The 54,164-nt window shown below is 64.9% G+C and carries 63 protein-coding genes and 1 pseudogene (1 of these 64 cut by a window edge); 51 read left to right on the forward strand and 13 right to left on the reverse strand.

The window, feature by feature from the left end:
- The 4 genes in view from RGUI_RS19220 to lgt are tightly spaced (at most 31 nt apart) and all read right to left on the reverse strand, a layout consistent with a single transcriptional unit that may run on beyond the window.
- Positions 1-28: the 5' portion of a HugZ family protein gene (locus RGUI_RS19220; RefSeq protein ID WP_081535811.1), read on the reverse strand. 464 nt of this gene lie to the left of the window's left edge; the window shows 28 of its 492 coding nt (coding positions 1-28); it begins with the start codon at positions 26-28; the stop codon falls past the left edge of the window.
- 31 nt (positions 29-59) lie between these two features.
- Positions 60-815 (reverse strand): peptidoglycan editing factor PgeF, encoded by a 756-nt coding sequence (pgeF, locus tag RGUI_RS19225; RefSeq protein ID WP_081535812.1) that lies wholly within the window; start codon positions 813-815, stop codon positions 60-62.
- On the reverse strand, positions 812-1,876 hold the full coding sequence (locus tag RGUI_RS19230) for a class I SAM-dependent methyltransferase (RefSeq protein ID WP_081535813.1): 1,065 nt from the start codon (positions 1,874-1,876) through the stop codon (positions 812-814). The genes pgeF and RGUI_RS19230 overlap by 4 nt, the downstream gene beginning before the upstream one ends.
- Entirely contained in the window at positions 1,873-2,763 is an 891-nt protein-coding gene (lgt, locus tag RGUI_RS19235; protein WP_081535814.1) for a prolipoprotein diacylglyceryl transferase, read from the reverse strand. The genes RGUI_RS19230 and lgt overlap by 4 nt, the downstream gene beginning before the upstream one ends.
- A 97-nt stretch (positions 2,764-2,860) precedes the next feature.
- Here lgt and RGUI_RS19240 point away from each other — a divergent pair, with 97 nt between their 5' ends.
- Complete coding sequence (locus RGUI_RS19240) at positions 2,861-3,103, forward strand: accessory factor UbiK family protein (RefSeq protein ID WP_081535815.1); 243 nt, start codon at positions 2,861-2,863, stop codon at positions 3,101-3,103.
- Between the two features lie 295 nt (positions 3,104-3,398).
- Here RGUI_RS19240 and RGUI_RS19245 read toward each other — a convergent pair whose 3' ends face one another.
- A complete protein-coding gene (locus tag RGUI_RS19245; RefSeq protein ID WP_081535816.1) occupies positions 3,399-3,833 on the reverse strand; it encodes a hypothetical protein in 435 nt (144 codons plus the stop codon).
- A 555-nt stretch (positions 3,834-4,388) separates the two neighbouring features.
- Here RGUI_RS19245 and RGUI_RS19250 point away from each other — a divergent pair.
- The 5 genes from RGUI_RS19250 to argF all read left to right on the forward strand — a co-directional run bounded on the left by RGUI_RS19250 (position 4,389) and on the right by argF (position 8,413).
- Entirely contained in the window at positions 4,389-4,892 is a 504-nt protein-coding gene (locus RGUI_RS19250) for a YbjN domain-containing protein (protein WP_081535817.1), read from the forward strand.
- 32 nt (positions 4,893-4,924) lie between these two features.
- On the forward strand, positions 4,925-5,746 hold the full coding sequence (proC, locus tag RGUI_RS19255) for a pyrroline-5-carboxylate reductase (protein ID WP_081535818.1): 822 nt from the start codon (positions 4,925-4,927) through the stop codon (positions 5,744-5,746).
- Positions 5,743-6,081 carry a tRNA-binding protein gene (locus RGUI_RS19260; RefSeq protein WP_081535819.1) on the forward strand — a complete coding sequence of 113 codons (339 nt, stop codon included), beginning with the start codon at positions 5,743-5,745 and terminating at the stop codon, positions 6,079-6,081. Before proC ends, RGUI_RS19260 begins: the two co-directional genes overlap by 4 nt.
- A 218-nt stretch (positions 6,082-6,299) precedes the next feature.
- Positions 6,300-7,490, forward strand: a complete 1,191-nt coding sequence (locus RGUI_RS19265; protein ID WP_081535820.1) for an aspartate aminotransferase family protein — start codon at positions 6,300-6,302, stop codon at positions 7,488-7,490.
- A complete protein-coding gene (gene argF, locus RGUI_RS19270; protein ID WP_081535821.1) occupies positions 7,487-8,413 on the forward strand; it encodes an ornithine carbamoyltransferase in 927 nt (308 codons plus the stop codon). Before RGUI_RS19265 ends, argF begins: the two co-directional genes overlap by 4 nt.
- A gap of 16 nt (positions 8,414-8,429) precedes the next feature.
- Here the strand turns inward: argF and hrpB are convergent, their stop codons facing one another.
- A complete protein-coding gene (gene hrpB, locus RGUI_RS19275) occupies positions 8,430-10,871 on the reverse strand; it encodes an ATP-dependent helicase HrpB (protein WP_081535822.1) in 2,442 nt (813 codons plus the stop codon).
- 100 nt (positions 10,872-10,971) lie between these two features.
- Here hrpB and meaB point away from each other — a divergent pair, with 100 nt between their 5' ends.
- From meaB to RGUI_RS19295, 4 genes are all read left to right on the forward strand, one after another.
- Positions 10,972-11,955 (forward strand): methylmalonyl Co-A mutase-associated GTPase MeaB, encoded by a 984-nt coding sequence (gene meaB, locus RGUI_RS19280; RefSeq protein WP_081535823.1) that lies wholly within the window; start codon positions 10,972-10,974, stop codon positions 11,953-11,955.
- Positions 11,952-12,692 carry a glutamine amidotransferase gene (locus RGUI_RS19285; RefSeq protein WP_081535824.1) on the forward strand — a complete coding sequence of 247 codons (741 nt, stop codon included), beginning with the start codon at positions 11,952-11,954 and terminating at the stop codon, positions 12,690-12,692. The genes meaB and RGUI_RS19285 overlap by 4 nt, the downstream gene beginning before the upstream one ends.
- A 109-nt stretch (positions 12,693-12,801) precedes the next feature.
- Entirely contained in the window at positions 12,802-13,089 is a 288-nt protein-coding gene (gene rpmB / locus RGUI_RS19290) for a 50S ribosomal protein L28 (RefSeq protein WP_081535825.1), read from the forward strand.
- A gap of 178 nt (positions 13,090-13,267) precedes the next feature.
- A complete protein-coding gene (locus RGUI_RS19295; protein WP_081535826.1) occupies positions 13,268-13,756 on the forward strand; it encodes a copper chaperone PCu(A)C in 489 nt (162 codons plus the stop codon).
- 62 nt (positions 13,757-13,818) lie between these two features.
- On the opposite strand, the gene RGUI_RS19300 is transcribed toward RGUI_RS19295, so the two are convergent.
- A complete protein-coding gene (locus RGUI_RS19300) occupies positions 13,819-14,511 on the reverse strand; it encodes an NAD-dependent deacylase (protein ID WP_081535827.1) in 693 nt (230 codons plus the stop codon).
- Positions 14,512-14,553: 42 nt separating this feature from the next.
- On the opposite strand from RGUI_RS19300, the gene RGUI_RS19305 reads away from it, so the two are divergent.
- Positions 14,554-15,006: a low molecular weight protein-tyrosine-phosphatase gene (locus tag RGUI_RS19305; RefSeq protein WP_081535828.1), complete on the forward strand. Its 453-nt coding sequence runs from the start codon at positions 14,554-14,556 to the stop codon at positions 15,004-15,006.
- 25 nt (positions 15,007-15,031) lie between these two features.
- Here the strand turns inward: RGUI_RS19305 and RGUI_RS19310 are convergent, their stop codons facing one another.
- Positions 15,032-15,271, reverse strand: a complete 240-nt coding sequence (locus RGUI_RS19310; protein ID WP_081535829.1) for a hypothetical protein — start codon at positions 15,269-15,271, stop codon at positions 15,032-15,034.
- Positions 15,272-15,437: 166 nt separating this feature from the next.
- Between RGUI_RS19310 and RGUI_RS19315 the strand changes: the two genes are divergently transcribed.
- From RGUI_RS19315 to RGUI_RS22255, 4 genes are all read left to right on the forward strand, one after another.
- Positions 15,438-15,707 carry a DUF6455 family protein gene (locus RGUI_RS19315; protein ID WP_081535830.1) on the forward strand — a complete coding sequence of 90 codons (270 nt, stop codon included), beginning with the start codon at positions 15,438-15,440 and terminating at the stop codon, positions 15,705-15,707.
- A gap of 5 nt (positions 15,708-15,712) precedes the next feature.
- The gene (locus RGUI_RS19320) at positions 15,713-15,973 is read left to right on the forward strand and encodes a DUF6455 family protein (RefSeq protein WP_081535831.1); all 261 of its coding nucleotides are present in this window, start codon (positions 15,713-15,715) and stop codon (positions 15,971-15,973) included.
- Positions 15,974-16,338: 365 nt separating this feature from the next.
- Positions 16,339-16,809 carry a hypothetical protein gene (locus RGUI_RS19325; protein ID WP_081535832.1) on the forward strand — a complete coding sequence of 157 codons (471 nt, stop codon included), beginning with the start codon at positions 16,339-16,341 and terminating at the stop codon, positions 16,807-16,809.
- A 15-nt stretch (positions 16,810-16,824) separates the two neighbouring features.
- Positions 16,825-17,589: a hypothetical protein gene (locus RGUI_RS22255; protein WP_253798633.1), complete on the forward strand. Its 765-nt coding sequence runs from the start codon at positions 16,825-16,827 to the stop codon at positions 17,587-17,589.
- A gap of 56 nt (positions 17,590-17,645) precedes the next feature.
- Here the strand turns inward: RGUI_RS22255 and RGUI_RS21580 are convergent, their stop codons facing one another.
- Positions 17,646-17,792, reverse strand: a complete 147-nt coding sequence (locus RGUI_RS21580) for a hypothetical protein (protein WP_156883032.1) — start codon at positions 17,790-17,792, stop codon at positions 17,646-17,648.
- A 171-nt stretch (positions 17,793-17,963) separates the two neighbouring features.
- Here RGUI_RS21580 and RGUI_RS19335 point away from each other — a divergent pair, with 171 nt between their 5' ends.
- The 23 genes and pseudogenes from RGUI_RS19335 (at position 17,964) to hutH (ending at position 35,652) form a co-directional block, all read left to right on the forward strand.
- On the forward strand, positions 17,964-18,389 hold the full coding sequence (locus tag RGUI_RS19335; protein ID WP_081535833.1) for a hypothetical protein: 426 nt from the start codon (positions 17,964-17,966) through the stop codon (positions 18,387-18,389).
- Positions 18,390-18,418: 29 nt separating this feature from the next.
- Positions 18,419-18,793 (forward strand): photoactive yellow protein, encoded by a 375-nt coding sequence (gene pyp, locus RGUI_RS19340; RefSeq protein WP_081535834.1) that lies wholly within the window; start codon positions 18,419-18,421, stop codon positions 18,791-18,793.
- A gap of 247 nt (positions 18,794-19,040) precedes the next feature.
- The gene (locus RGUI_RS21585) at positions 19,041-19,400 is read left to right on the forward strand and encodes a hypothetical protein (protein WP_156883033.1); all 360 of its coding nucleotides are present in this window, start codon (positions 19,041-19,043) and stop codon (positions 19,398-19,400) included.
- Between the two features lie 13 nt (positions 19,401-19,413).
- Positions 19,414-19,917 (forward strand): hypothetical protein, encoded by a 504-nt coding sequence (locus RGUI_RS19350; RefSeq protein ID WP_081535836.1) that lies wholly within the window; start codon positions 19,414-19,416, stop codon positions 19,915-19,917.
- A gap of 16 nt (positions 19,918-19,933) precedes the next feature.
- Complete coding sequence (gene pcl, locus RGUI_RS19355) at positions 19,934-21,181, forward strand: 4-coumarate--CoA ligase (RefSeq protein WP_172841207.1); 1,248 nt, start codon at positions 19,934-19,936, stop codon at positions 21,179-21,181.
- Positions 21,182-21,333: 152 nt separating this feature from the next.
- A complete protein-coding gene (locus tag RGUI_RS19360; protein WP_081535838.1) occupies positions 21,334-24,156 on the forward strand; it encodes a PAS domain-containing protein in 2,823 nt (940 codons plus the stop codon).
- Positions 24,156-24,554 (forward strand): chemotaxis protein CheW, encoded by a 399-nt coding sequence (locus RGUI_RS19365; RefSeq protein ID WP_081535839.1) that lies wholly within the window; start codon positions 24,156-24,158, stop codon positions 24,552-24,554. The genes RGUI_RS19360 and RGUI_RS19365 overlap by 1 nt, the downstream gene beginning before the upstream one ends.
- A complete protein-coding gene (locus RGUI_RS19370; protein ID WP_081535840.1) occupies positions 24,551-25,660 on the forward strand; it encodes a chemotaxis protein CheW in 1,110 nt (369 codons plus the stop codon). The genes RGUI_RS19365 and RGUI_RS19370 overlap by 4 nt, the downstream gene beginning before the upstream one ends.
- A 59-nt stretch (positions 25,661-25,719) precedes the next feature.
- Positions 25,720-26,682: an AAA family ATPase gene (locus RGUI_RS19375; protein ID WP_081535841.1), complete on the forward strand. Its 963-nt coding sequence runs from the start codon at positions 25,720-25,722 to the stop codon at positions 26,680-26,682.
- 2 nt (positions 26,683-26,684) lie between these two features.
- Positions 26,685-26,909 carry a hypothetical protein gene (locus RGUI_RS19380; protein ID WP_081535842.1) on the forward strand — a complete coding sequence of 75 codons (225 nt, stop codon included), beginning with the start codon at positions 26,685-26,687 and terminating at the stop codon, positions 26,907-26,909.
- Positions 26,910-26,940: 31 nt separating this feature from the next.
- Positions 26,941-27,249, forward strand: coding sequence for a gas vesicle protein GvpO (gene gvpO, locus RGUI_RS19385; protein ID WP_081535843.1), 309 nt, complete (start codon positions 26,941-26,943; stop codon positions 27,247-27,249).
- A 20-nt stretch (positions 27,250-27,269) separates the two neighbouring features.
- Positions 27,270-27,407 (forward strand): annotated as a pseudogene (gene gvpJ / locus RGUI_RS22565) (gas vesicle protein GvpJ); the annotation flags it as partial.
- 164 nt (positions 27,408-27,571) lie between these two features.
- Positions 27,572-28,147 (forward strand): Hsp20/alpha crystallin family protein, encoded by a 576-nt coding sequence (locus RGUI_RS19395; protein WP_156883034.1) that lies wholly within the window; start codon positions 27,572-27,574, stop codon positions 28,145-28,147.
- Positions 28,144-28,908, forward strand: coding sequence for a GvpL/GvpF family gas vesicle protein (locus tag RGUI_RS19400; protein WP_081535846.1), 765 nt, complete (start codon positions 28,144-28,146; stop codon positions 28,906-28,908). Before RGUI_RS19395 ends, RGUI_RS19400 begins: the two co-directional genes overlap by 4 nt.
- Complete coding sequence (locus RGUI_RS19405; RefSeq protein WP_081535847.1) at positions 28,908-29,141, forward strand: gas vesicle protein GvpG; 234 nt, start codon at positions 28,908-28,910, stop codon at positions 29,139-29,141. Before RGUI_RS19400 ends, RGUI_RS19405 begins: the two co-directional genes overlap by 1 nt.
- On the forward strand, positions 29,138-30,622 hold the full coding sequence (locus RGUI_RS19410) for an AAA family ATPase (RefSeq protein ID WP_081535848.1): 1,485 nt from the start codon (positions 29,138-29,140) through the stop codon (positions 30,620-30,622). Before RGUI_RS19405 ends, RGUI_RS19410 begins: the two co-directional genes overlap by 4 nt.
- Positions 30,619-31,236, forward strand: coding sequence for an ATP-binding protein (locus RGUI_RS19415; protein WP_253799235.1), 618 nt, complete (start codon positions 30,619-30,621; stop codon positions 31,234-31,236). Before RGUI_RS19410 ends, RGUI_RS19415 begins: the two co-directional genes overlap by 4 nt.
- Positions 31,233-32,114 carry a GvpL/GvpF family gas vesicle protein gene (locus tag RGUI_RS19420; RefSeq protein ID WP_081535849.1) on the forward strand — a complete coding sequence of 294 codons (882 nt, stop codon included), beginning with the start codon at positions 31,233-31,235 and terminating at the stop codon, positions 32,112-32,114. Before RGUI_RS19415 ends, RGUI_RS19420 begins: the two co-directional genes overlap by 4 nt.
- Positions 32,111-32,827 carry a GvpL/GvpF family gas vesicle protein gene (locus RGUI_RS19425; RefSeq protein ID WP_081535850.1) on the forward strand — a complete coding sequence of 239 codons (717 nt, stop codon included), beginning with the start codon at positions 32,111-32,113 and terminating at the stop codon, positions 32,825-32,827. Before RGUI_RS19420 ends, RGUI_RS19425 begins: the two co-directional genes overlap by 4 nt.
- Positions 32,820-33,044, forward strand: coding sequence for a gas vesicle protein (locus tag RGUI_RS19430; protein WP_081535851.1), 225 nt, complete (start codon positions 32,820-32,822; stop codon positions 33,042-33,044). Before RGUI_RS19425 ends, RGUI_RS19430 begins: the two co-directional genes overlap by 8 nt.
- The gene (locus RGUI_RS19435; RefSeq protein WP_081535852.1) at positions 33,041-33,670 is read left to right on the forward strand and encodes a GvpL/GvpF family gas vesicle protein; all 630 of its coding nucleotides are present in this window, start codon (positions 33,041-33,043) and stop codon (positions 33,668-33,670) included. The genes RGUI_RS19430 and RGUI_RS19435 overlap by 4 nt, the downstream gene beginning before the upstream one ends.
- Entirely contained in the window at positions 33,667-34,008 is a 342-nt protein-coding gene (locus RGUI_RS19440; protein ID WP_081535853.1) for a gas vesicle protein K, read from the forward strand. Before RGUI_RS19435 ends, RGUI_RS19440 begins: the two co-directional genes overlap by 4 nt.
- Positions 34,009-34,077: 69 nt before the next feature.
- Positions 34,078-35,652, forward strand: coding sequence for a histidine ammonia-lyase (hutH, locus tag RGUI_RS19445; RefSeq protein ID WP_081535854.1), 1,575 nt, complete (start codon positions 34,078-34,080; stop codon positions 35,650-35,652).
- A gap of 17 nt (positions 35,653-35,669) precedes the next feature.
- Here hutH and gvpA read toward each other — a convergent pair whose 3' ends face one another.
- Together gvpA and RGUI_RS19455 are read right to left on the reverse strand one after the other, a co-directional pair.
- Positions 35,670-35,882 (reverse strand): gas vesicle structural protein GvpA, encoded by a 213-nt coding sequence (gene gvpA, locus RGUI_RS19450; protein ID WP_081535855.1) that lies wholly within the window; start codon positions 35,880-35,882, stop codon positions 35,670-35,672.
- Between the two features lie 124 nt (positions 35,883-36,006).
- Entirely contained in the window at positions 36,007-37,557 is a 1,551-nt protein-coding gene (locus tag RGUI_RS19455; RefSeq protein WP_156883036.1) for a hypothetical protein, read from the reverse strand.
- A 391-nt stretch (positions 37,558-37,948) separates the two neighbouring features.
- Between RGUI_RS19455 and ltnD the strand changes: the two genes are divergently transcribed.
- The 5 genes from ltnD to RGUI_RS19480 all read left to right on the forward strand — a co-directional run bounded on the left by ltnD (position 37,949) and on the right by RGUI_RS19480 (position 42,257).
- Positions 37,949-38,851: an L-threonate dehydrogenase gene (ltnD, locus tag RGUI_RS19460; RefSeq protein WP_081535857.1), complete on the forward strand. Its 903-nt coding sequence runs from the start codon at positions 37,949-37,951 to the stop codon at positions 38,849-38,851.
- A gap of 5 nt (positions 38,852-38,856) precedes the next feature.
- Positions 38,857-40,125: a 3-oxo-tetronate kinase gene (gene otnK, locus RGUI_RS19465; RefSeq protein ID WP_081535858.1), complete on the forward strand. Its 1,269-nt coding sequence runs from the start codon at positions 38,857-38,859 to the stop codon at positions 40,123-40,125.
- The gene (locus RGUI_RS19470; RefSeq protein ID WP_081535859.1) at positions 40,122-40,772 is read left to right on the forward strand and encodes an aldolase; all 651 of its coding nucleotides are present in this window, start codon (positions 40,122-40,124) and stop codon (positions 40,770-40,772) included. Before otnK ends, RGUI_RS19470 begins: the two co-directional genes overlap by 4 nt.
- Positions 40,769-41,548, forward strand: coding sequence for a hydroxypyruvate isomerase family protein (locus RGUI_RS19475; protein ID WP_081535860.1), 780 nt, complete (start codon positions 40,769-40,771; stop codon positions 41,546-41,548). The genes RGUI_RS19470 and RGUI_RS19475 overlap by 4 nt, the downstream gene beginning before the upstream one ends.
- Before the next feature lie 76 nt (positions 41,549-41,624).
- Positions 41,625-42,257: a hypothetical protein gene (locus RGUI_RS19480; RefSeq protein WP_081535861.1), complete on the forward strand. Its 633-nt coding sequence runs from the start codon at positions 41,625-41,627 to the stop codon at positions 42,255-42,257.
- Between the two features lie 24 nt (positions 42,258-42,281).
- Here RGUI_RS19480 and purL read toward each other — a convergent pair whose 3' ends face one another.
- Positions 42,282-44,441, reverse strand: a complete 2,160-nt coding sequence (gene purL / locus RGUI_RS19485; RefSeq protein ID WP_081536184.1) for a phosphoribosylformylglycinamidine synthase subunit PurL — start codon at positions 44,439-44,441, stop codon at positions 42,282-42,284.
- Between the two features lie 296 nt (positions 44,442-44,737).
- Complete coding sequence (locus RGUI_RS19490; protein ID WP_081535862.1) at positions 44,738-45,643, reverse strand: LysR family transcriptional regulator; 906 nt, start codon at positions 45,641-45,643, stop codon at positions 44,738-44,740.
- Between the two features lie 166 nt (positions 45,644-45,809).
- Between RGUI_RS19490 and RGUI_RS19495 the strand changes: the two genes are divergently transcribed.
- The 8 genes from RGUI_RS19495 (at position 45,810) to RGUI_RS21590 (ending at position 54,139) form a co-directional block, all read left to right on the forward strand.
- Positions 45,810-49,214, forward strand: coding sequence for an indolepyruvate ferredoxin oxidoreductase family protein (locus RGUI_RS19495; protein ID WP_081535863.1), 3,405 nt, complete (start codon positions 45,810-45,812; stop codon positions 49,212-49,214).
- Positions 49,215-49,353: 139 nt separating this feature from the next.
- The gene (locus RGUI_RS19500; RefSeq protein ID WP_081535864.1) at positions 49,354-50,226 is read left to right on the forward strand and encodes a lysophospholipid acyltransferase family protein; all 873 of its coding nucleotides are present in this window, start codon (positions 49,354-49,356) and stop codon (positions 50,224-50,226) included.
- 4 nt (positions 50,227-50,230) lie between these two features.
- The gene (gene murI / locus RGUI_RS19505) at positions 50,231-51,043 is read left to right on the forward strand and encodes a glutamate racemase (protein WP_081535865.1); all 813 of its coding nucleotides are present in this window, start codon (positions 50,231-50,233) and stop codon (positions 51,041-51,043) included.
- Positions 51,044-51,095: 52 nt separating this feature from the next.
- A complete protein-coding gene (argC, locus tag RGUI_RS19510) occupies positions 51,096-52,124 on the forward strand; it encodes an N-acetyl-gamma-glutamyl-phosphate reductase (RefSeq protein WP_081535866.1) in 1,029 nt (342 codons plus the stop codon).
- A gap of 12 nt (positions 52,125-52,136) precedes the next feature.
- A complete protein-coding gene (ccmE, locus tag RGUI_RS19515; protein ID WP_081535867.1) occupies positions 52,137-52,586 on the forward strand; it encodes a cytochrome c maturation protein CcmE in 450 nt (149 codons plus the stop codon).
- Between the two features lie 241 nt (positions 52,587-52,827).
- On the forward strand, positions 52,828-53,439 hold the full coding sequence (locus RGUI_RS19520; protein ID WP_081535868.1) for a holin-associated N-acetylmuramidase: 612 nt from the start codon (positions 52,828-52,830) through the stop codon (positions 53,437-53,439).
- The gene (locus RGUI_RS19525; RefSeq protein WP_081535869.1) at positions 53,430-53,990 is read left to right on the forward strand and encodes a holin family protein; all 561 of its coding nucleotides are present in this window, start codon (positions 53,430-53,432) and stop codon (positions 53,988-53,990) included. The genes RGUI_RS19520 and RGUI_RS19525 overlap by 10 nt, the downstream gene beginning before the upstream one ends.
- The gene (locus RGUI_RS21590; RefSeq protein WP_156883037.1) at positions 53,987-54,139 is read left to right on the forward strand and encodes a hypothetical protein; all 153 of its coding nucleotides are present in this window, start codon (positions 53,987-53,989) and stop codon (positions 54,137-54,139) included. The genes RGUI_RS19525 and RGUI_RS21590 overlap by 4 nt, the downstream gene beginning before the upstream one ends.
- Positions 54,140-54,164: the final 25 nt, after the last annotated feature.

Genomic DNA, 54,164 nt, shown 5'->3' on the forward strand with positions numbered 1-54,164 from the left:
CTGGGCGGAACGGGTCCTTCGGCGGCATCGCGATGTCCTTTCGGGCTGTGCCGGCTGGGTCAAAGCCGGATCGCCGAGATCAGCCGCCCGTAATCGACCTCGTGCTCATGCACGCTTCGGCGATAGGAAAAGAACCGTTCGGGATCGGAATAGGTGCAATGGCGCGTCCACGCGGCCTGTCCGATGCCGGCCTTGCGCAACCGCGCAAGGCTGTAGGCCGGCAGGTCGAACATCATCCGGTCGCCCTTGCCCGAGGCGAAGAACCGGCCGTTCTCGGCTGTCTCGTCCATGAAGGTTTCAAAGAACTCGGGCCCGACCTCATAGGCGCGCTGGCTGATCGTCGGGCCGATGATGGCAACCGTGTTGCCGCGGTTGGCGCCGAGCGTTTCCATCGCGTCGAGCGTGGCCTCAAGCACACCGCCAAGAGCGCCGCGCCAGCCCGCATGGGCGGCGCCCACGACACAGGCCTCCCGGTCGGCAAAAAGCACGGGCTGGCAATCGGCGGTCAGAACCGCAAGGGCAAGGCCCGGGCGCTTTGTCACAAGACCGTCTGCCCGTGGCAGTTCCGAAAGGGGCCCTTCGATCACGGCGACATCGGCGGAGTGGACCTGGTTGACCGTGATCAGGCGTTTGGCATCCAGCCCCAGCGACGCGGCGACCCGGGCGCGGTTGATGGCGACGACATTCGACTGGTCGGACGAGCCCCCGCCGCAATTCAGGCCCGAGAATATGCCAGAAGACGCCCCGCCGCGGCGGGTGAAAAAGCCGTGACGCATGGGGGACAATGCGTCCGAGGTCAGGATTTCGAGCGTCATGGGTCGGCTCCGGGCGGGGGTGGACTGCCCTTTGGTGTCAGCGCGAGAATCTTGAAGAGCGTTCCCATTTCCTGTGGGTGGGTCAAGCGGCGATGTGCGGCAATATGACTTTCGAGGGCCGCGCCGGTCATCCCACGGGCGAGAATTTGCGCGCGCTGCGTGATGCCAAGCCGTTCGAGAAACACCCCTTGAGCGGTCATGGCACTCACCCGCACGTCTGTCGCAGCCTTTGCCAGCGCCTCGAAATCGACATGGGCGGTCAGATCGGCGGCGCCGGGATTGTCCAGCGGCGGTTCGGGGCGGTGCTGGCGCACGGCCTGCAACGTGTCACCGTATGATCGCCACCCGCCATAGTCGGCAATCAGCGCCGCCCCGCCGTGGATGGCGATGCGCCTTGCGACTTCTGCCATAATGGGTTGGGCCGCGGGGCAGGTTTCGACCAGATCGCCGGGCGCGGTGTCGTCAAGGCGATGGTCAAGCTGCGCCAGAGGGGCAGGGGCGGACAGACCAAAGCCCAGATGGTCGTCGACAATGCCGACCTGACGTTCGCGCCAGCCTGCGGGATCGCGTTGGAACTGGCGGATCGGAAGGGCGTCGAAGAACTCGTTCGCGACCAGCAGGAGGGGAGCGTCTGGCAAGTCCTCCGGCCGGTCGAGCCATGTGATGTCATGGCCGTCAAGGGTCTGCCGCTGCACGGCGCGCAAGGCGGGGGAGGCCTCGACCAGATGAACATGCGCGGCGTCGTGAAATCCGGGCAGGGCCTTTGTCGCGCGCAGGATATCCGCCATCAGCGTGCCGCGCCCCGGCCCCAGTTCGGCAAGTGTCACACGGGCCGGGGCGCCCTGATCCAGCCAGACCTGTGCCAGCCACAGGCCAAGCAGTTCGCCGAACATCTGGCTGATTTCCGGGGCCGTGGTGAAATCCCCCGCCGCGCCGAACGGGTCGCGGGTTGAGTAGTAGCCATGCTCGGGGTGCAACAGGCACTCCCCCATGAACTCGGCGACAGTGATCGGACCGGTCGCGGCAATTCGCCGGGAAAGTAGCTTCGCCAGTGGTGTCATGTCCGCCGAAAGCGTGCGGTGGCGATGAAGGCGAGCCCCAGAACGATCAGCGGTATCGACAAAAGCTGGCCCTGCGTCAGACCGGCGCCCTGCCAGTGCACTGCATAGCCCATCGGGTTATCGGGGCTGACGAACTGGAAATCGGCCTGCCGGAAGAACTCCACGAAGATGCGTCCTATGCCATAGCCGAGGAAGAACACCCCCGCGATGAAACCGGGCCGTTTCAGCGCATCGCGCCGCAGGACCAGCCACAGGATCACCGCGCCAAGGACCAGCCCTTCCAGCGTTGCCTCGTATAGCTGCGAGGGGTGGCGCGCGCAGGGGACCTGATCCCAGCCGGGGCAGAACTGGGCAAGATCGCCCGGAAAGACCATTGCCCAGGGCACATCGGACGGGCGGCCCCACAGCTCGGCATTGATGAAATTGGCCAAACGTCCGAACAGCAGGCCCTGTGGGGCGGCTATGGCCAGCGCGTCGGAGGCGGACAGCAGCGGGATATCGTGTTTCCGCGTGAACATAATCAGCGCCAGCATCACGCCCAGAAGGCCGCCGTGAAAGGCCATGCCGCCATGCCAGAGCATCGGGATTTCCCAAGGATGCGACAGGTAGTAGCCGGGCTTGTAGAAGATCACGAATCCCAGCCGGCCTCCGAGAATCACGCCAAGGATGATCCAGGTCAGCAACTGTTCCACCTGGGCGGCCGTCATCGGCGCGCGGTTTTCCGGCCACAGCTTGGCGTGGTTGACGAGCATAACGACCAAGCGCCAGCCGATCACGATCCCCGCGATATAGGCCAGCGCATACCAGCGCAGCGCAAACTCCAGCCCGAGCACGGAAATCGCGAAGATCTCGGGGTCGAGGTCGGGGAATTGCAGGACGGCTTGCATGGCGGCACTCTGTTGGTTGGTTCAGCGGCGAAGTCAACCTTGAGGTCACTCCGCCTGCGCGCCATATAGACGGGGAATGTAAATCCCAGAGGCCGAAATGCAGACCAAGAGCAAATTTCTCGACGACATGTCGAAACTGATGACCAATGCGATGGGCGTGGCCCAGGGCGCGAAGGACGAAGCAGAGACCGCGATGAAAAGCATGGTCGACCGCTGGCTGGCCGATCGCGATTTCGTCACGCGTGAGGAATTCGACGCGGTTCGCGCGATGGCGCAGAAGGCGCGTGAGGAAAACGAGGCACTGAAATCCCGGATCGAGGCCCTGGAAGCGGGCCGGTAAGGTCCGCACGGGTCCGGGCGCCGCGCCGGGCGCGATGGCAAAGGTGCCCGATTCCGACTTCGGCTGTCAGCCGGGTCTGGCATATCCGACGTCGCCGCAAGGATCGCTCAGGCGGGGTCCGAACCCGGACCTCGAAACAGGCGTCGGTTGGATCTGCGCGTCTAAATGCCGACCGCTGCTAATCGACCTTCGTCCGCGGATCGAAATCAACGCCGGGGCATGAGGCGCGCGCACCGGATCGAAACCAGAGTCATCCGCTCTCCCGGCCTGTGACGTTTCCAGACGTCCGCGTCGTTCAGGCCGCGTGGCGCGGTTTTGAGCGAGGCGCGGCGATCCCGAGTTCGGCAAAGAACTTCGACAGTTGCACCTGCAAAACCCACGGCACATCGCTGAGCTTCACGGCTTCGAATTCCGGGCCGGTATTTGCGTCGTTGAGACCACGGCTGATCTGCTCTGCATGCAGGCGGGAGCCGGAGCTCTGCATGATTCTGAAGCATCCATCCTCGGTAGAACTGGCGACAAGCCAGGCATGGTCGGGTTGGAGCGTGCCCGATGAAATCAGCCAGCGCAGCGTGTTGGTGTCGTGAAAACGCGGGCGGAAGATGACTTCCTCTTCGCCGGCTGCATTACCGTTCTGCCGCTCATAGCGCGTCGGGGTCCGGCTGCCGCCGCGATATGCGTTCGACGTCGTCGGAGTGTTCCGGGTCGGGGCGTTTGGGTGTTTCTGCATCGCGTGTGTCTTTCACATCTTGTTGCATGGGACGGCTGCGAAACTCGACGATGAAATTTCCGCCGTCTTTTAAGTGAATAGACCCTGAATGCAGGCATCGTAGGGCAGAAAACGGCGGAATTCTGGGCCTTTCCTAGGCCGGGGCCCGGTTGGAGAGGCTGCCATGACACAGTCCCGCATCCCGTTTCCGTAAGGGTTTGTCAGGATCTTTCTGCTGATTGTCCGGCGGGGGCGTGTCTGCCAGGGCGCAGACATGTGCAGTTCTCCGCGGCCGTCCGTGCATGTGAGTCGGCGATGGTGCGAAGATGCGTCGGGGGCACGGGCGATCAGGGGCGCGGTCGTGACGGCGTTCTGGGCGCAGCCGACGAAATGTCGGAGATATCCCCAGATATAGGGGGTGGCGGAACCGCCGTTACAAAAATTACGCTTTACACGTTGGGTCTTTGACCGCACCATATCTAGTAAGGGTCGGGAAATAGTTAACCAGACCTTCGAGCGGGCACCTAAGCCTTGTGGGCTGCCAAATGCACAAGGCAACAACAAGAGAGGCCGGGCATGTCACTATCCGAAGACTTCCTGCACAGCGACGATCTTCACCCCATCGATATCGTCGAGCACTTGGCCGAGTACCGCGAATGGGACTTTGACCGGGTTGCCGACGACCAGATCGCGATGGCGGTCGAGGGGCAGTGGCGGACTTATTCGATCACCCTTGCCTGGTCCGGCCATGACGAGATGCTTCGCCTTATTTGCACCTTCGAGATGGAGCCGCCCGAAGACAGGCTTCCGACTCTCTATGAGACACTGAATCAGACCAACGACCTGTGCTGGGCCGGGGCATTCACCTTCTGGGCAGAGCAACGGTTGATGGTCTGGCGGCACGGTTTGATCCTGTCCGGCGACCAGCCGGCGGGTCCGGAGCAGATCGAGCGGATGATCGCGGCGGCCGTGGGCACGTCTGAACGGTTCTATCCGGCGTTTCAGCTTGTCTGCTGGGGTGACCGGTCGCCCGCAGATGCCTTGCAGGTCGCCATTGCAGAGGCTTACGGGCGCGCCTAACCTCCGCCCCCTAAAGGTTGAAGGGGGATCAGATGAATATGGACGATCTTGCAGCCCGGGGCATGGTTCTGCTGGGCTGTGGCAAGATGGGCGGGGCCATGCTTCAGGGCTGGCTGTCAGGCGGATTGCCCGCAGCATCGGTTTGGGTGGTCGATCCGCACCCGTCCGACTGGGTAGAGGCGCAGGCAGAGGATGGTCTGCATCTGAACACGGCCTTGCCGGAGTCACCCGCCGTCGTGCTGTTGGCGGTGAAACCCCAGATGATGGACGCGGCGCTGCCGCAGGTGGCCGCGTTTGCGGATGGGCGGACGATCTTCCTGTCGGTTGCCGCGGGCAAGACGCTTGACTATTTCGCCGCCGGGTTGGGCGAGGCCGCCCCCGTGATCCGCGCCATGCCGAACACGCCCGCCGCCATCGGGCGCGGCATGACGGCGATCATCGGCAATGAAAAGGTGGATGAGGCAGGGCTTGCGCTGGCCGAGTCGCTGCTGTCCGCCGTGGGCCAGACGGTCCGGCTGGAAACCGAGGATCAGATGGATGCGGTCACCGCGGTTTCCGGCTCCGGTCCCGCTTACGTCTTTCACCTGATCGAAACGCTTGCCGCCGCCGGAGAGGCCCAAGGCTTGTCGCCCGAAATCGCCATGAAACTGGCCAAGGCAACGGTCGGCGGGGCCGGCCAACTGGCTGAGGACGCCGCCGAAGACCCGGCCCAGTTGCGGGTCAACGTCACATCTCCGGGCGGCACGACCGCCGCGGCGCTTGAGGTCTTGATGGACGCCGAAACCGGTTTCCCGGCGCTTCTGACCCGCGCCGTTGCCGCCGCCGCAGACCGCAGCCGGGAGTTGGGCAAATGACCGAGATCAGTTTCGACGATTTCCTGAAGGTCGATATCCGCGTCGGGCAGATCATCCGCGCCGAACCCTATCCCGAGGCGCGAAAGCCCGCGATCAAGCTGTGGGTCGATTTCGGCCCCGAGATCGGGGAAAAGAAGAGCTCTGCCCAGATCACCGCGCATTACACGCCCGAAGACCTGCCCGGGAAGCGCGTGCTTGGCGTGGTCAATTTCCCGCCCCGGCAGATCGGCAAGTTCCTGTCGGAGGTTCTGGTCCTTGGCCTGCCGGATGAAGACGGTGAAGTCGTGCTGATCACGCCCGACAAGGATGTGCCGGTAGGCGGGCGGATGTTCTGACGCGGCGCGCGGGTTTTTCTGGACACGACCGGGAATTCGGGCTAGGCGCGCCCCATGACACTGAACGCACATACCTTGCGACCCCGGTTGCACCGACGCCGCCGCGCTGCCTGACAGGCCGCCGGTCGCGTGCGTCCACGCGTCTCTTTTTCCCATCGTTGACTTGAACCTGCACCTGGGGCACCCCTAGGTCTTCCGATCCGAAGGATATCCGACCGATGATCCCGTCCGTCCTGCCGACCTACAACCGCGCGCCGCTGTCATTCGAGCGGGGCGAAGGCACATGGCTTATCGCGACGGACGGCCGCCGATACCTCGATTTCGGGGCCGGGATCGCGGTGAACGCCTTGGGCCATGCGCATCCGGCGCTGATCGCGGCACTGACGGAACAGGCGGGCAAGCTGTGGCATCTGTCGAACCTCTACGAGATTCCCGAACAGACCGCGCTGGCCGAGGCGTTGGTGGTGCAGACCTTTGCCGACACCGCCTTTTTCACCAATTCCGGGACCGAGGCCTGCGAACTGGCCGTCAAGATGGCCCGGAAATACTGGTATGAGAAAGGCCAGCCGGACCGCGTGAATATCGTGACCTTTTCCGGTGCGTTCCACGGCCGGTCCTCGGCGGCCATCGCCGCGGCGGGGTCGGAGAAGATGACCAAGGGCTTCGGCCCGCTTCTTCCGGGTTTCGTTCATCTGCCCTTTGGCGCGCATGATGCGGTTCTGAACAACGCCATCGACGACACGGTGGCGGCGATCCTGATCGAGCCGGTGCAGGGCGAGGGCGGTATCCGCCCGTTGCCCGATGTCTGCCTGAAAGGCTTGCGCGATCTCTGCGATGAATGTGGGACGCTGTTGATCTTTGATGAAGTGCAATGCGGCATGGGCCGGACGGGCAAGCTTTTCGCCCATGAATGGGCGGGTGTCGCGCCCGACATCATGATGGTGGCCAAGGGCATCGGCGGGGGCTTCCCGCTGGGTGCCGTTCTGGCGACCGAGGACGCCGCCAGCGGCATGACCGCGGGCACCCATGGCTCCACCTACGGGGGCAATCCGCTGGCCTGCGCGGTGGGCAAGACGGTTCTGGATATCGTGGCCGACCCGGCCTTTCTGGACGAGGTGAACCGCAAGGCAGGGCTTTTCCGCCAGCGGCTGGAGGGGCTGGTTGCCAGTCATCCGGACGTGTTCGAACTGGTGCGCGGGTCCGGGCTGATGCTGGGGCTGAAATGCAAGGTCACGAACACGGATGTCGTGCAGGCGGGTTATGACCGGCAGCTCTTGACGGTGCCGGCGGCCGACAACGTGGTGCGGCTCTTGCCGCCTTTGACCGTGAGTGATGACGAGATTGCCGAGGCAGTGGCCCGGCTCGATGCCGCCGCGGCAACGCTGGCGCCGAAGGAGGCCGGGCAATGACCCATTTTCTGGACATCAACAAGACCGATCCCGGCGATCTGCGGGGCATGATCGAACTGGCAAGGACGATGAAATCGGCCCGGGCCGGTCGCCCCAAGGGCGCTGTGGACGACGACCAACCCCTTTCGGGGCGCATGGTCGCGCTGATCTTCGAGAAGCCGTCCACCCGGACGCGGGTGAGCTTTGATGTGGGCGTGCGCCAGATGGGCGGGCAGACCATGGTTCTGTCGGGCAGCGACATGCAATTGGGACATGGCGAGACCATCGCCGATACCGCCCGCGTCCTGTCCCGCTATGTCGACCTGATCATGATCCGGACGTTTGAGGAAGCCACGCTGCTGGAGATGGCGGAACATGCGTCTGTGCCGGTGATCAACGGTCTGACCAACCGCACCCATCCCTGCCAGATCATGGCCGATGTCATGACCTATGAGGAACACCGGGGCAATATCGGCGGCCGCAAGGTGGTCTGGTCGGGGGACGGCAACAACGTCTTCGCCAGCTTTGCCCATGCGGCGGGGCAGTTCGGTTTCGACCTGACCTTCACCGGCCCGCCGACGCTGGACCCGGAGATGGTTTTCGTCGAGGAGGCCCGGGCCAAGGGCGTGGCCGTGGAGATCGAGCGCGACCCGTTCAAGGCAGTTGCGGGCGCCGATCTGGTGGTGACGGATACATGGGTGTCGATGCACGACCCGCAATCGGCGCGGGAACGCCGGCACAACCAGTTGCGCCCCTATCAGGTGAACGAACGTCTGATGGACGCGGCAAAACCCGATGCACTGTTCATGCATTGCCTGCCCGCCCATCGCGATGAGGAAGCGACCAGCGCGGTCATGGACGGGCCCCATTCGGTGATTTTTGACGAGGCCGAGAACCGCCTGCACGCGCAAAAGGCCGTCATGCGCTATTGTCTGGGGGTGTAGGGGGCACTGCCCCCGCTCAACCGCGTCGTTTCGCGCGCAGCGTCGGATCGGCGGCGGTCGGGTCCTCCGGCCAGGGGTGCTTGGGATAACGGCCGCGCATGTCCTTGCGCACATCGGCATAGGACGACGCCCAGAAGCCGGGCAGGTCCGTTGTGACCTGCACCGGGCGGCCCGCGGGCGACAGCAGTGCAATCCGCAGCGGCAGGCGTTTCGGCCCGATAGAAGGGTGTTTGGTGACGCCGAAAAGTTCCTGTAGACGGACGGAAATCGACGGCGTCTCGGCGCCGTAGTCGATCGGAACCTTGCGGCCCAGCGGCGTTTCGAAATGGGGCGGGGCTAGGCGGTCGGCCTGTTGCAGCTGCTCCCATGACAGGCGACCGCGCAGGGCGGGAAGGATATCGAGCCGCTTCAGGTCCTCTGCGCTGCGCACGCCGCCGAGATAGGGCAGCAGCCAGTCCTCCAGCCCCGCGTTCAGGGCGTCATCGGACAGATCCGGCAGATCGGCGCCTTCGCGGCACAAGAGTTCGATCCGGGACTGGAACCGCCGGGCCGCGTCGGACCAGGGCAGGCCCAACATCCGAACGCCGTCGAGCATCGCTCTGGCTATGGCCTCGACCGGGGCGTTTTTCCAGACGCGGTCCTCCAGCACCAGCGCGCCAAAGCGTTCCTGTCGGCGGGCGACGACGCGGTTTTCGCGCCGGGACCAGTCGCAGACATCCCGCCAGCCGATGGCCGGCCCATGGGCGGCGCGCAGGTCGGCATCCGACAACGCCGCGGCGAGCCGTATCTTCGCCTCGCGCGCATCGCCGTCGAGATCGAGGGCGACGATCAGGCGTTGGCCCGCAAGAGCATCGGTTTCGTCCAGCACCGCGCCCTTGCCGCCAGACAGCACAAAACGCGGCTGGTCGCCCTTGCGTCGCAACCCCACCCGGTCGGGATAGGCCAGTGACGCCATTTCCCCCGGGGACATCGGCCGAGGGCTTTCGGGCGCGCGTGCTGACAGGCGCTTCGCCTCCTGCCATATGCGAGACAGCCCACCTCGGTCGGGCGGGACGGGAAAGTGACCCTTGGGGTTTTCGATGGCGCGCAGGCGGAGGGACAGATCGCTGCCCGCCCCCCGCAGCGGATCGCGATCCTCCAGCAGGGCCGCCAGCGGTGCGGCCTGTTTACCGGCAACCAGCAGCATATGCGCCAGCCGGGGGTGGACCGGAAGGGCGGCCAGCGCGCGTCCGTGGTCGGTGATCCTGCCGCTTGTGTCCAGCGCACCAAGTTGGGCCAGAAGGGCGCGTGCCTCGGCAAAGCCGCCGGGGTTGGGCGGGGTCAGAAAGGCCATCTCCTCGGGATCGTCGGTGCCCCAAAGCGCGAGGTCGAGCGCGAGGCCTGTCAGGTCGCCGCTTTCGATTTCCGCAGGCGGGTAGGCGGCGAGCGCGCCGTCCTCTCCCTTGGTCCAGAGCCGGTAGCACATGCCTTCGGCCACGCGGCCCGCCCGGCCCCTGCGCTGCTCGGCCTCGGCGCGGGTCACGCGTTCGGTCACCAGCCGCGACATGCCGGAATTGGGGTCAAAGCGCGCGCGCCGGGCGCGGCCGCCATCGACCACGACGCGGATGCCCTGAATGGTCAGCGAGGTTTCGGCGATGGAGGTCGCCAGAACGATCTTGCGTCCCTCCGCCGACGGTTGGATCGCGGCGCGTTGTTCGGCAAAGGGCATGGCACCGTAAAGCGGGCGAATATGGCAGTCGGGCGGTAGGCGGCCGGCGAGTGCGGCGGCGCAGCGGCGGATTTCGCCTTCACCCGGCAGGAAGACGAGGACGCCTCCGCGGGTTTCGCACACGGCCTCGACCACCAGATCGGCCACGGCCTCGGGCAGGCGGGCGCCTTTTGGCAGCGGTTTCGGCAACCAGCGGGTGTCCACCGGAAAACTGCGGCCTTCCGAGGTCACCACGGGGGCCGCGTTCATCAGGGCGGCCACCGGGGCGGCGTCGAGCGTGGCCGACATCACCAGAAGCACAAGGTCCTCGCGCAGCGCCTCTCGGATTTCCCAGGTCAGCGCCAGCCCCAGATCGGCGTTGAGGGAGCGTTCGTGGAACTCGTCGAAGATCACCGCGCCGATGCCGTCCAGGCCGGGGTCCGACTGGATCATCCGGGTCAGGATGCCTTCGGTCACGACCTCGATCCGCGTTGCCTTGCACGACTTTGTCTCGCCACGGATGCGGTAGCCGACGGTCTGGCCGACGGCCTCGCCCAGAGTCTCTGCCATGCGTTCGGCAGCGGCCCGCGCGGCCAGACGGCGCGGTTCCAGCATCAGGATCCGCCCCTCCACCAGCCCCGAGTCGCGCAGGGCCAGCGGCACGCGCGTCGTCTTGCCCGCACCCGGGGGGGCCTGCAGAACGGCGCGGCGCGCCTTGGTCAGCGCGGCGATCAGGCCGGGCAGGGCGTCGTCGATGGGAAGGCGGGTCATGGGCGCCTTATCGGGGATTTCGCCGGTCTCTGCCAGAGGGGTGGACACCCCCGCCGACACGCGGCAAGAGAGGGGCCGCCCCAAGAGCCCGGAGCCGCCGATGGACATTGACGACATAGCCAACCGCATCCGCAAAGGGGAGCGTCGGGCGCTGGCCCGCGCGATCACGCTGGTCGAGAGCGGGCGAGAAGACCACCGGCAAAAGGCGCAAGAACTGCTGGAGAGGTTGGCCGCCACGCCGGGCTACGCGCTGCGGATCGGCCTGTCGGGCACGCCGGGTGTGGGCAAGTCGACCTTCATCGAGGCGTTTGGCACCATGTTGACCGGGCAGGGGCACAAGGTAGCGGTTCTGGCGGTCGATCCAAGTTCGGCGCGATCCGGTGGCTCGATCCTCGGCGACAAGACGCGGATGGAGCATCTCAGCCGCGATCCCAACGCGTTTATCCGGCCCTCGCCCAGCCAGTCGGCGCTGGGCGGTGTGGCACGCCGTACGCGCGAGGCCGTCAGCCTGTGCGAGGCCGCGGGCTTTGACATCGTGCTGATCGAAACCGTGGGCGTCGGCCAGTCCGAAACCATGGTGGCCGAGATGACCGACCTGTTCATCCTGCTGATGGCGCCGGGCGGCGGGGACGAATTGCAGGGCGTCAAGCGCGGCATCATGGAGATGGCCGACATGATCCTTGTGAACAAGGCCGATGGCGACCTGAAGCCGGCGGCGGAACGCACGCGGGCCGATTATGCCGGGGCGCTGCGCCTGCTGCGGCACCGGCCGCAGGACCCGGAAGGCTTCCCCAAGGCCGTCTGCGTCTCGGCCGTCGAAAAGGCGGGGCTGACGGATGCGTGGGCGGAAATGCAGGCACTGGCCGACTGGCGCCGGGAGCAGGGGCATCTGGATCGGCGTCGGGCGGAACAGGCGCGCTACTGGTTCGCCGAGGAAGTCCGGCGCGGCCTGCTGGCCCGGTTGGAGCATGACCCCGAGATGCAGGCCCGCATGCGTGACATGGGCGAGCAGGTGGCACGGGGCGATCTGACCGTGGCGCGGGCGACGTCGGACATGCTGAACGTTCTGGGGGCCGCGTCGTGAAACCGTTCCTGATCCTGCAACTGCGTCCCGAGACGGAGGCCTCTGACGACGAATTCGACGCGATCCTGCGCAAGGGGGGTATCGACGCGGGCCATGCCCATCGCATCCGTCTGGATCAGGCGGACATCCCTGCGGGGCTGTGCCTTGACGACTATTCCGGTGTGATCGTCGGGGGCGGCCCGGGCTGCGTGTCGGACCCGGAGGATACCAAATCGGCCCTCGACAAGCGCATGGAAGATGCCGTCATGGGCCTGATGCCAGAGATCACGGCGCGCGACTTTCCCTTCATGGGCTGCTGCTACGGCATCGGCATTCTTGCCCATCACCTTGGTGCCGAGGTCAGCAAGGCCTGCTATGGCGAACCGGTTGGGGCGACGACCTGCGTTCTGACGGCGGACGGGCGCGCCGACCCGCTGCTGGCAGATGTACCGGATACCTTCCGCGCCTTTGTGGGGCACAAGGAAGCCGTGCAGCACCTGCCCGAGGGCTGCGTGCACCTTCTGGAATCCGAACCCTGCCCGTTCCAGATGATCCGCTATCGCGACAACGTCTATGCCACCCAGTTCCACCCCGAGGCCGACAGCGACGGGTTCGAGGTGCGGATCCGGATCTACAAGGACCGCGGCTATTTCCCGCCGGACACCGCCGCGGACCTGGTGGCTATGTGTCGGGCAGAGGATGTGCATGCGCCCGAAACGATCCTGAGGCGGTTCGTGGCGCGCTATGGCCGTGACTGACCGGATAAGCGCTTGACGCCCCCGGCGTTTGCGCGTATGCGACCCGGACGGAATTTGCGGCGCTGCCTTACGCGGCGCCGATTGCATTATCGAGACAAGGAAAACACCCATGTCGCGCGTCTGCGAACTGACCGGAAAAGGGCCCATGAGCGGCAACAATGTCAGCCATGCCCACAACAAGACCAAGCGCCGGTTCCTGCCGAACCTCAACGACGTGACGCTGATCTCCGACGTGCTGGGGCGCTCGTTCAAGCTGCGCGTGTCGGCGGCGGCGCTGCGCACGGTGGACCACCGCGGGGGGCTTGATGCCTTCCTCGCCAAGGCCGGTGACAGCGAACTGTCCGAAAAGGCGCTGAAGATCAAGAAAGACATCGAGAAGGCGCAGGCCACCGCCTGACCTTTCGGTATTTCGAACGATGTTCCGGGCCCCGCCTTGGCGGGGCCTTTGGCGTTTCGGGTTTGGCCCGGGGGGGCGCTGTCTTCCTGGACATGCAAAGATGTTTCACGGGCTTGCCTTTGGTGCCATGTTTGGCGATCAATCCGCAGGGCGCGCGTGAATGACAGGGAGAAACGAGATGAACCTGAAGACCCTATCCCTTGCCGGTCTGGCTGCCGCCGTCTTGGCCTTGCCCGCTTTCGCCGGGGACATTGCCATTGAGGACCCGTATGCCCGTGCTTCGACCATGATGTCGAAATCCGGTGCGGCCTTCATGACCATCGTGAACGCAGGGGCGGCGGATGACCGTCTGGTCGCCGCGACGTCCGATGTCGCGGACAAGGTGGAACTGCATACCCACAAGGAAGACGCCAATGGCGTGATGCGCATGGTCGAGGTCGAGGAAGGCTTCCCGGTTCCGGCGGGGGGGCAGCGGGAACTCAAACGCGGGGGCGACCACGTGATGTTCCTTGGCCTGACCCGTCCGCTGGAGCAGGGCGACATGGTCAAGATGACGCTGACCTTCGAACAGGCTGGCGAGATGGAGATCGAGGTTCCCGTCGATCTGACGCGCGACCCGATGATGAAGCCCGGCACGATGGGCGGTCAAATGAAGATGGGGAACTGAGCCCCGACTGCGGAAAGCCCTTTGTTGCCCGGCGCCTGCCGCCGGGCACGACCGGTGGACGATCAGCGGCCCAGCATCTCGTCCACCCAAGCCGGGACAAGAACCGAGGCCGGCCCCTGCCGCGCCTCGTCGAAATCGTGGATGTTCTCGGACGGGTCTAGGTTCAATTCCAGCGTCCGCGCCCCGGCCCGCCCGGCATCCTGAACGAAGGCCGCGGCGGGGTAGACGCTGCCCGATGTTCCGATGGACACGAACAGGTCCGCGGCCCTCAGCGCGTCCCAGATCGCTTCCATGTGATAGGGGAATTCGCCGAACCAGACGATGTCGGGCCGCGTGGCGGGGGCCTTGCAGGCCGGGCAGGGGTCGTCGGCGCGCATCTCCATCGGCGCGTCCCATTCATGGGCGCAAGCGGCGCATTTGGCCCGGGTAATGGCCCCATGCATGTGCAGCACGTTCCGGCTGCCTGCGCGTTCGTGCAGGTCGTCGATATTCTGGGTGACGATCAGCACGTCGCCCGGCAGCGCCTGTTCCAGCCGGGCAAGCGCGGCATGGGCGGCATTCGGGATCGCCTCCGCCGCGTTCTTGCGGCGGGCATTGTAGAACGCATGCACAAGGGCGGGGTTTCGGGCAAAGCCTTCGGGCGTGGCGACCTCGGTCAGGTCGTATTGCGACCAGATGCCGCCGGTATCCCGAAAGGTTCCAAGCCCGCTTTCGGCGGAAATTCCGGCTCCTGTCAAAATCACGATCTTGGTCATCGCGTCCTCCTTCGATAACTGTTCTGAAGAAAGGAGTTGCCCATGACCACCCGTATCCTGTTCGTCTGTCTTGGAAATATTTGCCGATCCCCGACCGCGCATGGCGTCTTTGACCATATGGCACGCGCTGCGGGGCAACCGGTCGAGGTCGACAGCGCAGGCACCGGGGGGTGGCATGTGGGCGATCCGCCGGATCGGCGGGCCCAAGCGGAGGCCGCGAAGCGGGGATATGATCTCAGCCAACTTCGCGCGCGGCAGGCGCAGCCGCAGGACTTTGCCGACTTCGACCTGATCCTTGCGATGGACCGGTCCAACCTCGCCGCGCTGGAGCGGATGCGGCCGGAGGGCAATGACACGCCTGTGCGGCTGTTCCTGGAATATTCGGACAGCTTGCAGGAAGAAGTGCCCGATCCCTATTACGAGGGCGGGTTCGATCTGGTCCTGGACCTGATCGAGGATGCATCCCGCGGTTTGCTTCGGGACTTGTCACGCTGAACCGACGCGGGCCGCCGGGCACGGCTCAACGCAGCGGCAGCCCGACGCGGTACATGCCCTCGGGCAGGTCGAGGGCGGCGCCGATCTCGTGCAACTGGGCCAGGGAAAAGGTGACCTTCTGCACGCGATCGGTGCGGGGGTCGAGTTGTTCGACCGTGACGCAATCCTCGAACGCGGTCACGATGATGTCTTCCTGCAAGTGATCGGGCCCCTCGTCGATGAGGGTGATGACCGTCGCGTCGAAGTCGTGCTCGATGGTGAACATGGGATCAGGCTAGCGGCCCGCGGCCGTCTTGTGAAGGGTTTGCACCGGCGGGTTGTAGCAGGGGATCGGCATGTCATCCGAGGCGCGTGCGGATTTGACACGTATCAAGGCGTTAAAGCGCCCGCTCCGCTTTAGTGACCGCAATATGAGGTAACAGGAGTATGCCATGTCCGGCAAGACCAAGTATGACGAGCATGCCGCGCTGGTCGAAAAGATGGCCGAGGTGCTGGGCGTCGACCTGACCGAAGAGATGATGGCCGGCCGCTGGACCCCGGAGGACATGCAGGCGACGGTGTCGCGTTGTCTTGGCTGCACGGAGCCGTCCCATTGCCAGGGATGGCTGAAGGACAATGCCGAAGGCGCGCGGGAAACGCCGGGCTACTGCCGGAACAAGGACCTGCTGGAAGCGCTACGGGCCAAGCTGGCGACCGCCTGAGAACGATGGAAGATCACGGCAATCTCTCCATGCATTTCTGGCTGGCCCAGGGCATGGCCCGGACCATCGGCGTGAATGTCAATCAGGCGCTGAACGAGGGCCAGATCGGCCGGGGCGAGTTTTCGGAACTGATCGCGCGATGTTGCCATTGCGACCGGTCAGACACCTGCATGACCTGGATGGGGCAGCAGGTGAGTGGTGCCGAAGCCCTGCCGGGCTGGTGTGCGCTCAAGGATCGGTTCGAGGCGCTCAGGGAACTGGCCTGACCGCAGGGCCCCGGTGGGCGGGGCCTCACAGCACAGATTGATTCGGGCCGACACTTAGCAGTGGGTTCGGCCATTCCCTTGTGCTTGCAGGGCGCCAGCGGTGGCCTCGGTTGCCTTGGTGCGGTCACACCTCTGCAGAATTCTTCCGATCAGTCCGACAGCCCCGCGGCGATTGTTGCGGGCCCCGGAACGCCTGTCGGACCAGGCTGGGCGGGGCGTCCTGCCATCGCTATGTCATCAAAAACATTGTCGGGACATGCGGAGAAGGCCACCGCGGGTCGGCGCGCGACCATTCACGCGATGGTAAGAGATGCGCTTTAGTCCTTGGCCGAAGAACCGCACGCGCGATCCAGGAGGGCATTGGCGTGAGCACGGCCAGTCACCCGGGTTTTCAGACCGGGCCCAGCACAGCATGGACGATCGAGTTGTTTCAACGCGACGGTGCACCGCCGCTGCGTGTGTCCTGCCGGTGCCTCAGCCATCGCAGCCGCCCCGGCGAGAACGGCGAAATGCTGTTTCTTGGCCTGTGGGAATTGCGCAATGGCGGCTACATCGTCGCGCGCAGCCTGCTGGATGGCGACGCGCCCAAGGCGACCGCGGACAAGGCGGAGAATCTTGAGACAGCGATGCTTCTGATCGAGGCGGCAACTGCCGCGCTTGAGAAGAGTGCCGGCATGACCTTCGTGCCCGGGGATCTGTCGCCCACGTCCTTCGGGCAGGCTTTGCAAAGACTGCAATCCCGGTCCGAACGCCGCCATAGCTTCATGAAGCTGGCGGGGGAGGCGCTGGACGACTGGCAGCGCCTTGTCGGTACCGAATTCGATTCCACCCATTGATGAAGGATGGACGCCATGGAGCCCAACAAAACCTATAAGCGCCGTGCCGGTACGGTCCGCAGCGAGGCTCGCGCCCATCTGGCTGAGATCCGCAAGGCCCGGATGGCCCGCCGCAAGCCCGAGGCTGCGGAAAAGGATCACGTGGCCCTGCGTGCGGCCGCCCCTGTCACCCAGCCGGCCCATGATGCCATCGCCATTCGACCCTCTGCCACGCCGCGGAGCTTTGAACACACGCTGGTTGATCCGGCGCCGACCCCGTGCAGCGATTCGGTTGAGGCAACCGGTCTGGCTGAACCCGCTGTCGAGGAGACTAAAGCGGACACTGGTGAGGTGGCAGCCACGGCATCCGCTGCCGCAGGTGTCGACGAAGCACCCCTGAGCAACGGGACGACGGACGGGGAATCGGGTGAGGGAGATGACCCGCTGGCCTCCTCTGCGCCCGAAGACGCCCCGAAAGACTCCGCGGCCGCGGCGAAAGCCACGGTCCTGCCCGATTCCGAACCGGACGCTGTGGATGGCGCGTCGCCCGACATGCCCGAGGAGGCCGCGCCCGAAGAGCCGGCTGAGCCTGCGCTGGATTCCAGCAGCGACCTGTTCGATCTTCCCGGTGCCGGAAGCGGGCTGGTCTGGATGCTTCAGAACGCCGGTGTCGCCACCATGCGCGATCTGGCCGCCGCCGACGCCGATGCGTTGTCGGAACGACTGGGCCTGATCGGCCAGATCCTGGACATCGGCCACTGGATCGACTTCGCAAAGTCGCAGGTCACCCCCAAGGGCTGACCAGCCCCATCATCCCGGCCGCGGCCGGGACATGTTCCGTTCTGCCCCGCAGCGTTTCAGTGCGTCGCGGGTTGCAGCACGAACTTTGCGTCCGGCAGGAAATCCGACAGGAAAAGTATCATTTCAGATGCTTCTGCAATCGTTTTGAAGACGTATAGCAGGATGCTTTCGCCATCCTGCATGACGCGCAATTCCACCGTCATGTTCAGCCCCACACTTCAGTCACCACATTGTCTAATAAAAATCATTTGAAGGTCCGCGAATAGCCCTGTCCGCTGGATACAGATTGTTCACTCGTTGGATCGATAACGGGATCAGGATCGGATGGAACCGGTCCGGAAGAAGCCAATGCCGCCGGAAGGAGCATTCAGCGCATGAAGGAAATTGGGAAACTCTACGAGGCCGATGGCCGGTACGAGTTCCGTCTCGACGAGATGGGACTGATCGTCCGCGGCGAACACCCGGAATGGGTGATGCAGGCCGCAAGCGAGGTCGTCTCTCAGACGGCGCGGCTTGAAGCAGAAAGCAGGCTTGACGAGCTGGAAGCGCTTGTCGAGTTCGAGGCCGCAAGCGAGATCGAGGTCGACAGCGCGAAATACGCCAAGAAGGAGCGCTTCGAAACGATCCCGCAATGCATCGTCACGATGGGCAAGCTTGACTACCGTTGGGCAGCCCCCGAGGGGCGCGCGATACATGCCGATGAATTCGACGGGCATCCGTATCGACGGATCAACGACATGTCGATGACCTACAACGATTCGTTCCTCCAGAACGAAAACGGCGTCGACACCTCCAAGTAACACCACGGACTGACAGCAAGGATAACACGATGGAAATCATTCCTTTCGGCAGCGCGGATCTCGATAACATCCTTTCCCGCGAGCCTCAGCGCGCGGAATACCTGCCCTTCGGTGCCGTTCTGCTCGACCGCAACGGCACGATCGTCAAGTACAACAAGGCCGAGGGCCTGATCGCGAGCCGGACCCCCGAGGACGTGATCGGCAAGAACTTCTTCAACGAGATTGCTCCCTGCGCCAAGGGCAAGCGCTTCCACGGCGAGTTCCTGAAGTTCCACCAGACCGGCCAGATCAACGTGATGTTCGACTACAAGTTCGCCTACAAGGGCGCGAACGTCTCGGTGAAGATCCACCTCAAGTCGCAGCCCGATGGCCAGCACTGCTGGTTGTTCGTGAAACGCGCCTGACCGGAGCGGCGCGGCGATGCTCACGGAACGGGACATCAGTTACGAAGCGACCGTTTCGCCGGAACTCGTCGCCCTTCTGACTGGCGGATGCCACACTGGCGCGCCCGTGCCGACCTGCGAGCCTGAACCGGAGGACACACCGGCCCAAGAGGTCGACGTTGCCCCCGTTTGTCCGGAGAAACCGGACGGGCCCAAGGCGCCCTGGCAACCGCTTTCCCTGCGCTGCGACGGGCGACGCCCGGTCTGCATGTCGGGGCTCAGCGTGTGGTGTGATGAAGTCGAGGCAGACTATGTCGACGGGTCCGGGCAGACCGGGATTGGACGACGCCGCTTCGAACTTTTCTTCACCGAGGAGGGCGACACGGTCGCCCATCTGGTTGTCACACCTCCGGACGCGTTGCCGGCGCGTCCAATTCACCGCGTAGCCATCCTGTCCGATCTCGGGGACCTCGATCGCTTTCTGCAAGCGAATGATCCTTCCGAATGTCTGGCCGTTGCCCCGTGGGTGCATGCGTCGGACCGGAACGAGGACCTTTGGGCCGGGCTGCGCGTCGTTCCGCCCTTTCCGCCGGGGTCAACGCTCCGGGACAGAAACCCAATGAACTGAAGGACGAACTGCCATGAACGTCATGAATCCCGCAGGACCGATGCCCGTCGACTCCATGTCGCAGATGGGCGACCGGTCCGAGACCCCGTCCGTCGGCATGTCGAGCGAATTCCGCATCCGGCGGGTCGGCGGTCGCCCGATCGTCTTCCGCGGTTCGGAACTGGCGATGAGCATGAGCTTCACGCCCGAGATTCCGTACTGGTACGAAATGAACATCTACCGCACGCAAAGCCAGCGATTCGTGCTTGCAGTCCGTGTGTTCTTCCAGTCCGCGGACGAGGAAGATTATGTCCGAGCCTGGGAATTCGATGACCTGAGCGACGTGTTCGATGCCATCGAGGGCTACGACGCTGCGCAAGACGTCAAGATGACCCTGCCGGCCAAGATCGATACCCTGCCGCCGGCAGCACTTGCGGCCCATGCGCTGGAACTTCAGGCCAAGGTGTCTGCCGCGCGCGCCCATTATCAAGGTCTTGTCGGCGAGCTGTTTGCCGAAATCGAGTCGAAGTCGGCCTGAGGACGGTTTCGCGCCGATGACTCCGGAGAAACTGGAAAAGGCACGGCCGCCGCTCTTGGGAAAAGACGAGGCGCGGCGCCTCTGTATCGCGCTGATCGAGGCAGAGCAGGACCGGCTCTTGCGCGAAGGGCGTATCGACAGGACATCCATGATCGGCGCCCGCCTGGCCGGGGCGGGCACGATCGACCCTGACGACCTTCTGATCGACGAGGCGACACTGGGCTTTGACAGCCTCTCGCTGCTCGATCTGATCATGTCACTCAACCGCTATTTCGGACTCGCGTCCACCGGGGTCGAGGACTACCTGCTGGTTCAGCGACGTCTTGGCGACTGGGCCGATCTGGTTGCGCATCATTTCGAGCTTGTGGGCCGGGATGCCGAGATAACCTTTACCACGTCTGGCAGCACGGGCCCCGGAAAGCTAATCCGGCATGGCCGCGATGTGCTTGAGGCCGAGATGTCCGGGGTCGCGGACCTTTTGCAACCGTATCTGCGGCCGGACACCCGGGTTCTGTCGATGGTCGCGCCCCTGCACATCTACGGGTTTCTCTGGGCGTGTCTCTTGCCGCGGATGACCGGGCTTGAGGTGCGCGATATCGGTGCGTTGTCGCCCACGCGCTTGCTGCGTGAAGCGCGCAGCGGCGACATCGTCCTTGGCACCCCCTTTACCTGGGCACAGCTTGCGAAGACCGGTGGCAGACTGCCGGATGACGTCACCGGCGTCAGTGCCGGGGCAACGTCCACACGGGATACATGGCAGGCCGTTGCCGAAATCGGGCTGGACCGGCTGATCGACATCTTTGGATCGACCGAAACCGGTGGCGTGGGTATGCGGGCGGAGGAGGGCACGCCCTTCACCCTGCTGGCGCATCTGACACGCTGCGGCGAGGATATCGCGCGAAAGTCCGACCCGACCACGCCCCTTGCCCTTCAGGACCGGCTGGATTGGACCGATGCGCGCGCCTTTCGCGTGCTGGGGCGGAATGACACCGTCGTCCAGATCGCGGGGACCAATGTCAACCCGGATGCTGTGCGGGAGGTCTTGCGTGCCGACCCTGCCGTGGCCGATGCTGCGGTGCGGCTGGATGGCGACCGGCTGAAGGCCTTTGTCGTCCCGACCGACGGGGCAGGCGATACCGGGCCGCTTGAAACGGCCCTTCGGGATCGCGTGAACCGCGAGCTGCCGGCGCCGGCCCGCCCTGACCGGTTTACCTTCGGCCCCCGGATTCCGCGCAACGCGATCGGCAAGCTGGCCGATTGGTAGACCGTTTGTCCCCGGTGCGCCGGGGTCAAATGCCCTTCTCCCCACTGGCTGCAACCAAGTCTTAAGGGAGGGGCGGCTATGAGGATCGAGAACGTCGGCGCACCACGGAGTCGCGCGGTCGCACTGCAACAGTTCATCGTGAAGGACAGACCATGACCTCACAACCGGAAGCCGCCGCGAACGCAGACTTCGAGGCACTGCTGTCCAAGGCGCTGGGTGAGCAAATCCTTGCCGAGTCCTACGCCCTTACCTTCGATGCCGAAACGCGCATGTTGGTGACGGCGAACGAACCCGCGGTCTTCCTGCTGGAACTCGCCGAGGACAACCTTGGTGCCTACGACTTCGACGGGCTGATCGCCCCCGATGGTCTTGACGTGCAGGAGTTGTGGGAGACGGCTGCATCCGGCGTCCGCCCGACCTGGGACGGGGCGCTGGTGGCAAGCCTTTCTGAATCCCGGCATACAATGACCTTCCGCGCCGTACGCCTGTCTGACGAGGGCGGCGAGCGGCTTTCGGTGGTTGCATTGTCCGCCCCGGTGGCCGAGCCCGCGCCATCGGAAAGCACGGCTGGCCCGGCCAGCAAGTGGAGTGTGGCGGACGATTACGTCGGCTTCATCGAATACGACGCCGATGGGAACATCATCGACGCCAATGACCGCGCGAACATGGCGCTGGAATTCTACGGCGAAAGCATGGTGGGCAAGAACCATGATGCACTTTGGCCCGACAGCGTCACCCAGACCCCGGAATATGTGGAGTTCTGGGAAAAACTGCGCCAAGGCCGGGTGGTGGAGCGCAAGTACCTGCACGTCACGGCCGAAGGTCAGAACATCTGGCTGCATTCGACCTTCATCCCCGTCAAGGATGACATGGGGCAGGTCAAATCGGTCATTCAGTGCCTGATGGACGTCAACGACGACGCCGCCACCGCCGCGATCAACCAGGCGAAGGTGGATTTCTTCACCCAGAATCTTGGAACCGTCGAATACGACACTGACGGGAACGTCTTGACCGTGTCCGACCGAATGCTGGAAATCGTCAAGTTCGAGCGGGATGAACTGATCGGCAAGCATCTGCGCCGCTTCACCGTCGCCGACTTCGCGCGTGGCACGGCGTTTGCCGAAGCCTGGGCCGGGGTGATGAAGGGCGAGTCGCGCGTGATCGACATGCCGCACGTGACCAAGGCGCTTGACATCAACTGGACCCGGTCGCGGTTCGCGCCCCTCAAATCCCCCGATGGCAGCGTCGAGAAGGTGTTCGAGATCGCCATCGACAACAACAACGAGAAGGTCGACCTCGACCGGCTGCGCAAGCGTTTCAATGCAGTCGATGACCGGCTGTCCGTGGTCGAATACAAGATCGATGGGTCGATCATCGAGGCGAACGCGACCTTCTGCAAGATGATGGGTCTCAATCCGCTGGAACTGAAGGAACGCGACCACAAATCTTTCGTTCCCAAGGATTTTGCAGACTCGCGCCGTTACGACGAATTCTGGGATCGCCTTGTGAAAGGCGAGCGGATCACCGGCCGGTTCCGTCGCTTTGCCAATGACGGGCGCGATGTCTGGCTGCACGCCACCTATTCGCCCATCGTGTCCGAAGAGGATGGCCTTGTTAAATCCATCCTGTTCTTTGCCATCGACGTGACAGACTTCCGCAAGACGGAACTGAAGTCAGAGGCCATCCTTCATGCGCTCGACAAGTCGATGATGGTCGTCGAGTACGAGATGGACGGCAGCGTGATGACCGCCAACAACTTCTTCCAGGAGCAGATGGGCTATCGGCTGGAGGAAATCCGCGGTCGCCAGCACGCGATGTTCATGGACAAGGAAGAGGCCAAGAGCATGGATGCCATGCAGATGTGGGACCATCTGCGCGACGGCGGCAGCCACGAAGGCGAGGTTCTGCGCGTGGGCGCGGGGGGGCAGGAACACTGGCTGCAAAGCCACTATCACGCCATTCCCGATCTCAACGGCCATTTCACCAAGGTGATCCAGATCGCCTTCGAGATCACCGAAAGCAAGGAAAGGCTGAGCGAGCTTGAAAGCAAGTGGCAGGCGGCCCTCAGCCATCAGGCCGTGGTCGAATTCGATGCCGAGGGCAAGATCCTGCATGCCAATGACAGTTTCCTGCGCCTTGTCAGCTACTCCCTGCGGGAGATCGCGGGCCAGAACCACCACTTCATCTGCACCGCCGACTATATCCGCTCTCCCGCCTACAGCGACTTCTGGATGGCCCTGCGCCGGGGCGAGCCGCAAAGCGGACGTTTCCACCATGTTGCCCGGTTCGACCGCGATCTTTTCATGCTGGCGCATTATGCCCCTGTCCGGAACTCCAAGGGAGAGGTCGACCGGATCATCATGTGTGGCTACGACGTGACCGACCAGGTTGCGCTGGAACGCACGGCGAAAGATCAGGCAACCGCCCTCGCGGCCGAAGCCGGCAAGCTGCGGGACAGCCACCAGGCGGTGCGCCAGGACGCGGAAAACCTGACAAAGGCCATCGAAGGCCTGCGCGAAAGTGCGGAACGCAGCGACGATCTGCTTGACGGATCGCTGACCGAGATGACAAGCGCCCGTGAAGCGGCCAGCAAGGTCACCGAGATTGTCGAGCTTGTCAGCGACATCGCCGTGCAGACCAATCTGCTTGCCTTCAACGCCGCCATCGAAGCGGCCCGGGCAGGGGAACATGGTGCGGGCTTCTCCATCGTGGCCGACGAGGTTCGCAAGCTGGCCGAACGCAACGGCGAGGCGGCCCGCGAAATCTCGCGCCAGATCGAACGTGCCAATGACAGCATCCAGCGCGGCACGAAAGGCACCGAGGAGGCGATCCAGCGGATCAAGGGCATCGGCGACATGGCGCAAAACCATAGCGGCGGCATGACCGATCTTGTGGATCATGCCGAGACGCAGGAAGCCTCGGCGACCAGCCTCACCCAGGTTGCCGAAGAACTTCAGCGCGCCGTCAGCAACTGATGTCGGAGCCGGCGCACCACTCCACCTGGACCACCTTCGGGCTGATGGAGGTGGGAGAGAGCACCCTTGGCGTGAACATCGCCAACCTGACGGAAGTGCAGCCGATCGATGGGCTGTCGCCGCTGATGGTCTCTCACCCCGCGTTTCTTGGCGCGATGCGGTTGCGCGGGCGACTGATCCCGGTCTTCGACCCGCGGGTTCTGTGCGGGTTTCCGCGGACCGACACACCGCCGGCCATCGCGGCCATCATGGCCCATGAGGAACGGCTGGTCGCCCTGGCGGTGGACGAGATCACGGGGCTGGCGAAAGCTGACGAAGCGGCGCTTCAGCGGCTGGAATCCGGCGGTGCCGCGGGGGCGGTCTGTTCTTCGGAGGGTTCTACCACGACGGCCGCGTGATCAACGTGATCGATCCGCTGGCGCTCTTCTCGCTTCCGGATCTGCCGACAGCAGAACGGTTTCGTAGAAAGGAAACCGGCTACAAGGTCAGCGGTCGCAAAGCGTATCTGACATTTCAGGCGGGCGGGGCGCGGTTCGCGGCGCCCGCCATCGACGTGCACGGCACCCTGCCGCGGCAACATGTTGACCGCGACGCGCTTGCCGGTGGTCTTTGCCTTGGATCTGTCCGTGTCAACGGGGTGCGGATTCCGGTGATCGACGCGCCGGGCCTTCTGGGGCTTGGCACCGCGCGCGAACGCGCCAATCCCGAAATCGTTGTCATCAGCTTCGAGGGGGAGCACCTTCTGGGCCTTGCGGTGGATGTCATCTGCCGGATCGCGACCTTCGGGGAACAGCAGTTGACCACCGTTCCGGCGCTGCTTGGCGGCGGTAAATCCGCGCTGGGCTTGATGGTGACCGAGGACGACGGAACCCAGACCTATGTCATAAGGGTGGAGTATCTGCGCGAGGATCCGGACCTGAAGTCCATCGCGGGGCTGTCCGGCCCCGTGACCGAGACCGACGGCCGGCCTGCAAAGAAAGGCGACGCGGCCGCAAGGAATGACACCGCGAAGCAGGCCCATGACGACGGCAGGCCCGCCTCGAACACGATCATCCACGAACGCAAGCGCTATGTGGTGTTCGAGGCCTGCAGCACATTCGCGATCCCGATCGAAAAGATCATCCGGATCCTCGAACCACCGAAAAAGATCACGCCCTTTCCCGATACGGGGGGCGGTATCCTCGGCCTGTTTTCCGTGGACGGGCAGCCGACGACACTGGTTTGCCTTTGCCGCTACCTTCACCTTGGCGCACCGGCCGAGACCGACAAGCGCCGCGTGCTTCTGGCCGGGGACGAAGACCGCCAGATCGGCATTCTGGTCAACTCCGTGGACGGGATCGAAACCTCTACCTGGCGGGCAGAGAATACCGAACCCTCGGCGTTTCTTGAGCAGATGGTCAAGCTTGGCCGCCCCGAGGCGCAGGTCGTTCTGCCCCGTCTGGATGTAGATGCCCTGTCGGCCCGGATTGCGCGCGGAAATCGTGCAATGTCGGTCTTCGCTTAAGCCGTCTTTAAGGTGAAAGGCTTTTAACTAAAGCCGTAGAAAACGGTGAGGACGCAGAAGTGACGGTTCCCAAACCAGAGGCGGGTCATGCGCCCGGTGTCCAGTTGGACGTGATCGACAATCCCTGGCTTGGGCTGCAAAGCCGGCACGGGTTTTTCCAGAACGCAGAAATCACCGATATCATGGCCCGGGCGCTGTCCTATGTGCGTGCGGGGGTCTGCGTTCACTTCTCCGGCATGGCCGGCCTTGGCAAGACCACGATGGCGCTTCGGATCGCCGAGGCGCTGGGCCGCCCGGTGTCCTTCATGACCGGAAACGAATGGCTGACCACCAAGGACTTCATCGGCGGCCAGATCGGAGAGACGACCTCCACCGTTGTCGACAAATACGTGCAAAGCGTGCGCCGGTCAGAGACGACGACCCGGGCGGACTGGAAGGACTCCATCCTCGCCGTGTCGATGGAGCGGGGTTACACGCTGGTCTACGATGAATTCACCCGCGCTTCTCCGGCCGCCAATGCCGCGCTTCTGTCGGTCTTGGAGGAGGGGGTTCTGGTGTCCACCGATCACACCAGCACCCGCACCTATATCGAGGCCCACCCCGATTTCCGCATCATCCTGACCTCGAACCCGCACGACTATCAGGGCGTGAACATGGCGCCTGACGCGCTGGTCGACCGGATGGTGACCCTGCGTCTGAAAGAGCCGTCGGCCGAAACGCTGGCCGGGATCGTCGCGGCGCGCAGCGGGCTCGATCCCGAAAACAGCCGCCGCATCGTCCATCTGGTGCTGCGTGCGCGGGAAAGTTTCGACGTGCATGGCCTGTCGTCGATGCGCACCAGCATCCTGATCGCGCGCCTTGCCGCGCCGCTTGAGATGGCCGGACAACTGACCGCCGCGGCGTTGGCCCAGATCGCGTCGGACGTCCTTTCGGGACGCGGGGCAGAGATCGGTCCGCAAGATATCGAACATGCGCTCGACCCGCAGACAGCGCAACAGATGCAACGGATCGTGGGGGCATAGGGATGAAACGACCCAAGACATGCATGCCGAAAACCGCGCGCCAGACGTCGACCGCCGTGGCGCGCACCCGCAAGGAAGCCGCGATCCATCTTGTCCGGGTCGAGTTCGACATGAACCGGCTGGAAATGGGGATCGACCAGGCGCAAGAGCGGGTCACGCGCTATGCCGAGGAATTGCGCCAGCGCCAGCGCGAACGCGACACCCTCCTGAACATCCTGAAGTCCTGATTTTGCGCCACATCACGGAGGACGCGCCAAAATGGAACAACCCAAGCCCGGCAGCTTCAGCACCGAGGGCGGTGCGGCTGCCATGTCGATGGTCGAGATCATCGCGCTTGCCCGCCGTGCCCTGACCGCGATGAACGGCAGCCCGATCGACGCCGTCGCGCAATGCGAGGGCGAGGATGACGGATCGTGGCGGGTGGTGATCGACGTGGTCGAAAGCCCCGCGCGCATGGGCAACAACGATCTGCTGTGCGCCTATGAAATCCGTGTGTCGCCCCAGGGAAAGGTTGCCGGTTTCCAGCGCCTTGGCCGATATCACCGAGAGGACGGGAGCGTCGGTTGAGCTTCGAGGTCCAAAGCCCCATTCACAATGACAGCCTTGCCGAGGTGCTGGAACGCATCCTCGACAAGGGCATCGTGATTGCGGGCGATATCTCGATCTCGCTGGTCGGGATCGAGCTTTTGACCATCCGGCTGCGCCTGCTGATCGCCACCGTCGACAAGGCGAAAGAGCTTGGCATCAACTGGTGGGAAAGCGACCCCCGCCTGACCACCGCCCCCCAGACCGAACACTTGCCGCCTGCGGACTCTGCCGCCGTTGCCGAACGCCTTGACCGGCTTGAAGCGCAGATCACCCGGCTTGTCGAAATGAAGGAACTTCGCTGATGGACGAAAAGAACAAGGACCGGTTCCGCAAGGCCGGCGAGGAAATCGACGTGCGCCTCGGCGATCTTCTGGGGGATCTTGGGTCCGCGCTGTCAGAGATGATGGACCGGCTGGAAAGCGGGCAATCGCAAGAGGTGCGCCGCGATTACAGCGTTGACACCGGCAAGGGTCCGATCCGCGCTGAAACCGGTATCCGCGTCCGCGTGGCAGGGCAGGAGGTCGGCAGCACCCGTCAACCCCGCGCCCCGCGCCCGGTCAACCGCCCAGCGGGCAAGCCCGCCGCCCGCGCCGAAGCGGCCGCACCGGCCAGCCCCAAACCGCGGCCGATCGCGGCTGACATCTTCAGCGATGGCGGGCAGTGGCAACTGGTCGCCGACCTGCCGGGTATCGACGCAGATGGCCTGACCCTGTCGGAGGAGGGCGCGGAACTCGTCGTTGCCGCCACCGGCCGTGGCCGCAGGTTCGAGGGCCGGTTCACAATGCCGGAGGGCCTTGGCCTTGCCGACCTTTCCGTTTCCCTCAACAACGGGATTCTTGAGATCACCGCCGAGTTGCCCGGTGAGGCGGACACATGATCTATCTTTACGGATTGCTGGAACCCGGGTGCGAGGTGCCCGAGGCCCTGACCGGTCTGGACGGCGTGACCGGGCCGGTCGACCTGACGCCGCTGCCCCAGGGCACGCTGATCCACGGGGCCCATGACGGGACCGAGATCAGGCCCAAGCGCCGTTACCTTCTGGCCCATACCAAGGTTCTGGAAACGGCCGCGAGTGACGCGCCGGTTCTGCCCATGCGGTTTGGCATGTGGGCCAAGGATGTGGCCGAAGTCGCCGACCTGCTGGACGCCCGCGAAGGCCAGATCGTAAGCGCCTTCGACCGGATTCGGGGGCAGGTGGAACTTGGGCTGAGGATCGATTTCCCGCGCGAGGCGGCCCTGTTCGCGACCCTTCAGGCGGAGCCCGCGCTGGCCGCGGAACGCGACAAGCTGATGGCGGCGCGCACGCCAAATCACTTCGCACAGGCCGAATTCGGACGCAAACTCGCCGAACGGCTGGATGCCCGGCGGGGCGCGGCGCAGAAGGAACTGCTGGCATGGCTGAGGCCGCAACTGACATCGCATGTTCTGGGCAAGCCGGAAAGCGACGTGCAGGTTCTGGCCGCCGATGTGCTGATCCCCGCCGATCAGCAGCAGACCTTCGCCGCGGCGGTAGAGGCACTGGCCGCCGTCTGTGATTTCGCACCGGGGGCAGAGCCGCAAATCCGCCTGATCGGCCCCGTGCCGCCCTTCAATTTCGTCAAGGTTTCGCTCTCGCCCCACAGAACGGAGGCTGCGTAATGGGACTCTTGGGAAAACTGCTGACCCTGCCCGTCAAGGGGCCGATGGATGCCTCGGTCTGGGTGGCCGAAAAGATCCACGAGGCTGCCGAGAAGGAATGGAACGACCCCGTGGCGTTGAAAGCGCAGCTTTCCGATGCGGAACGGCGCCTTGTCGCGGGCGAGATCTCGGAAGACGAATATGACGAGATCGAGGAAGCCCTGCTCGAACGGCTGCATATGGCCAAGGGATGACGGGGCCGGGCCTGCATGTGGAGGTGACCGACGCCGCCACCCGAGGTGTGATCCGCCTGTCCCGCCGCGATCTTGCCGCTTTGAACCTGCGGCCCGGCGACACGGTTTGCGCCACCGCCGGGCGGGCCTGCCACGGCCGGGTCAGCGTCGGCGCGGTTGCGGAAGGGAGCGCGCTGCTCGACCGCGATCTGGCTGCGAATTGCGACACGTCTCAGGATGGGCGGGTCTTTCTGCGACCGGCCGATCTGCCCCGGATCGAAACGCTTGCTGTGCAACTGGACACGCCCGCCCCGGTCGAACCGGCGGACCTGTCGGACGCCCTGTTCGACATGGCCCTGACCGAGGGCGACCGCCTGTCGCTGACCCTGCCGCAGGGCCGTACCGTCGGGGTCGAGGTGATGTCGGTTTCGCCCGGCGGCGCCGGACTCCTCGGGGCCGAAACCTTGGTCACGGTCCAGAACCGGCCGGGAGAGGACGACCGTCTGGCCGGTATCGGCGGGATGGCAACGCAGATCCGGCGGGTGCGCGAAATGATCGTCGCGCCCCTTGTCCGCCCGGAACTGTTTGAACGACTGGGTATTTCCGCGCCCCGCGGCGTGCTGTTCTCCGGCCCCCCGGGATCGGGCAAGACCCTGCTGGCCCGGGCCGTTGCGGCCGAGACGAAGGCCGCCTTTTTCCACCTCAACGGCCCCGAGATCATCTCCAAGCATTACGGCGACAGCGAGGCTGCGCTCCGCCGCCTGTTCGAGGCCGCCGAGAAACAGGCGCCCAGCATCGTCTTCATCGACGAGATCGATGCTATTGCCCCCCGCCGCGATGATCTGTCCGGCGACAAGCAGGTCGAACGGCGGGTGGTGGCGCAACTTCTGACCCTGATGGACGGGTTGTCCGACCGGGGCCGGATCGTGGTGATGGCGGCCACCAACCTGCCAGACGCGCTGGATCCCGCGTTGCGCCGTCCGGGGCGGTTCGACCGTGAGATCCGGTTTTCGCCGCCCGATGCGGCCCAAAGGCGCGACATTCTCGAGGTGCATCTTGCGAAGTCGCCGCTGGCCGGGGATGTCGATCTTTCCGCATTGGCGGATATCGCCCACGGTTATGTCGGCGCCGATCTGGCCGCGCTGGTGCGCGAGGCGGCCGTGGCAGCGCTTGCCCGCAGCGTAGCCGAGGCCGGGTCAGAGGCCGCCGTCGATCTGGAAAACCTCGCGATTACGCAAGCCGATCTGGAACACGGGCTGGCCGTAACCTCCCCCAGTGCTCTGCGTGACAGTGCGGTCGATGCCCCGCCGGTGCGCTGGGAAGATATCGGCGGGCTCGATGCGCCCAAAGCGGCGCTTCAGCGCGCGGTCATGTGGCCGATGGAGCACCGGGAGCGGTTTCGGGAGCTGGGCGTTCAGCCGCCCCGCGGCATCCTGCTGACCGGCCCGCCGGGTCGGGCAAGACACTCCTCGCCCGGGCGCTGGCCTTTGAAAGCGGGCTGAATTTCGTCCCCGTCCGCCCCCCGCGCCTGATGTCGCAATATCTGGGGGAGGCCGAGCGCGCCGTCGCCCGCCTGTTTGAAACCGCCCGCGCGACCGCGCCCACGCTGTTGTTCTTCGATGAACTCGACGCGCTGGCCCCGCGGCGCAGCGGCAAGGATGCGGTGCTTGACCGGATCGTGGCGCAACTGCTGACCGAAATCGACGGCTGTGCCGGGCGCGATGGCGTGGTGCTTCTGGCCGCAACGAACAGGGCGGCCTCCATCGATCCGGCTTTGACCCGGCCGGGGCGGTTTGACACGGTGATCCCCCTTGGGCTGCCGGACCGCGCCGCGCGGGCCAGCATCCTGCGCGTACATCTGGCCAACCGCCCGCTGGCCGCGGATCTGGACATCGACCGGCTGGCCGGTGCGAGCGATGGCGCAAGCGGGGCCGATCTGGCCGCCCTTGTGGCAGAGGCCGCGCGCCTTGCCCTTGTCCGGATCGTGGAGACGGAAGCCCCCGCAGACTCCGGCATCACCATGGCCGATGCCGAGGCCGCGATTGAGTGGCTGCGCATCGCCAAAGCCGCCCGGTCCACCGATTTCATCTCTCCCACCCAAGGAGGCGACGCATGACACGCAAGCAACTTGCCGCGATTCTGCCCGGCCCCGCACCGCAGCCCCTGCCGAAGGGAGCCAGCGCGATCGAGGCCGCCGGCTTTACGGCCGTGTTGACTCCGGTCCCGCGGCATCTGGGCAGGGGTCGCAAGGCCCTTCTCAGACATGCCCAGCAGCGGCAGGAGTTGCTTGAGGGCATGATGCCTGCCGGCCCGGTATTGCCGGCACTTTCGGGGGCCATCCTTGCCGAACGGGACGTGCCCGTCATGTTGCAGGCCAATGCCCCGCTCTTCACCCGTCTTGCGGACACTCTTCGCGGGCGGGTGCAGTATCAGGTTCAGGTGTCTTGGGATGAGGCCGCCGCACCGGCCCGGTTCGGTGACCCCGCGGGGCTTGACGCCGTGCGGGAGGGGCTCTCTGCGCGCATCGGCGACATGCTGGGCCTTGTGTCCGAAGAAATGGTGGCGCTGCCGATCCGGGACGCGGTGATCTTCAATGCCGCTCTTCTTGTGGCCGAAAATGAGATACCGGCCCTCGATCAGACGGTCGAGGCCGTCGATGCGATCTGGACGGACGGCTTTTCCATTCGGCAGATCGGCCCGTCGCCTGCGGTGTCGTTTTGCAGCCTCGGGCTTCGGCAGGTTTCATCGCGTGCGATTCAGAAGGCCCGCGACCGGCTGGGGCTGAGCGGGGATCTTGACGCCGAGGCGATCCGTTCCGCGCGTCGTCATGCCCTGATGTCCGCGAAGGACGATGTGAGAGAGCGGGTCAAGACGGCGGCCGACATTCTGGAGGTTTTGACGGCCTGTCCCGAGGCCGAAAAAGGATTTCACCACGCCTTTGTCTGGTGGGAGGGCCGGGCCGGCCCCAAAACCGAGGAAAGGGCCGCGGCATGAGCGGGCAACTCCTCCTTCTGGGGCTGGTTGCGGCCGGAGGCACCGAACGGTCGGTCGACCAGCCGCATCGCCGTGTCCCTGCCGGGCCGGATATGGATGCGCTGGTCATGGCGCTTGATGACATTTCCGAGGACACCGCGTCGGAGGCCTGGGCGATCAAGGCGGCCCTTGCCCAAAATACCGTCCTGTCGGCCTATGCAGCGGCCGAAGACGTGATGCCGGTTGCCATCGGGGCGGCGTTTTCCGGCGATGCGGCCCTGTTGCAGCATCTGGAACGCTCTGCCGAGACGTTGAAACGGCAAATGGCGCAACTGGCCGGCAAGACGGAGTACCTGTTCCGCCTGCTGCCCGAGGCCCCGGCAGCAGAGCTTGCCCGGCCCGTCGTGCCCCCCCAAAGCGGTGTCGCCTATCTGAAACAACGCCGGGCAAAGCGGGACACGCGCCGGCATCTGGGCGACGATCGCAAGGCCTTTACCGACGCGGCGACTGCGGCGCTGTCCGCGGCGGCGCTGGAGTGCGTGGTGCGTCCGACCCGGTCGGGTGACGCGATCCTGGACCTCTCGCTCCTGATCCGGCGAGACCAGGTGGAGGCTCTGGTTGAGGCCGCGCGGGCCTTGTCGGACGCGGCAGAGGCGCTGAACCTGCGGATCCGGATGGTCGGCCCCTGTGCGCCGCATTCCTTCATCCCCAAGGCGGAACCCTGCGATGCCTGACTCTGAATTCTCGCTGCGCTTTGCCACGTCGGAGGATGCGCTGTTCAGCAGTGACACGCGGCTGGTCGACATCGTCGATAATCTGCTGGCCAATGGTGTGGTGATCCGGGGCGAGGCCTGGCTGACCGTGGCCGATGTGGAGCTTGTGTTTCTCGGGGTCGATCTCGTTCTGGCCAATCCCGACACGATGCGGCCGGACCCGGTGAACCTGTCATGATGGCGCTCGGGCTCAGCCGGGATGCGGTGCCGGTGCCGCCCTATGCTGCGTTGAAAAGCGGGGCGTTGTCCGTGATTTGTATCGAGGACGACCTTGCCAGCACCCCGCGGGATCGCATGGCGCTGCAACTTGGCGGCAGCCGCGCCCTGTCGTGCTTTCTGCCCTTTGCCCCCACGGCCCTGCCAGATGCCGAACGCGCTCTGTCCTGGTGCGAAGCGCGGCAGGAGGAGATCGTGGCCCTATTGACCCAGTTGGACGACGGGCGCCAGATCACCCTGACTTGCGGGATCAACGACGCCCCCGTCACGACCGAAACCGACAGCGGCGCCGGGTGGTTGCGGCAGAAGGCCCAGCGCAAGCAGGCGCGGCAGCAACAGGCCCAGGAGCTGCGGCAGTGGGTCGAGGCGATGTGCGCCGATCTGCCGGTGCGCGATATCGCCGACGAGCACGGCGCAGGCGTTCTTCGCCTGCATCTTTTGATCGGGGCTGCGGACGCGCCCGATGTGCTCGCGCAGTTGCACGCGCGACTGGCCGAGGACGGGAAGGGCCGGGCGACCGGCCTGCAACTGACCCTGACCGGGCCTTGGCCCGCCTACAACTTCACCAACTTGGGGGCCGCGGCATGAAGGTGGACGGCGACGCATCTATTTCCTTCGGAACCGAGGACTTGGCCGCCTATCTGTCGACGCGGACCGATGGGAAGGACCGGATCAGGATCGACCCCGATTGCGTCGAACAGGACCTTGCCCGGCTTGTTCTGGGGCTGATGGAGTTCCTGCGTCAGTTGATGGAGCTGCAGGCCATCCGGCGCATGGAAAACGGCCAACTGACACCGGAGCAGGAAGAAACCCTCGGCACCACGTTGATGCGGGCAGAGGGCGCGATCCACGACCTGGCAGATCGTTTCGGCCTGTCGCCGGAGGATCTTTCGCTCGATCTCGGCCCGCTGGGCCGGACCGTCTGACACCGGTGGATGGCAAGCTGCTGTTAACCATAAGCACCTAGTCTGGCCCCGACATCAGGAGGCCACGACGTGCGTCACGACAGAGACTCAGCAGCCCTTTACGAACTGGACGACAGGATCGACCTGTCCAACGCCAATGCGGTTGCGCAAGGCGATCAGAAGATCGTTCTGTCCGGGGCTGCGCGGGCCCGATGCCGTGCAGCGGAGGCGCGGCTGGTTCAGGCCATTTCCGAACGCCGCCATATCTACGGGATCACCACCGGTTTTGGGCCGCTGGCCAACCGGTTGGTTTCCCCCGAGGACGGGGTGAGGCTGCAACAGAACCTCGTGCACCACCTTGCGACCGGCCTTGGCCCCGATCTGGGCTGGGCAGAGGCCCGCGCTGTCGTGCTGGCGCGGCTTGCCTCGCTCTCCAAGGGCGCCTCGGGTGCGTCCGAGGCCAGCATCAATGCGCTTGTCACCCTTCTGAACTCGGACCTCGCCCCGGCGATCCCCGCACGGGGCACCGTGGGCGCCTCGGGCGATCTGACGCCGCTCGCGCATATGGTGCTGTGTTTTCAGGGGCGTGGCGCGTTCTTCGACCGTGCCGGAAAGCGGTTCGAGGGGGCCGTGGCGCTTGATCTTCTGGGGCTCGCGCCGCTTGATCTGTCCAGCCGCGACGGGCTGGCCCTGGTCAACGGCACCTCGGCGATGACCGGAATTGCACTGCGCAACGCCCAAGCGGCAGAGCGGTCGGTCGACTGGGCGCTGGCCCTGACCGCGCTGATGGGAGAGTGTTTTGATGCACGGTCGGAGGCATGGTCTGCCGAATTCGCGGACCTGCGCCCCCATGGCGGGCAAATCCGTGCGGCGGCGACGCTGCGGGCACGGCTGAAGGGCAGCGCCCGCATCGTGGAGGCCCGAACGGCGGCCCGGCGTCTGGAAGAGGATGACATCCGGCCCGAGGATGAGCCCGGGCAGGACGCCTATAGCCTGCGGGTCGCGCCGCAATTGATCGGCGCCGTTCTGGATGCGCTGGACTGGCACAACAGCGTGCTGGAAACCGAATTGAACGCGGTCACCGACAACCCGATCTTCCCGGCCAACGGGGATGTGCCGGCCTTGCATGGCGGCAATTTCATGGGTCAGCATGTGGCGCTTATCTCTGACACTTTGGCCAACTCCACCACCGTGCTGGCCGGGCTGGTCGAGCGGCAGGTGGCGCGGCTGACCGATGAAAAGCTGAACCGGGGCCTGCCGGCGTTCCTGCATCGGGGGCCGTGCGGGTTGAACTCCGGCTTCATGGGCGCGCAGGTCACTGCGACGGCGCTTCTGGCAGAGATGCGGGCCACCGGGGCGGCGTCGGTCCAGTCGCTCTCGACCAACGGCGCCAATCAGGATGTCGTGTCGATGGGAACGATCGCCGCGCGCCTGACGGCCGAGAAACTGGCCCGCTGTATCGAGATACAGGCGATCCTTGCGCTGGCCTTGGCGCAGGCGGCGGAACTGCGGGGGGGATCGGAGTTGAGCGGTTTTTCCGGGGCGGCGCGGCGGCTGGTGGCTTGGGTGCGTGAAACGGCGCCGGAACTGGAAGAAGACCGCCCGCTGGCGAAGGAGATCACTGCCCTGTCAATCAGGATGTCGCAGCAATCCCCGACGCCATAGGGGGAAGATCGGCGGCCTCAGGCGGCGGCCGGGTCGACGGTCAGGCCAACCGCCTCGGCATATTTCAGCCAGCTTTCGATGGACGCGACGACGGCGCGCACTTCGATCGCGATGAGTTCGATGCCGACGAGCGAGACACGCACGAAAGCATCGATCACGATGCCTTTGTCCAGGATACGGTCGACGACTTCAGCGATGGAGGCGGACGCCACGGTTTTTTCGATTGCCATTTCTCTAACCTCAGGTTTAGTCAGTGATTTCCGCGCATTCCGCGGTGATGTGAAGGTAATGGGCGAGGTGCTAATTTCGAATGAATGTGCAAAGGGTGGATACAATTGCACATTCTTTCCGATTTTATGCGACCGATGCCCTGCGGCCTTCTGCCAGCAATTCTGCGATGATCACGCGCACGTCGCGCAGGAATTGTTCCTGCGCCGCGTGAACGCTGTTGTCGGGCTTTTCAAGCAACTGGCCCAACATGGCCGTCAGGCGATCCTGCGTTTCATGCAGTTCCTGAACGGCTTTCAGGAGGCCTTCGTTGCCTCCGTTGCTTTCGCGGGCGGCCACAAGGTCTTCGGACAGGGCCGTGACGACCTGTGACAGGGCCTCGACCTCGACACCGGCGTCTGCCGTGCCATGGCCGTCCGCCGCCTGCATACGCTCCAGCGTTTCGGCGATGCTGGCGGTCTGGGCGACGTGGTCGTCCTCCATCCGGTCGGCCAGCGCCTCGACGCGTTTCTGGAAGTTGCCCAGGGCGGTGCCGAAGGCGGCAAAGCTGCGCTGCTGCGCCGACAGGTCGGGGGTCGGAATCGGCCGCTTCGCGACATCGTCCAGACCGCTTTGCAGGCGGTCGAAGAGGCTGTCGAGCCCGGCCATCCGCTCGGTCAGATCGGACTGTTGCTCCAGAAGGCGGGTCAGCCCGGCTTCGAGTTGCGACAGCCGTTCATCCTGTCCCTCTGCGGGCGCGGCGGCCGGCTGGTCCTGTAGGGCGGTCAGCATCGCCTCGATCCGGTCAAGGCGTTCGGTGACGGCGTCGTTTGCAGCGGTGTCCGGCATCGCGGCGACATCGGCCGGCGCCTCGGGCTCCGGTGTTTCTTCAACTTCTGCTTCGATTTCGAATTCGGGTTCGGGCTCGGAGACGTCTTCCGCCTCGGCCTCCGCCTCTGCCGCCTCCGCCTCCACGGCGTCCTCGGCTGCCATATCGAGGGGTTCGTCGGCCTCTATGCCGGTCTCCGCTTCCGCTGCGGTTTCCGCCGCAAGGTCCGCGGTATTCTCGACCTCAGGCAGGGGGGTGTCCTCGGCCTCAGCCTCGGTGGTATCGTCGGCCTCGTCCCATGCGGCTTCGGGCGCTTCCGCCGCGTCATCCCACATCGGCGCGGGTTCGTCCGCCGCCTCGGCCTCGGGCAGGGTTTCATCTGCAACAATGTCGGTGTCGGATGCGTCCTCCGGTGCCTCGGCAACGGCTTCCTCTTCTTCGTGCAGGTCGGGCTCGAACGCGCCGTCCTCTGCCACGGCCTCGTCTTCGAGAACGACCTCTTCTGCATCCGCCAGGTCGGGCGCTTCGGCGGCAAGGTCGGGCTCGGCGGGCGCATCGTCCAGCGCGATTTCGTCTTCCGGTGCGTCTTCCAGCGCGATGTCGGCGTCGTCCGCCTCCGGCTCGGCCACCTCAGTCGTTTCGCTTTCCAGCGGGGTCAGCTTGAACGGGTCGAGTTTCAGGAAGTTCGGAATATCGCCCGAGAAGATCAGGCCGATACCGCGCCCGTCCATCTCGATCGTTGTGACGCCCATTGCCTTCAGCGCGCGCAGCGCATGGGGCGGGACCGCTTCCGGCGCACCGCGGGTCATGGTCAGAAGGTGCGTGGGCTCTGCGTTGGCGGCGGGGGACTCGTGTGAACCTGTCGTCACGACACTCTCCTTGTCCATCATATCGGTTTCGGATTTACGCCCAATGCGTTTCCAATTTCTTTCCGGGCCACCTTGATATGCAGGTGAAAGACAGAGCCTGCCCCGTAAGTGAAGCCGCCGTCACGGGTTCACGTACCCGGCCCCTTGGGCGGTGTTTTGGCTAAATTGCGACGGGATTTCGTTCGGGCATGGGTGGCCAGGGCAAGCTGACGTTCCGATTTCTTTCCAATGCTGAAACGGACTGGGGTGCCCCGCACACAGGGGCACGGCGCCGCGCTTGACAGGGCGTCCTGCGCATCGCTACCGCTTGTGTCGAAGGACAAGATGCCGGGTGTGCTGCGTGGAAAACATGTCGGCACGTCACGGCGGCATAATAACGGGAGGGACGGACATGACCGACCAGAGGTCTGTCGCGGTCGTTGGTCTGGGGTCGATGGGCTATGGCGTGGCCGGATCGATTTTGCGGGCCGGGCATCGCACCTACGGTATCGATATCAACCCCGATCAGGTGGCCCGCTTCCGGGCTGAGGGCGGGACGCCGGGCCGGTTTCCGGATATCGGCAAGGACGTCGATGTCGTGGTGATCGTGGTGATCAATTCCGCCCAGACAGAGGACGTGCTGTTCGGGGCGGCGGGGATCGTCCCGTCGTTACGCGACGGCGCCGTGGTGATGAGTTGCGCAACCGTTGCCCCCGATTTCGCGCGCCGGATGGAAGCGCGCTGTGCCGAGCACGGGCTTCTTTATCTCGACGCGCCGATTTCGGGCGGGCCGAAACGGGCGGCGGATGGGGCATTGTCGGTTCTGGCCTCGGGCAGCGCGGCGGCCTTTGATGCGGCGCGCCCGGTTCTGGATGCAATGGCCGCCAATGTATTCGAGTTGGGCGAGGCCGCCGGCGCAGGCTCGGCCATGAAGGCGGTCAACCAGCTTCTGGTAGGGGTGCATATCGCCGCGACCGCCGAGGCGATGACCTTCGGCATGACGCAAGGCATCGACCCCGACAAGTTCATCGAGATCATCACGAAAAGCGCGGGCACGAGCTGGGCTTTGGAAGACCGCGCGCCCCATATCGCCCATGGCGACTACACCCCCCATAGCGCGGTGAATATCTGGCCCAAGGATTTGGGCATCGTACAAGACATTGCCCGTTCTGCCAGTTTCAGCGCGCCGATATCCTCAGCCGCCCTGCAACAGTTCATTGCCGCCGCGGGCATGGGGCTGGGGCGGGAGGATGACGCCGCGCTTGCCAAGGTCTATGCGCACCATGCCGGTCTGACCCTTCCCGGGGGGGAGTAATCCCCGTGGGTACGGTCCTCGGCTGCATTGCCGATGATTTCACGGGCGCGACGGATCTGGCGGGGCTACTGGCGCGCAGCGGCCAGCGGGTCAGCCTGCGGATCGGCGTGCCGTCGGGCCCCCCCGCCGATACCGCCCCGTTCGAGGTGATCGCGCTGAAATCCCGCACCGCACCGGTGGACCGGGCCGTTGCCGACTGCCGCGCGGCGCTGAACTGGCTCCGGCGGGCCGGGGCAGGGCGGTTCTACTGGAAATACTGCTCCACCTTCGACAGCACGGCGACGGGCAATATCGGCCCCGTGGCGGAGGCGCTGATGGCCGATCTGGGGGCATCGCAAACGATCTATTGCCCCGCTTTTCCGGAAAACGGGCGGTCGGTTTTCATGGGCAATCTCTTCGTCGGCCGCCAACCGCTGGCCGAAAGCCCGATGAAGGACCATCCCCTGACGCCGATGCGCGACAGCAACCTGATGCGGCTGTTGGCCCCGCAGGTGACGCGACCGGTCGGTCTGGTGGACCGTCTGACCGTCGCGCGCGGTACGGAGGCGGTGGCCGCGGAACTGGCGCGGCTGGATCGGGAGGGCGTGGCCCATGTCGTCGTCGATGGCGTTGCCGATGCAGACCTCGAAATCATCGCGGCGGCTTGCCGGGACATGGCCCTGATGACCGGGGGCAGCGCCTTGGCGATGCCATTGCCCGTGCTTTACCGCGCCGCGGGGCTGGTCGGGGAGGAGGCCGTCGCACACGAGCGCCCCGATATCGGGCCCGGTGCGATCGTGTTGTCGGGCAGTTGTTCGGCCATGACCCGGGAACAGGTGCGGACCTATGCGACCCAAGCGCCGAGCTTTCGGCTCGACCCGCGCGATCTGGCCGACAACGGCCCGGGTGAGGCGCTGGATTGGCTGGCGGCCCTGCCGCTGGACGCGGTACCGATGATCTATGCCACCGCAGAGCCGGACGACGTGCGTGCCGCGCAGGACGAACTGGGCGCGGTGGTCGCGGGGGAGGTCGTCGAACAGGCGCTGGCAGAGATTGCCGTGGCTGCCCGGGACCGCGGCGTGCGCCGGTTTGTCGTGGCGGGTGGTGAGACGTCGGGCGCGGTGGCCAGTGCGCTGGGGGTCACAAGGCTGGATATCGGGTCAGAGATCGCACCGGGCGTGCCGTGGACGTTCAGCGAAAGCGGCGGCGTACAGGTTGCGCTGGCGCTGAAATCCGGGAACTTCGGGGCGGAAAGCTTCTTCGCCGATGCAGTGGCCAAGCTGGAGGGCGCATGAGCGAGGAGTCCGCCCTGCGCGAACAGATCTGCCTGCTGGCGAAATCCCTGTTCGACCGGGGGCTGACCCATGGCTCCACCGGCAACATCTCGGCCCGTACGCCCGATGGCGGTCTGCTGGTCTCGCCTACGGGCACGAGTTTCGGGCGTCTGGACCCCGGCCGCCTCAGCCGGTTCGATGCACAAGGGAACCTGATAGACGGCGACAAGCCGACCAAGGAAATGCCGCTGCACAGCGCCTTTTACGACACGCGGGCCAGTGCCGGGGCGGTGGTGCATCTGCATTCGGCCCATTCGGTGGCGTGGTCGATGATGCCGGGGGTGGACGAAGACGATTTCCTGCCGCCGCTGACGCCCTATGCGATCATGAAGCTGGGGCGGGTGAAGCTGTTGCCCTTCTTTCTGCCCGGGGATCCGGCAATGGGGCAGGCGGTGCGCGGTCTGGCGGGCAAGCGCAGCGCGGTGATGCTGGCCAATCACGGCCCCGTCGTGGCGGGCAAGGATGTGGAGGCCGCCTGCAACGCGATAGAGGAGCTTGAGGAGACCGCGCGCCTTGCGATGCTGATGCGCGGGCACGACGCTAGGCTTCTGACACCAGAACAGGTGCAGGCGGTGGTCACGCGGTTCGATGTGGAGTGGGAGGCATGAAGTTCTCGGCCAATCTGGGGTTTCTGTGGACAGACCTGCCCTTGCCCGCGGCGATCCGCGCCGCGGCAGCGGCGGGGTTTGACGCGGTGGAATGCCACTGGCCTTACGACACGCCCCCCGAAGACGTGCGCGCCGCGTTGGAGGAGACGGGCCTGCCGATGCTGGGTCTCAACACGCGTCGCGGCGACGTGGCGGCCGGCGAAAACGGGCTGGCCGCGCTGCCGGGCCGCGAGGAGGACGCGCGCGCCGCCATTGATGAGGCCCTTGCCTATGCCCGTGCGGTTGGTGCCGGCAACATCCATGTCATGGCGGGCTTTGCATCGGGGCCGGAGGCACACCGGGCCTTTCTTGAAAACCTCGCCTATGCCTGCGAGGGCGCGGCGCTGCATGGGATCACGATCCTGATTGAGCCGCTGAACCGCCATGATGCGCCGGGCTATTTCCTGACCACGACCGATCAGGCCGTTGCGGTGATCGAGGCCGTCGGGGCAGAGAACCTGAAGCTGATGTTCGACTGCTACCATGTGCAGGTGATGGAGGGGGACGTGACGCGCCGCTTGCAGGCGCTGCTGCCGGTGCTCGGGCATATCCAGTTCGCCTCGGTCCCCGATCGCGGGACGCCGGATCATGGGGAACTGGACTACGCCCATATCTTTGAGGTGCTCGAAGGGCTGGACTATGACGCGCCTTTAGGCGCGGAATACAAACCCCTCGGGCCAACGGGCGACAGCCTCGACTGGCTCGCGAGATTCCGCCACCTCCAGCCAGCGCCGTAACGGGCCTGCCCGCATTCTTGACTTGATCAGGTCGGAGGCGCACCCTGCTGCGCAGCGGTGGGGAGGTTCGGTTGTGATGTCGAAAGCAGGATATGTTCTTCTCGCCGGTCTGTCGGCCTTCAGCCTGTCATCGGTCAGTGCAAGCGCGGCAACCTATTATGTGGCCATCGACGGTGCCCAGATCGATCTGTCGGGAACCGTCGAGATCGACGGCACGGGGGTATTCGAACTGGCCGATTTCGACGCGCTTTTGTCGTCCTTCTCGATCACGGTCAGCAACAACGGCATCAACCCGTTCGAGTTCACCGACGCCAATTCGACCTTCGGTCTTGCCCCGCCGGTCACGCCCGACAGCACCATCACCGTGACGGCGACCGAGATCTACGTTATCAGCACGTCCAGCAGGACCGGAAACGCAAGCGACGATGTTCTGCTTGCCACGGATGATCTGCATGAAGGTGTCCGGCCGAACCTGATCTACAACAACGACCACGCGCGTTACATCGTCCATGAGGACGGCCAGCCCGATGCAACCGCCGAGATCTATTTCGACGATTTCGGCCCATCGCCCTTCATTCTGGCGACAACGACGCCGCCCCTGGACGTGCCCCTGCCTGCGGGAGGCGTGATCTACGCGACTGCCCTGGTGGCTGGCATGGCAGCCGGATCGAAAAGGCGTCGCGCGCCCACGATGTGCCGGGGCGCGTGATCGGGCGCATGGCTGTAATGCGCCTTATCCAAGGGCGTCTGCAAAGGCCCCGCGATACAGGTCGGCCAGATCCGCCAACGGTGCCGAGACCCCGCCGAAGCTGACAGCGTCGCCCCCGAACTTGCCCACGGTGACCAGCGGCACCCCGGCCTGTCCGGCGGCGACCATCAGCGCCTCTGCGGCGTCGAATGACGCGGCGATCAGATAGCGCCCCTGATCCTCGCCAAAGAGCGTCGGCGTGTCGTCCGCGTCCAGTGCCACGCCGATGCCGGCGGCCTCCGCCAACTCGAACGCGGCAAGGGCCAGCCCACCATCGGACAGGTCGGTGACCGCGGAAATCAGGGTGCGGTTGTCACGGATGAATTCGCCATGCTTGCGCTCGGCGGCCAAGTCCACATGGGGTGCGTCGCCGTCTTCGCGGTTGAATGCCTCGTAGAGGAGGGCGGACTGTCCCAGATGGCCGGTGGTTTCGCCCAGCAGCAGGGCGACCTGGCCTTCGGCCGCGACGCCCGCGATCAGGTCGTCCAGATGTTCGATCAACCCGACCGCGCCGATGGTCGGGGTCGGCAGGATCGGGGCCCCGTCGGTTTCGTTGTAAAGCGAGACGTTGCCGGACACGATGGGCATGTCGAGCGCGGTGCACGCTTCGCCGATGCCTTTGATCGCGCCGACGAACTGGCCCATGATCTCCGGCTTTTCGGGGTTGCCGAAGTTCATGTTGTCGGTCGTGGCCAGCGGCCGCGCGCCAACGGCGCACAGGTTGCGATAGGCTTCGGCCACCGCCTGCTTGCCGCCTTCGACCGGGTTCGCACGCACATAGCGCGGCGTGACGTCAGAGGTGAAGGCCAGCGCCTTGTCGGTGCCATGCACGCGGATGACCCCTGCGCCAAGGCCGGGACGGCGCATCGTGTCGCCCATCACCTGCGTGTCGTATTGTTCATAGACCCAGTGCTTGGCGGCATAGTTGGGGCTGCCGATCAGCGCTTTCAGCCCGTCGATGGGGTCGATTGCCGGCACCTCGGCCATCGCGCGCGCGGGGGGCGTTTCTTCCCACGGGCGGTCGTATTCGGGGGCGGAGGAGGCGAGCTTTGACAGGGGCAGATCGGCCCGGCATTCGCCATTGTGCAGAATGACGAAGCGATCCTCGGGGATGGTTTCGCCGACGATGGCAAAGTCCAGATCCCATTTGTCAAAGATCGCGCGCGCCTCGGCCTCCTTCTCGGGGCGCAGGACCATCAGCATCCGTTCCTGGGATTCCGACAGCATCATCTCATATGCGGTCATCGCGGTTTCGCGCTGGGGCACGTGGTCCAGATCCAGCCGGATACCAAGCCCGCCCTTGTCGCCCATCTCGACCGCGGAACAGGTCAGACCCGCGGCGCCCATGTCCTGAATGGAAATCACCGCGCCGGAGGCCATCAGTTCCAGACAGGCCTCCATCAGGCGTTTCTCGGTGAAGGGGTCGCCCACCTGAACGGTGGGGCGCATTTCCTCGATGCCCTCGTCGAACTCGGCGCTGGCCATGGTGGCACCGCCGACGCCGTCGCGGCCCGTCTTGGCCCCCAGATAGACGACGGGCATGCCGACACCCGAGGCCGCCGAATAGAAAATCTTGTCCGCATCGGCCAGACCGGCGGCAAAGGCGTTCACAAGGCAGTTGCCGTTATAGGCGGGGTGGAACCGCACCTCGCCCCCCACCGTCGGCACGCCGAAGCAGTTGCCATAGCCCCCGACGCCCTCAACCACGCCATGCACAAGCTGGCGGGTTTTCGCATGCGAAACTTCGCCAAAGCTGAGCGCATTCATGGCCGCAATGGGCCGCGCGCCCATGGTGAAGACATCGCGCAGGATGCCGCCCACGCCTGTCGCCGCGCCCTGATAGGGTTCGATGTAGCTGGGGTGGTTGTGGCTTTCCATCTTGAAGACCACGGCCTGCCCGTCGCCGATATCCACGACGCCCGCGTTCTCACCCGGACCGCAGATCACCTGCGGGCCTTCGGTTGGCAGGGTGCGCAGCCATTTCTTGGACGACTTGTAGGAACAGTGTTCGTTCCACATGGCCGAGAAGATGCCCAGTTCCGTAAAGGTCGGTTCGCGATTCAGGATCCGCAGGATGTCGGCATATTCCTCGGGCTTGAGGCCATGGGCCCCGATCAGGTCCTCGGTGATCTGCGGCTCGTCCATCTCGGTCATGCTGTCCTCGGCCAGTTGGTTGACAAGGCTCTACGACAGGAGCGGTCCGGGGAAAAGGGGGCGCGGCACGCCGGGATGCCTGTGGGCAGGCCGTCTTGCGCGGTGAAACGCAAGATTTCGAGCGGCAAAAAAATAGGCCGAGCATGTGCTCGGCCCAAGTCCAACAGGGAGGTAAAGACGAAAGCGGTACTCTCGCCTTCGTCACCGCAACTATGAACCCAGTTGTACGCGTTCAAGACGGAAAAATGCCGCGTCGCGGAATACCCGTTAAGCGTGTGACAGAAATCTCACGGTTCCTGCGCGTCTTTCTGCTTCTGGCGTTCTTCGAGGATCTGTTCGGTGATGAATTCCCGGAAGGCGGCAATCCTGCGCGAGGCGCGCAATTCCTCGGGGTAGGCGAGGTAGACCGGAACCTCGTTCGAATCGACATCCGGCAGCACGCGGACGAGTTGCGGATGATCCGCGGTGACGTAGTCCGGCAGCACCCCGATTCCCAGCCCGTTCAACACCGACTGCAACACGCCGAAATAGTTGTTCACCGTCAGGGTAGAGGGGATGTTGTGCGTCATCAGTTCGCGCACCAGCCGCGCCCCGGCGCTTACCTGGGCGGAGCTTGTGTTCTGGCAGATCAGGCGATGGCCGGTCAGGTCGTCCATGGTCTCGGGCGTGCCGTTGGCGTCCAGATAGCTTTGAATCGCGTAAAGGCGCATTCGGACACTCATCAACCGAAGGCGGATCAGGTCGGCCTGGCTTGGTTCCTTCATCCGGATGGCCACGTCGGCCTCACGCATCGGCAGGTCGAGGACCTGTTCTTCCAGCATCAGGTCGATCTTGAGGTCGGGATAGCGGGCATAGAGTTTCGGCAACCGCTTTGCCAGCCAGAGCGAGCCAAACCCGGTGGTCGTCGTGACCCGGAGTTCGCCGAAGACTTCCTCCACGCTGTCGCGGATGCGTGCGACGGCCGCGTCCAGACGCTTGTTGATCGCCTTGGTGGCGTCGAACAGCAATTCACCCTGTTCGGTGAGGATCAGACCGCGGGCATGCCGGTGGAACAGGGTGGACCCCAGACTGTCTTCCAGGGCGCGGATCTGGCGCGAGACGGCCGATTGCGACAGGTGCAGCGTTTCCCCCGCATGGGTCAGGCTGCCCGCATCCGCAACGGCGTGAAAGATTCTGAGCTTGTCCCAATCCATCCTGCAATTCCCGCAAACCTGGTATGTCGCCTTGCGAAACAGTCCTACCCGCGCGGATTTGCCCGATGCAAACCAAGACTTGTCCCGAAATTGATTTTGTAGGTCACTGTTTTTGACCTAACATGGACCCAAGCACAAGCAAGTCGCAATCTCAGGGGAGGATGCCATGGTCCGTCAGGACATAAGCTTGCACGACAGATACGATCTTGCCAAGTCGCAGGTCTTGCTGAACGGAACGCAGGCGTTGGTGCGTCTGATGCTGATGCAGCACGCCCGCGACCGGGCGGCAGGATTGAACACCGGCGGATACGTGACGGGCTATCGTGGTTCGCCACTTGGCGCGGTCGACATGCAGATGACGCGGGCCCGGGCAGAACTGGAGGCCGCGCAGGTGCTGTTCCAGCCCGGGCTGAACGAGGATCTGGCGGCCACGGCGCTTTGGGGCACGCAGCAGGCTGAATTGCGTGGTGAGGGCAAGTATGACGGCGTCTTCGGCCTTTGGTACGGCAAGGGACCGGGGGTGGATCGTTCCGGCGATGTGATGCGGCACGCCAACCTTGCGGGCACCTCGCCCCATGGCGGGGTCCTGATGGCGATGGGGGACGACCACACCGGCGAAAGCTCCACCACCTGCCACCAGTCGGACTGGGCGATGGTGGATGCCTACATCCCGGTGCTGTCCCCGGCGGGCGTGCAGGAAATCCTCGATTTCGGGCTTTATGGTTACGCGCTGTCGCGCTTTGCGGGGGTGTGGGTCGGCCTTAAGCTGATGAAGGACACGGTCGAAGTGACATCGGTCGTTGACGGCGGCCGGGACCGGATGGCGTTCGTGACGCCCGATTTCGACATGCCACAAGGCGGGCTGAACATCCGCCTGAACGATCACTGGGTCGCGCAGGAGGCCCGGCTGGTCGATCACAAGCGCTTTGCCGCCGAGGCGTTCGCCCATGCCAACGGCATCGACCGGCGGGTCTGGGGCAAACCGGGGGCGAAGATCGGGCTGGTCGCCGCGGGCAAGAACTGGCTGGACCTGGTTCACGCGCTGGGCCTTTTGGGGATCGATGAGGCCGAGGCCGAGCGGCTGGGGATCACGACATACAAGGTCGGTCAGACATGGCCGCTTGACATGAAAGGGTTCGCGGGCTTCGCCGAAGGGCTAGACCTGATCGTTTGCGTCGAGGAAAAGCGCAAGCTGATCGAGGTGCAGGCGAAAGAGGCGATCTTCCACGACCGGCGTGGGCGGCGCATCATCGGCGCCCAGAACGAGCGGGGCGAGGTTCTGTTTCCGACCCGCTACGCGATCGACCCGGTGATGATCGCGGAAAAGCTGGGCGAGGTTCTGATCGCGGAAGGGCGCGGATCGGACCGCCTGACCGCCGCGCTGGAGCGGATACGCGAGGCACGCCGCGCCGACAATGCCGAGGATATGGCGGCACGGCTGCCCTATTTCTGCGCGGGCTGCCCGCACAACACCTCCACCCGCATCCCCGACGGGTCGCGCGCCTATGCGGGGATCGGCTGTCACATCATGGCGATGTGGATGGACCGGGAGACCAGCGGATACACTCATATGGGCGCCGAAGGCGCGAACTGGATCGGCGAGGCGCCGTTTTCCAACCGGCCCCATGTGTTCCAGAATATCGGCGACGGCACCTACAACCATTCGGGTCGGATGGCGATCCATGCGGCCGTCGCGGCTGGGACCAACATCACCTACAAGGTGCTCTACAACGATGCCGTCGCCATGACCGGCGGGCAGGGCAATGACGGGGGCCTGAGCGCGCAACAGATCGTGGCCGAATTGCTGGCGATGGGGGTCAAGCGGGTCGACGTCGTCTACGACGACAAAGAGGATGTCGACCCGAAGAGTTTCCCCGCCAGTGTCGCCTGTCACCCCCGTGCCGACCTGATCGCGGTGCAGGAAGACCTGCGCGAGATCGAGGGCGTCACGGCCATCGTCTATATCCAGACCTGCGCGGCCGAGAAGCGCCGCCGCCGCAAGAAGGGCGCCTTCCCCGATCCCGATACCCGCGTCTTCATCAACACCGATATCTGCGAAGGCTGCGGCGATTGCGGGGTGCAGTCCAACTGCGTGGCCATCATCCCGGTTGACACCGAATTCGGCCGCAAGCGCGCCATCGACCAGTCCGCCTGCAACAAGGATTTCTCTTGCCTCAAGGGGTTCTGCCCGTCCTTCGTGACGCTGAAAGGCGCCACGGTGCGAAAAGAGGCGACGGCGGAAATCGACATCGGCGATCTGCCCGAGCCGGAGCTTCCGGCCATCGACGGCACCCACAACATCGTCATCACCGGCGTCGGCGGCACCGGCGCGGTGACCATCGGTGCGATCCTTGCCATGGCCGCCCATGTCGATGGCAAGGGGGCGGGGATGATGGAGATGGCGGGCCTCGCCCAGAAGGGGGGTGCTGTGCATATCCACTGCCGGATTGCCGAGCGGCCGGAGGACATCGCCGCCATCCGCGTGGCGACCGGAGAGGCCGATGCGGTGATCGGTGGCGATCTGGTGGTAACGGCCGGGGCAAAGGCCATCGGTCTGATGACGTCGGGGCGGACGGGCGCGGTGGTCAACAGCCATGACATCGTGACCGGTGCCTTCACCCGCGATCCGGAATTCCGCGTGCCCTCCGACCGGCTGGAGGTCGCGCTTCAGGCCCGGCTGAAGGATCGGTTGCAGTTGCTCGACACGACGGAACTGGCGCAGCGCCTGATGGGCGACACGATCTATGCCAACATGATCGTCACGGGGGCCGCGTGGCAACATGGCTTGATCCCGCTGAGCCATGAGGCAATCACCCGCGCGATCGAGTTGAACGGGGCCGGCGTTGCGGGCAACCTGCGCGCCTTCGAGATCGGACGCTGGGCGGCGGTGAACCCGCAGGCGGCGGCGCAGGTGGTCGCAAGCCATATGGTCGCCCTGCCAAAGACGCTGGACGACAGGATCGAGAGCCGCACGGCACATCTGGCGTCGTATCAGTCTGCGCGGCTGGTCCGCAGGTATCGCCGTTTGGTCGACCGGGCCGGGGATGCGCGCCTGAAAGAGGCCATCGCCAAGGGCTATCACAAATGTCTTGCCTACAAGGACGAGTATGAGGTCGCGCGGCTGCATCTGGAAACGGCCGACAAAGCGCGGGAGGAATTCGCAGGCGATTTCGAAATCACCTATCACCTCGCGCCGCCGGTTTTGTCGGGCACCGATGCCGCCGGGCGGCCCCGCAAGCGCGGCTATGGCAAGGCGATGGAGCGCGGGTTCCGGCTGCTGGCGTCGATGCGCCACCTGCGCGGCACGCCGCTCGACCCATTCGGCTGGCAGGAGGAGCGGCGGCGGGAACGCGCGCTGATCCGTCAGTATGAGGCCGATATGGACGAGGTTCTGAACGTGGTCACACCCGACACGCTGGACACCGCCATCGCCCTTGCGGAGCTGCCGCTGACGATCCGCGGTTTCGGCCCGGTCAAGGCCAAGGCAGAGAAGGAAGCCGCCGCGCGGCGTGACGAACTGTTGGCCGCGTTCCGTGCCGGTGCGGCGCCGGTTCAGGTGGCAGCGGAATAGGATGCCAACCCTTGTGCCCGCTGCGACGCTTTCGGAACAAGTTGTGGCGAAGCTGTCATAAGAACTTTGCGAAGGCCCCGATTCGGTGTAGCTGCAAACGTTATCCGGCGCGGGGCCGGGCGCTTGTCGGGGGACGGCCATGCAGGGCCACGTCGCGCGGGATATCAGCTATGCCACGTCCGCCCGGACGCGGCGGGGCCGCGCCCTGATCCGGGTTCTGGAAAACGCGACGGGACGGATCGGTCTGATCCGCAGGGCCCGGGGTTATGAGCGCGAGGTCGAGCAGGGCCGCGATTTTTGGGACGTGATGGTGGACCGATATGGCCTGACGCTGGATATCGCCGGGGGCAGCCTGGACCATATCCCGGCTTCTGGCCCCCTGATCCTGATCGCGAACCACCCCTACGGCATTCTCGACGGGCTGATGATGGGGCATATCCTGTCCCATGTGCGGGGCGATTTCCGTATCCTCGCCAATTCGGTCTTTAGAAAGGCCGAAGCCCTGAACAAGGTGATCCTGCCGATCACGTTCGAGGACACCCGCGCCGCGCAGCAGTTAAACATCCAGACCCGCAAGGCGGCGCTGGACTATCTGGCCCAAGGTGGGGCGATCGGCGTGTTCCCCGGCGGGACCGTATCGACATCGCTTCGCCCGTTTTCCTGCCCGATGGATCCGGGGTGGCGCAGTTTCACCGCGCGGATGGTGGCAAAGTCGGATGCCACGGTCGTTCCGATGTTTTTCGACGGGCATAACTCTCGCCTGTTCCAACTGGCCAGCCATCTGCATGAAACATTGCGCCTTGCGCTGCTGATCAACGAGTTCCGGGCGCGGTTGGACGAACCCGTTCGGGTCGTCATCGGCCAGCCCATCGACCGGGCGCGGCTGAATGCCCTTGGCGGTGATACCAAGGCGATGATGGATTTCCTGCGCAACTCAACCTATGAGTTGTCTCCGACACCTCTGAAGTCGTTCGATTACGGCTACGAGTTCGATCAAAGATACAAGGCATAGGGCTATGGCGGTTGGCGTTTTCGATTCCGGTCTGGGCGGGCTGACGGTTCTGGATGCCGTGTCGAAGCGGTTGCCCGATGTGCCGTTCGTCTATTTCGGTGACAACGCCCATGCCCCCTATGGCATCCGCGATGCGGAAAACGTCTATGACCTGACCACCGCTGCCGTCAGCCGGTTGTTCGAGGCCGGCTGCGATCTGGTGATCCTGGCCTGCAACACGGCCTCTGCCGCTGCCCTGCGCCGGATGCAGGAAAGCTGGGCGCCGGAGGATAAGCGGGTGCTGGGCGTGTTCGTTCCGCTGATCGAGGCGCTGACGGAACGGCGCTGGGGCGACAACTCCCCCCCGCGGGAGGTCGAGGTAAAGCATGTGGCCCTGTTCGCCACGCCCGCGACGGTGGCCAGCCGGGCCTTCCAGCGCGAACTGGCGTTCCGCGCCATCGGTGTGGATGTGGAGGCGCAGCCCTGTGGCGGACTTGTCGATGCGATCGAGGAAGGCGACGAGATGCTGGCAGAGGCGCTGGTGCGCAGCCATGTGGAGGCCCTGAAACGGCGGATGCCACACCCCGAGGCCGCGATCCTTGGCTGCACGCATTACCCGCTGATGGAAAAGGCGTTTCAGGACGTGTTGGGGCCTCAGGTCAAGGTCTATTCGCAGGCCGATCTGGTGGCCGAAAGCCTTGCCGACTATCTGGCTCGCCACCCCGACATGCTTGGCGCCGGGACCGAGACGATGTTCCTGACCACCGGTGACCCGGCGACCGTGTCGGACAAGGCCACGCAATTCCTGCGACGACGCATCGAATTTCGCGCCGCCTGATTGCGACGCGCCTGGAACGCGTCTAGATACCCATAAATCGCAGGAAGAACCGATGACCCATTCCGTCGCCATACTTGGCGCCTCGGGCTATACCGGGGCAGAACTTGTCCGGCTGATCGCCACCCATCCCGACATGCAGATCGTCGCCCTCTCGGGCGAACGTAAGGCGGGCCAGCCCATGGCGGCCGTGTTCCCGCATTTGCGCCATCTCGACCTGCCCGATCTGGTTAAGATAGAAGATATCGATTTCTCGGGCGTCGATCTGGCCTTTTGCGCGCTGCCCCATGCGACCTCGCAGGCGGTGATCAAGGACTTGCCGCGCGATCTGAAGATCGTGGATCTTTCCGCCGATTTTCGGCTGCGCGACCCGGCGGAATACGAGAAATGGTATGGCAAACCCCATGCCGCGGTCGAGATGCAGGCCGAGGCCGTCTATGGCCTGACCGAATTCTACCGCGATGAGATTCGCGCAGCGCGGTTGGTGGCGGGCACCGGATGCAATGCGGCGACCGGGCAATACGCCCTGATCCCGCTGATCCGGGCGGGCGTGATCGACCTTGACGAGATTGTGATCGACCTCAAGGCGGCGGTCTCGGGGGCGGGGCGGGCGCTGAAGGAAAACCTGCTGCATGCGGAACTGTCCGAAGGCTATCACGCCTATGCCGTGGGCGGGATTCACAGGCATTTGGGGGAGTTCGACCAGGAATTCTCACGCGCTGCGGGCCGCAAGGTCGAGGTGCAGTTCACCCCCCATCTGATCCCGGCCAATCGCGGGATTCTGGCCACCGTCTATGTCCGGGGCGAGGCGGAGGCGATCCACGGGGCCTTGGCAAACGCCTATGAAGGTGAAACCTTCATTCAGGTTTTGCCGTTTGGCGAACATCCCTCCACCCGGCATGTGCGCGGTTCCAATTTCGCGCATATCGGCGTGGTGGCGGACAGGCGGCCGGGCCGGGCGATGGTGATCGCCGTGCTCGACAACCTGACCAAGGGGTCTTCGGGACAAGCGATACAGAACGCCAACCTGATGCTGGGGAGTGCGGAGGAGACTGGGCTGATGCTGGCCCCATGCTTCCCCTGACGGAGAGAGACGATGCGCGGACTAAAGAAACAACGCCGGATTCAGATCATCATCGTGGCCTTCGTGGCGCTGGCCGTGTCGACGGGCCTGATCGGCTATGCGATGCGGGACGGGATCAACTTCTACCGCGAACCGAGCCAGGTCATCGCATCGCCGCCGCCGCCGACGGAGGTCTTCCGCATCGGTGGGCTGGTGATGGGCGGCAGCCTGCAACGCGGGCAGGGTGAGACCATCAGGTTTGAAGTGACCGACAATGCCGGCGCTGTGGTGCCCGTGGCCTTTACCGGCGTGCTGCCTGATCTCTTCTCGGAAAATCAGGGCACGATTGCGACGGGGCGCTTGGTTGACGGCGTCTTTGAGGCGACCGAGATCCTTGCCAAGCATGACGAAAGCTACATGCCCAAGGAAGTTATCGATACCCTGAAGAAAAGTGGCGAGTACCGCGATCCCAACGGCAGCTAGGCACTTCCGGCCTGCACCCCGCGGTGGGGTGTCCCGTGCCACGAAGGTGCAGGGGTCTTCCGGGACGAGAAACACAGACCTTGCCGGTCGTGCCGGACCAAGAACGCGCCTGATGCCTGAGCACGGAAGAACAGGGCCGCGACCGTCACCATCCGGCTAACCCGCCGAACGGTCGCGCACGCACATCTCAACCCTTTCGGCAGACAGTTCCCCCGGTTTCCAATTCAGACCGGGGGACAACATGAAAACCGTCCGAGACCTAGCGCGGGAAATCGTCAACCGCGAAGGGGGCTACGTCAACGATCCCGACGACCCCGGCGGCGCCACCAAGCACGGCGTGACGGTGCATACCATGCGCCGGATGGGTATGGACCTGACCCGCGACGGCAAGGTCAACTGGAAAGACGTCCAGGCGCTGAGCAAGGACCAGGCCGTCGACATCTTCATCGAGCACTATTTTCACCGTCCGCATGTGGATGCCCTGCCGGACTGTCTGCAACCGTCGGTCTTCGACATGTATGTGAATGCCGGGGCCAATGCCGTCCGCATCCTTCAGGACGTCCTGAACGAGATGGGGCAGTCGGTGTCGGTGGACGGGATCATCGGCCCGCAAACCATCCAGGCCGCCCGTTCCGCGGCGCGGGATGCACCCGATCATATCGCCGACGTCTACGGCATTGCCCGGCGCAACTATTACTACGCCATTGCCGACCGCCGCCCGGCCAGCCGCAAATATGCAACCAACCGCGAAGGCGGCAAGGGCGGCTGGATCCGCCGGGCCGAGGAATTCATCTCGCCCCGCCATCATCTGACGGACGCAGAACATCGCGAACGGGTGCGCGCATGGGGATAGTGCAAAGCGTCGCCGGTGCGCTGGTGGGCAATGGCGCCAATGTGGTGAAGGAAGCGGCGGAGGTCTTCCGCGTGAATGCCGACGAGGCCGACCAGCGCAGTTTCGAATTGCAGCGTGCCGTGCTGGAGGAATTCGCCCATGAATTCGCCAACCCAAAGCGGAGTTTCTTCGACACGCTCATCGACGGGATGAACCGCTTGCCCCGGCCGCTCATGGCGCTTGGTACGGTGTTTCTGGCTGTCTCTGCCATGGTTGATCCGGTGTGGTTCGCCGCGCGGATGCAGGGGGTTGCGCTGGTGCCAGAGCCGCTTTGGTGGCTGCTGGGGGCCATCATCAGCTTTTACTTTGGCGCACGCTATCAGGCGAAGGGGCAGGAGTTTCAGCGCTCCATCGCCGAAAGCATGGCGCTGGCCCCGGTCGTCGTGCGCAACCTCGACATGCTGCGGGCGTTGTCGGACGACCGGAACGCAACGGCGAAGAGTTCAGACGCCCCGATCAAGACGTCTGGCGCCAGCAACCCGGCCCTCGCGGAATGGAGGGCGGACAAATGACGCTCGACCCCGAAATGGCCGCCGATCTCTGCGCGCTTCTGGCCTTGGGCAGCGTCATCATCTTTCTGGGGCGGCATCACACCGGCAAAGCCGGGGGCGGGTTGATGCTGATCCTGATTGCCATCGGGGTGGCACTCGCCTTCCTGTAGGGATTGCGGAGTGCGGGGGCATTTC

The organism is Rhodovulum sp. P5 (assembly GCF_002079305.1).
Classification (GTDB): Bacteria; Pseudomonadota; Alphaproteobacteria; order Rhodobacterales; family Rhodobacteraceae; genus Rhodovulum.

Excerpts from the sequence above, each read along its gene's own strand:
- RGUI_RS19425 (WP_081535850.1), top strand. The coding sequence starts at position 32,111 with ATGAGCGGGCAACTCCTCCTTCTGGGGCTGGTTGCGGCCGGAGGCACC.
- RGUI_RS21590 (WP_156883037.1), top strand. The coding sequence starts at position 53,987 with ATGACGCTCGACCCCGAAATGGCCGCCGATCTCTGCGCGCTTCTGGCC.
- RGUI_RS19410 (WP_081535848.1), top strand. The coding sequence starts at position 29,138 with ATGACGGGGCCGGGCCTGCATGTGGAGGTGACCGACGCCGCCACCCGA.
- RGUI_RS19525 (WP_081535869.1), top strand. The coding sequence starts at position 53,430 with ATGGGGATAGTGCAAAGCGTCGCCGGTGCGCTGGTGGGCAATGGCGCC.
- RGUI_RS19495 (WP_081535863.1), top strand. The coding sequence starts at position 45,810 with ATGGTCCGTCAGGACATAAGCTTGCACGACAGATACGATCTTGCCAAG.
- argC (WP_081535866.1), top strand. The coding sequence starts at position 51,096 with ATGACCCATTCCGTCGCCATACTTGGCGCCTCGGGCTATACCGGGGCA.
- RGUI_RS19405 (WP_081535847.1), top strand. The coding sequence starts at position 28,908 with ATGGGACTCTTGGGAAAACTGCTGACCCTGCCCGTCAAGGGGCCGATG.
- RGUI_RS19435 (WP_081535852.1), top strand. The coding sequence starts at position 33,041 with ATGATGGCGCTCGGGCTCAGCCGGGATGCGGTGCCGGTGCCGCCCTAT.
- murI (WP_081535865.1), top strand. The coding sequence starts at position 50,231 with ATGGCGGTTGGCGTTTTCGATTCCGGTCTGGGCGGGCTGACGGTTCTG.
- ltnD (WP_081535857.1), top strand. The coding sequence starts at position 37,949 with ATGACCGACCAGAGGTCTGTCGCGGTCGTTGGTCTGGGGTCGATGGGC.
- rpmB (WP_081535825.1), top strand. The coding sequence starts at position 12,802 with ATGTCGCGCGTCTGCGAACTGACCGGAAAAGGGCCCATGAGCGGCAAC.
- RGUI_RS19240 (WP_081535815.1), top strand. The coding sequence starts at position 2,861 with ATGCAGACCAAGAGCAAATTTCTCGACGACATGTCGAAACTGATGACC.
- hrpB (WP_081535822.1), bottom strand. The coding sequence starts at position 10,871 with ATGACCCGCCTTCCCATCGACGACGCCCTGCCCGGCCTGATCGCCGCG.
- RGUI_RS21580 (WP_156883032.1), bottom strand. The coding sequence starts at position 17,792 with ATGACGGTGGAATTGCGCGTCATGCAGGATGGCGAAAGCATCCTGCTA.
- gvpO (WP_081535843.1), top strand. The coding sequence starts at position 26,941 with ATGGAACAACCCAAGCCCGGCAGCTTCAGCACCGAGGGCGGTGCGGCT.
- RGUI_RS19470 (WP_081535859.1), top strand. The coding sequence starts at position 40,122 with ATGAGCGAGGAGTCCGCCCTGCGCGAACAGATCTGCCTGCTGGCGAAA.
- RGUI_RS21585 (WP_156883033.1), top strand. The coding sequence starts at position 19,041 with ATGTCGGGGCTCAGCGTGTGGTGTGATGAAGTCGAGGCAGACTATGTC.
- pyp (WP_081535834.1), top strand. The coding sequence starts at position 18,419 with ATGGAAATCATTCCTTTCGGCAGCGCGGATCTCGATAACATCCTTTCC.
- RGUI_RS19320 (WP_081535831.1), top strand. The coding sequence starts at position 15,713 with ATGGAAGATCACGGCAATCTCTCCATGCATTTCTGGCTGGCCCAGGGC.
- pcl (WP_172841207.1), top strand. The coding sequence starts at position 19,934 with ATGACTCCGGAGAAACTGGAAAAGGCACGGCCGCCGCTCTTGGGAAAA.
- RGUI_RS19430 (WP_081535851.1), top strand. The coding sequence starts at position 32,820 with ATGCCTGACTCTGAATTCTCGCTGCGCTTTGCCACGTCGGAGGATGCG.
- lgt (WP_081535814.1), bottom strand. The coding sequence starts at position 2,763 with ATGCAAGCCGTCCTGCAATTCCCCGACCTCGACCCCGAGATCTTCGCG.
- RGUI_RS19420 (WP_081535849.1), top strand. The coding sequence starts at position 31,233 with ATGACACGCAAGCAACTTGCCGCGATTCTGCCCGGCCCCGCACCGCAG.
- RGUI_RS19480 (WP_081535861.1), top strand. The coding sequence starts at position 41,625 with ATGTCGAAAGCAGGATATGTTCTTCTCGCCGGTCTGTCGGCCTTCAGC.
- RGUI_RS19250 (WP_081535817.1), top strand. The coding sequence starts at position 4,389 with ATGTCACTATCCGAAGACTTCCTGCACAGCGACGATCTTCACCCCATC.
- RGUI_RS19475 (WP_081535860.1), top strand. The coding sequence starts at position 40,769 with ATGAAGTTCTCGGCCAATCTGGGGTTTCTGTGGACAGACCTGCCCTTG.
- RGUI_RS19360 (WP_081535838.1), top strand. The coding sequence starts at position 21,334 with ATGACCTCACAACCGGAAGCCGCCGCGAACGCAGACTTCGAGGCACTG.
- RGUI_RS19520 (WP_081535868.1), top strand. The coding sequence starts at position 52,828 with ATGAAAACCGTCCGAGACCTAGCGCGGGAAATCGTCAACCGCGAAGGG.
- RGUI_RS19395 (WP_156883034.1), top strand. The coding sequence starts at position 27,572 with ATGGACGAAAAGAACAAGGACCGGTTCCGCAAGGCCGGCGAGGAAATC.
- purL (WP_081536184.1), bottom strand. The coding sequence starts at position 44,441 with ATGGACGAGCCGCAGATCACCGAGGACCTGATCGGGGCCCATGGCCTC.
- RGUI_RS19300 (WP_081535827.1), bottom strand. The coding sequence starts at position 14,511 with ATGACCAAGATCGTGATTTTGACAGGAGCCGGAATTTCCGCCGAAAGC.
- meaB (WP_081535823.1), top strand. The coding sequence starts at position 10,972 with ATGGACATTGACGACATAGCCAACCGCATCCGCAAAGGGGAGCGTCGG.
- ccmE (WP_081535867.1), top strand. The coding sequence starts at position 52,137 with ATGCGCGGACTAAAGAAACAACGCCGGATTCAGATCATCATCGTGGCC.
- RGUI_RS19315 (WP_081535830.1), top strand. The coding sequence starts at position 15,438 with ATGTCCGGCAAGACCAAGTATGACGAGCATGCCGCGCTGGTCGAAAAG.
- RGUI_RS19400 (WP_081535846.1), top strand. The coding sequence starts at position 28,144 with ATGATCTATCTTTACGGATTGCTGGAACCCGGGTGCGAGGTGCCCGAG.
- argF (WP_081535821.1), top strand. The coding sequence starts at position 7,487 with ATGACCCATTTTCTGGACATCAACAAGACCGATCCCGGCGATCTGCGG.
- RGUI_RS19440 (WP_081535853.1), top strand. The coding sequence starts at position 33,667 with ATGAAGGTGGACGGCGACGCATCTATTTCCTTCGGAACCGAGGACTTG.
- RGUI_RS19335 (WP_081535833.1), top strand. The coding sequence starts at position 17,964 with ATGAAGGAAATTGGGAAACTCTACGAGGCCGATGGCCGGTACGAGTTC.
- RGUI_RS19295 (WP_081535826.1), top strand. The coding sequence starts at position 13,268 with ATGAACCTGAAGACCCTATCCCTTGCCGGTCTGGCTGCCGCCGTCTTG.
- RGUI_RS19305 (WP_081535828.1), top strand. The coding sequence starts at position 14,554 with ATGACCACCCGTATCCTGTTCGTCTGTCTTGGAAATATTTGCCGATCC.
- RGUI_RS19245 (WP_081535816.1), bottom strand. The coding sequence starts at position 3,833 with ATGCAGAAACACCCAAACGCCCCGACCCGGAACACTCCGACGACGTCG.
- proC (WP_081535818.1), top strand. The coding sequence starts at position 4,925 with ATGAATATGGACGATCTTGCAGCCCGGGGCATGGTTCTGCTGGGCTGT.
- RGUI_RS19265 (WP_081535820.1), top strand. The coding sequence starts at position 6,300 with ATGATCCCGTCCGTCCTGCCGACCTACAACCGCGCGCCGCTGTCATTC.
- RGUI_RS19490 (WP_081535862.1), bottom strand. The coding sequence starts at position 45,643 with ATGGATTGGGACAAGCTCAGAATCTTTCACGCCGTTGCGGATGCGGGC.
- RGUI_RS19380 (WP_081535842.1), top strand. The coding sequence starts at position 26,685 with ATGAAACGACCCAAGACATGCATGCCGAAAACCGCGCGCCAGACGTCG.
- pgeF (WP_081535812.1), bottom strand. The coding sequence starts at position 815 with ATGACGCTCGAAATCCTGACCTCGGACGCATTGTCCCCCATGCGTCAC.
- RGUI_RS19350 (WP_081535836.1), top strand. The coding sequence starts at position 19,414 with ATGAACGTCATGAATCCCGCAGGACCGATGCCCGTCGACTCCATGTCG.
- RGUI_RS19310 (WP_081535829.1), bottom strand. The coding sequence starts at position 15,271 with ATGTTCACCATCGAGCACGACTTCGACGCGACGGTCATCACCCTCATC.
- RGUI_RS22255 (WP_253798633.1), top strand. The coding sequence starts at position 16,825 with ATGGAGCCCAACAAAACCTATAAGCGCCGTGCCGGTACGGTCCGCAGC.
- RGUI_RS19365 (WP_081535839.1), top strand. The coding sequence starts at position 24,156 with ATGTCGGAGCCGGCGCACCACTCCACCTGGACCACCTTCGGGCTGATG.
- RGUI_RS19260 (WP_081535819.1), top strand. The coding sequence starts at position 5,743 with ATGACCGAGATCAGTTTCGACGATTTCCTGAAGGTCGATATCCGCGTC.
- RGUI_RS19500 (WP_081535864.1), top strand. The coding sequence starts at position 49,354 with ATGCAGGGCCACGTCGCGCGGGATATCAGCTATGCCACGTCCGCCCGG.
- RGUI_RS19230 (WP_081535813.1), bottom strand. The coding sequence starts at position 1,876 with ATGACACCACTGGCGAAGCTACTTTCCCGGCGAATTGCCGCGACCGGT.
- gvpA (WP_081535855.1), bottom strand. The coding sequence starts at position 35,882 with ATGGCAATCGAAAAAACCGTGGCGTCCGCCTCCATCGCTGAAGTCGTC.